52 protein-coding genes (2 of these 52 cut by a window edge) are annotated in these 57671 nt (G+C 52.4%); 23 read left to right on the top strand and 29 right to left on the bottom strand.

The annotated features are described in order from the left end of the window. A protein-coding gene (gene tesB, locus ACMHLI_RS02335) for an acyl-CoA thioesterase II (RefSeq protein WP_213051235.1) crosses the window boundary here: on the top strand, positions 1-107 show its end. It extends 760 nt beyond the left edge of the window; only the last 107 of its 867 coding nucleotides appear in the window; its start codon lies off the left edge, out of view; its stop codon occupies positions 105-107. A 145-nt stretch (positions 108-252) separates the two neighbouring features. On the opposite strand, the gene amtB is transcribed toward tesB, so the two are convergent. From amtB to ACMHLI_RS02310, 5 genes are all read right to left on the bottom strand, one after another. Continuing rightward, entirely contained in the window at positions 253-1542 is a 1290-nt protein-coding gene (gene amtB / locus ACMHLI_RS02330) for an ammonium transporter AmtB (RefSeq protein ID WP_413528083.1), read from the bottom strand. An 80-nt stretch (positions 1543-1622) separates the two neighbouring features. Next, positions 1623-1961 carry a P-II family nitrogen regulator gene (gene glnK, locus ACMHLI_RS02325; RefSeq protein WP_009639071.1) on the bottom strand — a complete coding sequence of 113 codons (339 nt, stop codon included), beginning with the start codon at positions 1959-1961 and terminating at the stop codon, positions 1623-1625. A 341-nt stretch (positions 1962-2302) separates the two neighbouring features. Beyond that, positions 2303-4132 carry a SmdB family multidrug efflux ABC transporter permease/ATP-binding protein gene (locus ACMHLI_RS02320; protein ID WP_413528290.1) on the bottom strand — a complete coding sequence of 610 codons (1830 nt, stop codon included), beginning with the start codon at positions 4130-4132 and terminating at the stop codon, positions 2303-2305. After that, positions 4095-5867, bottom strand: a complete 1773-nt coding sequence (locus ACMHLI_RS02315) for a SmdA family multidrug ABC transporter permease/ATP-binding protein (RefSeq protein WP_413528082.1) — start codon at positions 5865-5867, stop codon at positions 4095-4097. Before ACMHLI_RS02315 ends, ACMHLI_RS02320 begins: the two co-directional genes overlap by 38 nt. Before the next feature lie 139 nt (positions 5868-6006). Next, positions 6007-6462 (bottom strand): Lrp/AsnC family transcriptional regulator, encoded by a 456-nt coding sequence (locus ACMHLI_RS02310; protein WP_413528081.1) that lies wholly within the window; start codon positions 6460-6462, stop codon positions 6007-6009. A gap of 120 nt (positions 6463-6582) precedes the next feature. On the opposite strand from ACMHLI_RS02310, the gene ACMHLI_RS02305 reads away from it, so the two are divergent. Then, the gene (locus tag ACMHLI_RS02305) at positions 6583-7626 is read left to right on the top strand and encodes a PLP-dependent cysteine synthase family protein (protein ID WP_413528080.1); all 1044 of its coding nucleotides are present in this window, start codon (positions 6583-6585) and stop codon (positions 7624-7626) included. An 81-nt stretch (positions 7627-7707) separates the two neighbouring features. On the opposite strand, the gene cof is transcribed toward ACMHLI_RS02305, so the two are convergent. Then, complete coding sequence (gene cof, locus ACMHLI_RS02300; RefSeq protein ID WP_413528079.1) at positions 7708-8529, bottom strand: HMP-PP phosphatase; 822 nt, start codon at positions 8527-8529, stop codon at positions 7708-7710. A gap of 191 nt (positions 8530-8720) precedes the next feature. Here cof and ACMHLI_RS02295 point away from each other — a divergent pair, with 191 nt between their 5' ends. Beyond that, the gene (locus ACMHLI_RS02295) at positions 8721-10433 is read left to right on the top strand and encodes an SgrR family transcriptional regulator (RefSeq protein WP_413528078.1); all 1713 of its coding nucleotides are present in this window, start codon (positions 8721-8723) and stop codon (positions 10431-10433) included. Positions 10434-10530: 97 nt separating this feature from the next. Beyond that, positions 10531-11229, top strand: a complete 699-nt coding sequence (gene queC, locus ACMHLI_RS02290) for a 7-cyano-7-deazaguanine synthase QueC (RefSeq protein ID WP_413528077.1) — start codon at positions 10531-10533, stop codon at positions 11227-11229. A gap of 49 nt (positions 11230-11278) precedes the next feature. Here queC and ACMHLI_RS02285 read toward each other — a convergent pair whose 3' ends face one another. From ACMHLI_RS02285 to bolA, 9 genes are all read right to left on the bottom strand, one after another. After that, on the bottom strand, positions 11279-11698 hold the full coding sequence (locus tag ACMHLI_RS02285) for a YbgC/FadM family acyl-CoA thioesterase (RefSeq protein ID WP_413528076.1): 420 nt from the start codon (positions 11696-11698) through the stop codon (positions 11279-11281). A 117-nt stretch (positions 11699-11815) separates the two neighbouring features. Continuing rightward, positions 11816-12199, bottom strand: coding sequence for a ComEA family DNA-binding protein (locus tag ACMHLI_RS02280; protein WP_413528075.1), 384 nt, complete (start codon positions 12197-12199; stop codon positions 11816-11818). 138 nt (positions 12200-12337) lie between these two features. After that, positions 12338-14218: a peptidylprolyl isomerase gene (gene ppiD / locus ACMHLI_RS02275; protein WP_413528074.1), complete on the bottom strand. Its 1881-nt coding sequence runs from the start codon at positions 14216-14218 to the stop codon at positions 12338-12340. A 166-nt stretch (positions 14219-14384) separates the two neighbouring features. Further along, the gene (gene hupB / locus ACMHLI_RS02270; protein WP_112164315.1) at positions 14385-14660 is read right to left on the bottom strand and encodes a nucleoid-associated protein HU-beta; all 276 of its coding nucleotides are present in this window, start codon (positions 14658-14660) and stop codon (positions 14385-14387) included. Between the two features lie 214 nt (positions 14661-14874). After that, on the bottom strand, positions 14875-17229 hold the full coding sequence (gene lon, locus ACMHLI_RS02265; RefSeq protein ID WP_112164314.1) for an endopeptidase La: 2355 nt from the start codon (positions 17227-17229) through the stop codon (positions 14875-14877). 191 nt (positions 17230-17420) lie between these two features. Continuing rightward, the gene (gene clpX, locus ACMHLI_RS02260) at positions 17421-18695 is read right to left on the bottom strand and encodes an ATP-dependent protease ATP-binding subunit ClpX (protein ID WP_112164313.1); all 1275 of its coding nucleotides are present in this window, start codon (positions 18693-18695) and stop codon (positions 17421-17423) included. 230 nt (positions 18696-18925) lie between these two features. Continuing rightward, entirely contained in the window at positions 18926-19549 is a 624-nt protein-coding gene (clpP, locus tag ACMHLI_RS02255) for an ATP-dependent Clp endopeptidase proteolytic subunit ClpP (RefSeq protein ID WP_056771081.1), read from the bottom strand. A gap of 417 nt (positions 19550-19966) precedes the next feature. Beyond that, entirely contained in the window at positions 19967-21271 is a 1305-nt protein-coding gene (gene tig, locus ACMHLI_RS02250; RefSeq protein WP_413528073.1) for a trigger factor, read from the bottom strand. Between the two features lie 447 nt (positions 21272-21718). Then, a complete protein-coding gene (bolA, locus tag ACMHLI_RS02245) occupies positions 21719-22033 on the bottom strand; it encodes a transcriptional regulator BolA (RefSeq protein ID WP_112164311.1) in 315 nt (104 codons plus the stop codon). A gap of 343 nt (positions 22034-22376) precedes the next feature. Here bolA and ACMHLI_RS02240 point away from each other — a divergent pair, with 343 nt between their 5' ends. From ACMHLI_RS02240 to ACMHLI_RS02200, 9 genes are all read left to right on the top strand, one after another. Then, complete coding sequence (locus ACMHLI_RS02240) at positions 22377-22955, top strand: lipoprotein (RefSeq protein WP_413528072.1); 579 nt, start codon at positions 22377-22379, stop codon at positions 22953-22955. 149 nt (positions 22956-23104) lie between these two features. Further along, positions 23105-24583 carry a muropeptide MFS transporter AmpG gene (gene ampG, locus ACMHLI_RS02235; protein WP_413528071.1) on the top strand — a complete coding sequence of 493 codons (1479 nt, stop codon included), beginning with the start codon at positions 23105-23107 and terminating at the stop codon, positions 24581-24583. A 435-nt stretch (positions 24584-25018) separates the two neighbouring features. Next, a complete protein-coding gene (gene cyoA, locus ACMHLI_RS02230) occupies positions 25019-25978 on the top strand; it encodes a cytochrome o ubiquinol oxidase subunit II (RefSeq protein ID WP_112164307.1) in 960 nt (319 codons plus the stop codon). Between the two features lie 3 nt (positions 25979-25981). Continuing rightward, complete coding sequence (cyoB, locus tag ACMHLI_RS02225) at positions 25982-27973, top strand: cytochrome o ubiquinol oxidase subunit I (RefSeq protein WP_112164306.1); 1992 nt, start codon at positions 25982-25984, stop codon at positions 27971-27973. After that, positions 27963-28580, top strand: coding sequence for a cytochrome o ubiquinol oxidase subunit III (locus ACMHLI_RS02220; RefSeq protein ID WP_413528070.1), 618 nt, complete (start codon positions 27963-27965; stop codon positions 28578-28580). Before cyoB ends, ACMHLI_RS02220 begins: the two co-directional genes overlap by 11 nt. Continuing rightward, complete coding sequence (locus ACMHLI_RS02215; RefSeq protein ID WP_056771051.1) at positions 28577-28909, top strand: cytochrome o ubiquinol oxidase subunit IV; 333 nt, start codon at positions 28577-28579, stop codon at positions 28907-28909. Before ACMHLI_RS02220 ends, ACMHLI_RS02215 begins: the two co-directional genes overlap by 4 nt. An 18-nt stretch (positions 28910-28927) precedes the next feature. Continuing rightward, complete coding sequence (cyoE, locus tag ACMHLI_RS02210) at positions 28928-29812, top strand: heme o synthase (RefSeq protein WP_112164304.1); 885 nt, start codon at positions 28928-28930, stop codon at positions 29810-29812. 188 nt (positions 29813-30000) lie between these two features. Beyond that, a complete protein-coding gene (locus ACMHLI_RS02205) occupies positions 30001-31365 on the top strand; it encodes an MFS transporter (protein ID WP_413528069.1) in 1365 nt (454 codons plus the stop codon). Positions 31366-31542: 177 nt separating this feature from the next. Beyond that, positions 31543-32841 (top strand): Gfo/Idh/MocA family protein, encoded by a 1299-nt coding sequence (locus ACMHLI_RS02200; RefSeq protein ID WP_413528068.1) that lies wholly within the window; start codon positions 31543-31545, stop codon positions 32839-32841. Positions 32842-32896: 55 nt separating this feature from the next. Here the strand turns inward: ACMHLI_RS02200 and ACMHLI_RS02195 are convergent, their stop codons facing one another. Next, positions 32897-33388: a YajQ family cyclic di-GMP-binding protein gene (locus ACMHLI_RS02195; protein ID WP_112164301.1), complete on the bottom strand. Its 492-nt coding sequence runs from the start codon at positions 33386-33388 to the stop codon at positions 32897-32899. A 239-nt stretch (positions 33389-33627) separates the two neighbouring features. Between ACMHLI_RS02195 and panE the strand changes: the two genes are divergently transcribed. Both panE and yajL read left to right on the top strand, forming a co-directional pair. Next, on the top strand, positions 33628-34539 hold the full coding sequence (gene panE, locus ACMHLI_RS02190) for a 2-dehydropantoate 2-reductase (protein ID WP_413528067.1): 912 nt from the start codon (positions 33628-33630) through the stop codon (positions 34537-34539). Then, a complete protein-coding gene (gene yajL / locus ACMHLI_RS02185) occupies positions 34502-35110 on the top strand; it encodes a protein deglycase YajL (protein ID WP_413528066.1) in 609 nt (202 codons plus the stop codon). Before panE ends, yajL begins: the two co-directional genes overlap by 38 nt. A 70-nt stretch (positions 35111-35180) precedes the next feature. Here the strand turns inward: yajL and thiI are convergent, their stop codons facing one another. Further along, positions 35181-36629 (bottom strand): tRNA uracil 4-sulfurtransferase ThiI, encoded by a 1449-nt coding sequence (thiI, locus tag ACMHLI_RS02180; protein ID WP_413528065.1) that lies wholly within the window; start codon positions 36627-36629, stop codon positions 35181-35183. Positions 36630-36918: 289 nt separating this feature from the next. Here thiI and xseB point away from each other — a divergent pair, with 289 nt between their 5' ends. From xseB to ACMHLI_RS02160, 4 genes are all read left to right on the top strand, one after another. Beyond that, positions 36919-37161, top strand: coding sequence for an exodeoxyribonuclease VII small subunit (xseB, locus tag ACMHLI_RS02175; protein ID WP_413528064.1), 243 nt, complete (start codon positions 36919-36921; stop codon positions 37159-37161). A 6-nt stretch (positions 37162-37167) separates the two neighbouring features. Further along, positions 37168-38097, top strand: a complete 930-nt coding sequence (gene ispA / locus ACMHLI_RS02170; protein WP_413528063.1) for a (2E,6E)-farnesyl diphosphate synthase — start codon at positions 37168-37170, stop codon at positions 38095-38097. Between the two features lie 19 nt (positions 38098-38116). Next, the gene (gene dxs / locus ACMHLI_RS02165; RefSeq protein WP_413528062.1) at positions 38117-39979 is read left to right on the top strand and encodes a 1-deoxy-D-xylulose-5-phosphate synthase; all 1863 of its coding nucleotides are present in this window, start codon (positions 38117-38119) and stop codon (positions 39977-39979) included. Between the two features lie 149 nt (positions 39980-40128). Next, positions 40129-41103, top strand: a complete 975-nt coding sequence (locus ACMHLI_RS02160; RefSeq protein ID WP_413528061.1) for an aldo/keto reductase — start codon at positions 40129-40131, stop codon at positions 41101-41103. A gap of 96 nt (positions 41104-41199) precedes the next feature. Here the strand turns inward: ACMHLI_RS02160 and thiL are convergent, their stop codons facing one another. The 5 genes from thiL to nrdR form a co-directional block, all read right to left on the bottom strand. Continuing rightward, positions 41200-42171, bottom strand: a complete 972-nt coding sequence (gene thiL / locus ACMHLI_RS02155; RefSeq protein ID WP_413528060.1) for a thiamine-phosphate kinase — start codon at positions 42169-42171, stop codon at positions 41200-41202. A 164-nt stretch (positions 42172-42335) separates the two neighbouring features. Next, the gene (gene nusB, locus ACMHLI_RS02150; RefSeq protein ID WP_101075473.1) at positions 42336-42749 is read right to left on the bottom strand and encodes a transcription antitermination factor NusB; all 414 of its coding nucleotides are present in this window, start codon (positions 42747-42749) and stop codon (positions 42336-42338) included. Positions 42750-42769: 20 nt separating this feature from the next. After that, complete coding sequence (gene ribE / locus ACMHLI_RS02145) at positions 42770-43240, bottom strand: 6,7-dimethyl-8-ribityllumazine synthase (protein ID WP_056771010.1); 471 nt, start codon at positions 43238-43240, stop codon at positions 42770-42772. 150 nt (positions 43241-43390) lie between these two features. Then, positions 43391-44512 carry a bifunctional diaminohydroxyphosphoribosylaminopyrimidine deaminase/5-amino-6-(5-phosphoribosylamino)uracil reductase RibD gene (gene ribD, locus ACMHLI_RS02140; RefSeq protein ID WP_413528059.1) on the bottom strand — a complete coding sequence of 374 codons (1122 nt, stop codon included), beginning with the start codon at positions 44510-44512 and terminating at the stop codon, positions 43391-43393. A 9-nt stretch (positions 44513-44521) separates the two neighbouring features. Continuing rightward, positions 44522-44971: a transcriptional regulator NrdR gene (nrdR, locus tag ACMHLI_RS02135; protein WP_112164291.1), complete on the bottom strand. Its 450-nt coding sequence runs from the start codon at positions 44969-44971 to the stop codon at positions 44522-44524. A gap of 159 nt (positions 44972-45130) precedes the next feature. Here nrdR and ACMHLI_RS02130 point away from each other — a divergent pair, with 159 nt between their 5' ends. Continuing rightward, positions 45131-45691: a DUF3251 domain-containing protein gene (locus tag ACMHLI_RS02130; RefSeq protein ID WP_413528058.1), complete on the top strand. Its 561-nt coding sequence runs from the start codon at positions 45131-45133 to the stop codon at positions 45689-45691. 66 nt (positions 45692-45757) lie between these two features. Here ACMHLI_RS02130 and secF read toward each other — a convergent pair whose 3' ends face one another. The 5 genes from secF to queA all read right to left on the bottom strand — a co-directional run bounded on the left by secF (position 45758) and on the right by queA (position 51421). After that, positions 45758-46669, bottom strand: coding sequence for a protein translocase subunit SecF (secF, locus tag ACMHLI_RS02125; RefSeq protein ID WP_413528289.1), 912 nt, complete (start codon positions 46667-46669; stop codon positions 45758-45760). Between the two features lie 70 nt (positions 46670-46739). Next, positions 46740-48587 (bottom strand): protein translocase subunit SecD, encoded by a 1848-nt coding sequence (secD, locus tag ACMHLI_RS02120; RefSeq protein ID WP_413528057.1) that lies wholly within the window; start codon positions 48585-48587, stop codon positions 46740-46742. A 27-nt stretch (positions 48588-48614) separates the two neighbouring features. Beyond that, positions 48615-48947 (bottom strand): preprotein translocase subunit YajC, encoded by a 333-nt coding sequence (gene yajC, locus ACMHLI_RS02115; RefSeq protein WP_056770992.1) that lies wholly within the window; start codon positions 48945-48947, stop codon positions 48615-48617. Positions 48948-49112: 165 nt separating this feature from the next. Next, positions 49113-50237, bottom strand: coding sequence for a tRNA guanosine(34) transglycosylase Tgt (gene tgt / locus ACMHLI_RS02110; RefSeq protein WP_112164287.1), 1125 nt, complete (start codon positions 50235-50237; stop codon positions 49113-49115). A gap of 113 nt (positions 50238-50350) precedes the next feature. Next, a complete protein-coding gene (queA, locus tag ACMHLI_RS02105) occupies positions 50351-51421 on the bottom strand; it encodes a tRNA preQ1(34) S-adenosylmethionine ribosyltransferase-isomerase QueA (protein ID WP_413528056.1) in 1071 nt (356 codons plus the stop codon). Positions 51422-51556: 135 nt separating this feature from the next. On the opposite strand from queA, the gene ACMHLI_RS02100 reads away from it, so the two are divergent. The 3 genes from ACMHLI_RS02100 to ggt all read left to right on the top strand — a co-directional run bounded on the left by ACMHLI_RS02100 (position 51557) and on the right by ggt (position 55003). Beyond that, positions 51557-52138, top strand: coding sequence for an ACP phosphodiesterase (locus ACMHLI_RS02100; protein ID WP_413528055.1), 582 nt, complete (start codon positions 51557-51559; stop codon positions 52136-52138). A 219-nt stretch (positions 52139-52357) separates the two neighbouring features. After that, positions 52358-52960 carry a peroxiredoxin C gene (locus ACMHLI_RS02095; RefSeq protein ID WP_013576674.1) on the top strand — a complete coding sequence of 201 codons (603 nt, stop codon included), beginning with the start codon at positions 52358-52360 and terminating at the stop codon, positions 52958-52960. A gap of 279 nt (positions 52961-53239) precedes the next feature. Continuing rightward, positions 53240-55003 carry a gamma-glutamyltransferase gene (ggt, locus tag ACMHLI_RS02090; RefSeq protein ID WP_413528054.1) on the top strand — a complete coding sequence of 588 codons (1764 nt, stop codon included), beginning with the start codon at positions 53240-53242 and terminating at the stop codon, positions 55001-55003. Positions 55004-55089: 86 nt separating this feature from the next. Here the strand turns inward: ggt and proY are convergent, their stop codons facing one another. Together proY and brnQ are read right to left on the bottom strand one after the other, a co-directional pair. Beyond that, on the bottom strand, positions 55090-56508 hold the full coding sequence (gene proY / locus ACMHLI_RS02085) for a proline-specific permease ProY (RefSeq protein WP_112164282.1): 1419 nt from the start codon (positions 56506-56508) through the stop codon (positions 55090-55092). Between the two features lie 147 nt (positions 56509-56655). After that, on the bottom strand, positions 56656-57671 hold the 3' portion of the coding sequence (brnQ, locus tag ACMHLI_RS02080) for a branched-chain amino acid transport system II carrier protein (protein ID WP_413528053.1). The gene runs 304 nt beyond the window's last position; the window shows 1016 of its 1320 coding nt (coding positions 305-1320); the start codon falls outside the window, past its right edge; the stop codon is at positions 56656-56658.

Genomic DNA, 57671 nt, shown 5'->3' with positions numbered 1-57671 from the left:
CCTCCGGCGCGCGAGGTTTTGTTCGCGGTCAGTTCTACACACGCGACGGCGTGCTGGTTGCGTCCACGGTGCAGGAAGGTGTGATCCGTAAGCGGGCTGCTGAATAAGTCTTTACGGATATATATCTCCGGCTAAAAATAGAAATTAAAAAGGGGCGATAGTGATATCGCCCCTTTTGCTATTCATCATTATTTTTTAGTTTTAGTACTGCTCGTGTAGAGAATTAGCGCACTGCTTTCTCTGAACATTTAATTACTGATTGTACGCATTTTCGCCGTGGCTGTTGACGTCCAGACCTTCGCGTTCCTGCTCTTCAGGGACACGCAGACCGACCAACATATCCGCCACTTTGTAACCGATGAAGGCCACAACACCAGACCAGACCAACGTGACGCAGACGCTGAAGAACTGAACCCAGACCTGATGGCCCATGGTCACACCTTCTGCATAACCTACGCCGCCCAGAGAACTGGAGGTGAATACGCCCGTCAGTAGGCAACCTACGATACCGCACACGCCGTGAACACCAAACACATCACAGGTGTCATCGACACGCAGCCATTTTTTCAGAGTAACGACCCCCCACAGACCGGTGATACCGCCGACCAGACCGATAATCAGTGCACCACCTACGCCGACCGTACCACAGGCTGGAGTGATAGCAACCAGACCCGCGATAGCACCTGAGCTTGCGCCCAGCAGAGAGGGTTTACCGCGAACCAGCCATTCAACCAATGTCCATGACAAGATTGCGCCAGCGGTTGCAATGACCGTATTCAGGAAGGCCAGAGCCGCAATCGGGCTGGCAGCACTTGCTGAACCGGCGTTGAAACCGAACCAGCCGACATACAGGATAGCCGCGCCAGTGAAGACCATTGGCAGATTGTGTGGTTTGAATGCTTCTTTGCCGAAGCCCGCACGTTTACCCAACAGGTAAGCACCGACCAGACCCGCGATAGCGGCGTTAATATGAACAACCGTACCACCGGCGAAGTCCAGCGCACCGTCTGCTGCCAGGAAACCGCCAGCCCAAACCATATGTGCCATCGGAATGTAGGAGAAGGTCAGCCAGATAACAGTGAAGATAAGCACCGCAGAGAAACGCACACGTTCAGCGATACCGCCAACGATCAGCGCCACGGTGATACAGGCGAATGAACACTGGAACGCCACGTGAATCATCTGCGAGAAGGTACCTGTGACGGAATCGAGGCCGATGCCCTTCATCATCACGTTACCGAAACCGCCGAAGAACGCGTTACCTTCGCTGAAGGCCAGGCTGTAACCGTAAAGGATCCACAGTACGCAAACCAGAGCAAACGTCACGATAACCTGAGTCAGCATCGACAACACGTTTTTAGAACGCAGCAAGCCGCCGTAGAACAGCGCCACGCCAGGCACAGTCATAAACAGGACCAGTGCAGTACAAATCATCATAAACGCGTTATCAGCACCGTTAGCGGCTGCTGGCGCGGCGGCCATGGCAAGCGAAGGCAACAATGCAACCGCGCCAAGCCCCATCATGGATAAAAGTTTTTTCATTATTAACCCACCCCTGTTTCTCAAAACCGTTTTCTAAGCTTTTTTATCTCAACTCTTCATGCAAAGAGGTGAGCCTGAAATTACAGTGCTGCTTCGTCGGTTTCACCGGTACGAATACGGATAACGCGTTGCAATTCAGCAACGAAAATTTTGCCGTCACCAATCTTGCCGGTGTAAGCCGCTTTACTGATCACGTCGATGACTTCATCGAGCTGATCATCAGCGATAGCAATGTCGATTTTTACTTTTGGCAGGAAGTTCACGCTGTACTCTGCACCGCGATACAGTTCAGCGTGACCTTTCTGACGGCCGAAACCTTTAACTTCCGTTACGGTCAGCCCCTGAATTCCAACAGCAGACAGCGCTTCACGCACGTCTTCCAGCTTGAAAGGTTTGATCACCACAGTAACCAGCTTCATTTTGCCACTCCTCGAATTAAGGGCTTGCCGCGAGAGAACCCGCGCCCGATACGAAATGGATAAAGCAAAGGGTGTGCCAGAGTTGAAATTTCTGAAAGATTGGTGATTTACCCGCGCAATACGGCATTTTCAGAATAATCGTGACGGGGCGCACAATGGGGGTGGCGGGCCATTATAAGAAAGCCCGCACTATTTAAGTGCTACGCGCTGCTTTTTAGTGCAACAGGGTCCATCGGGATTGAGGTATGCATTAAAGGGGGACAAGAAGGGGGAAATATTGCGAAACACACAGTGACATACAGGGACCCAACGCAGTGTAACACGCTGCGTTGGGTCAAGGATTACGCGTTTTCTGTAGCCGCAGTTACCTGCTCTGTAGAGGCAAGTTCCTGTCCGGCAAGCTGCAGCTGATACATCTGATAATACCGGCCTTTTTCGTTTAACAGTTGCAGGTGATTACCCTGCTCTACGGCCTGACCACGATGCAATACCAAAATATTATCCGCATCGACAATAGTCGAAAGACGATGGGCAATAACCACCAGTGTGGTTTGCTGACGGATAGCACGCAAAGCACGCTGGATCGCCTGCTCTGTTCCCGAATCGATATTGGCCGTTGCCTCGTCAAGGATCAGAATCTCCGGTGCCTGCACCAAAACGCGCGCCATCGCCAGTAACTGCTTCTGCCCAACGGAGAGATTATTCCCCTGTTCACCCAGACGCGTATTAAGCCCTTCAGGCATGTCGCGAATAAGTGGCGAGAGTTGCACAATATCGAGTGCGTGCCAGACCTGTGCTTCATCAATATCGCGCCCTAAAGTCACGTTGGCGAAGACAGATTCGGCCAGCACTACAGGATCCTGCTGAACCATCGCAATCCCTTTGCGCAAGCTGGCATGTGATAGATCTGCAAGGTTACGGCCATCGACTCTGATTTCCCCCTTATTGAGCGGGTAATATCCCATCAGCAAATTCGCCAGCGTACTCTTGCCACTGCCGGTATGCCCCACCAGCGCAACAAAACCCCGCGACGGCACTTGCAGCGATATGTTTTCCAGCACCCATTTTTCCGGGAGATAGGCAAAGCTCACATTTTTGATTTCAATCTCACCGCTGGTCAGCAACTTATTGTCAGAGCCATATTGCTGCTGCGTTCTGTCCATCAGGTCAAAAATACGCTCACCTGCGACGACGGCCTGCTGAAGAATCGACTGTTGTGACGTCAGTTCGATCAGCGGTTCGTTCAGACGTCCCAGATAGTTGATGAACGCATACAGGACACCAACGCCAACAGAACCTTCCGCGCTGAATCCGAACAGCAGTAATAAACCGCACAGAATCAGTGAGGAGAACAGGCTGAGCAGCGGACGCAGCAGGAAACCTTCCAGCCGCAGCGTTTGCATACGCGCCAGATAATGCGACTGGCTGGCGCGCGTCAGACGTTCACCGAAGCGTTTTTGCTGACGGAATTGCTGGATGACGTTCATCCCGTTAATGACTTCATTGAACCCGTCATTGATGTCCGCCAGATAGCTCCGCACCTTACGCACGATAGGCGTACTGTAAATCTGATAGAGCCCCATCACGACGAACACCGCAGGGAAAATACAAATTGCTACCGAGGCCAGACGCCAGTCGAGACTGAACATCGCCACCAGCATCGCGCCAATCAGAGCAATGCTGCGCAATACGGTTGAGACGACGGTGACGTAGAGATCGCGGATCACTTCCGTGTCGTTCGTAACGCGGGAAATCAACTGCCCGACCGGCTGGGTGTCAAATGCACTGAGTGGCTGGCGCAGGGCGGCGTCCATCACATCTGTGCGTAAACGCTGAACCACACCGACCGCTGCCCGATTAAACAACAGCGCCTGAAAATAGTGCAAACCCGCAGCCAGAAATTGCAGCAGTATAAAACACAGCGCCAGCAGACTGACCTTGCCCCAGGGCATTTCGCCTTTTGCGACGTAGTGATCGATAAAGAAGCTGATCAGAATTGGCCCGGTCACTTCTGCCGCCGCCGCAATCCATAACATCAGCACCGCAACGGAAAGCGGTTTTCTGTATGGCTTGCCATAACTCAACAGGCGTTTAAGCGTGGGCCACATCTTTTGAATTTTACTCACTTTTTGTTCAACCACGATCTTCCGTCTCCTGTTCCTGCGGCACATCATCCAGTGCGGCTTCCAGTTGCTGATACCGGAACATATCGCGATACCAGCCAGACTTAGCGGCAAGTTGTTCATGGTTCCCGCGTTGGGAAATCGTACCGTGGTTAAACACCAGAATTTCGCTGGCTTCTGTCAGAGCGGAAAGACGATGGGCGCTGATAATCACCGTACGGTCACTGCCCCACTGACGCAGGTTGTGCAGAATCTGATGCTCCGTACGGCCATCGACCGCAGACAGCGCATCATCGAGGATCAAAATTTCCGCTTTAAGCAGCAGTGCACGGGCGATAGAAATTCGCTGCTTCTGGCCGCCGGAGAGCATGACACCACGCTCTCCGACTTCGGTTTCATAGCCGCCGGGCAGACGAAGAATATCGTCATGAACACTGGCAAGACGCGCTGCTTCTTCGATTTCTTCCTGAGTGGCATCCGGGCGCCCCAGCGCAATATTTTGCGCAACGGTATCGGAGAACAGGAAAGGCGTCTGACTGACAATGGCCAGACGGGCACGCCAGTCATCCAGCAGGATCTCTTTGAGTGAGAGGCCGTGATACAGCACATCACCTTCAGTCACATCAAACTGTCGCTGGAGGAGCGCCAGCAGCGTACTTTTGCCCGATCCCGTCGGGCCACACAGCCCGAGCATTTGCCCCGGTTGCAGATAAAAAGTAACGTCAGTCAGCGAAGGATGTACGGTTTCAGGGTAATGGAAATCAGTAATTCTGGCCTCGAGTACAGAACGTCCGGCTGGCAAGGGTTGAGTCCCGTCCACCACGCTCGGCGCTTCCTGTAAAAGACTGCGTATACGGCTATAGGCAGCGCTTCCGCGCTCGACAATATTAAACATCCAGGCCAGTGCCAGCATCGGCCAGATCATCAGACCGAGGTACATCACAAAACTGGTTAACTGCCCGAGCGTCAGATGGCCGTTAACAACCATCCAGCTGCCGCCGCCAATCGCCAGCAGGTTTGCCATGCCAATTGAGACATAGATAGTCGGGTCGAAACGGGCATCGACGCGCGCCACACGCATGTTTTTCGCACCCGTGTCAGCGGCCACGTCGGCAAACTGTGAAGACTGGTGATTCTCCAGACCGAAGGCTTTGATCATACGGATGCTGGTCAGGCTTTCCTGAGCCTGATCGTTCAAAGATGAAAACGCGGCCTGCGCGGTTTTAAAGCGATGATGCAGCTGGTCGCCGTAGCGTTTAATGATAATCGCCATGATCGGCATCGGGACGAGGGAAAGCAGCGTCAGCTCCCAGCTGATTTGGGTCGCCATCACGATCAGTACTGCCAGCCCCATGACCAGCGAATCCACCAGCGTCAGAACGCCCTCGCCTGCGGCAAAAACCACGCGATCGACATCATTGGTTGCGCGGGCAATCAAATCACCGGTGCGGTGACGCAGATAAAAAGCGGGATGCTGACGGCTTAGCTGCCGGAAAAAATCCTGACGCAGTTCTACTGCCAATTGATAGGACGCGCCGAACAGCAGCACGCGCCAGACGTAACGCAGCAAATACACCACAATCGCCGTTGCGATCATCAGTCCCAGCCACGCAAACAGTACGCCATAAGACATCGTTTTGGTGGTAACGCCATCAATAATCACCCCGACCAGTTTGGGCGGCAGCAATTGCAGAATGGCAATGATGATCAGTAAGGCAACGGCACCCAGATACCGGCGCCATTCACGTCGGAAGTACCAGCCTAATTGGGCGAACAATCTCACGCAGCGTTTTCCATACAAATAATAACAATGATTTTATTGGGATAAGCCGCTTAAATATGGGCAACTTTCCTCTTCAGGCTGACAAGGATAACAGAGTTAACAGGGGTTTCTGATGAAACTTTTTACTGTAACTTTTGCATTAAATCGGTAATGCGGTGGTGGATTTTATGCGTTCCATCGCAAAACTTGAGGTGACATCATTCAGCCCCGGAATGCCGTTCACAAGTCGCTTGTAAAAGTTATCGTAGCTTTTCATATCGGCCACCTGCACCTGAAGTAAATAATCGTATTCACCGGCCATGCGGTAAAAACCCAGCACTTCAGGAAAAGCCTCAACCTGTTGCACAAAGCGCTGATACCATTCGCTGTTGTGATGTTGCGTTTTGATAAGCACGAACGCCGTCAGGCTTAGCCCAAGCTGGTCGCCGTCCAGCAGCGCCACTTTCTGACGAATGATTCCATCGTCCTCCAGCCGCTTGATTCTTTTCCAACAAGGCGTAGTGGTGAGATTTACCGCATCCGCCAGTTCGTTGAGCGATAATGTGCAATCTTTCTGCAACAGCGACAATAATTTAAGGTCAATTTTATCTACCATCCGGCACCTCAGGAGAAAATAATTCTACAAAAACTGTATTACGTGGGTTAAAGAGTAACTTATTTCTCTGCCGGTTACGTTATTCTTAGCACCATCAGCACACTAATATGGGCCTGCACCATGCGCAATTTCTGGGTTAATAACGCTATTAAAGAAATCGACGCGGATTTTCAGCGTTCAGCAGATACACATTTGATTCGCCTGTCGCTAAGCGACTTCCCCGGAATTTCGCTGTATCTGAAGGATGAGAGCACCCATCCTTCTGGTAGCCTGAAACATCGTCTTGCGCGCTCACTGTTTTTGTATGGCTTATGCAACGGCTGGATCCGCGAGAATACGCCGATCATTGAAGCGTCTTCAGGCAGCACCGCCATTTCCGAAGCTTACTTCGCCCGCCTGCTCGGCCTGCCATTTATCGCCGTCATGCCTTCCTGCACTGCTCCGCGCAAAATTCAGCAAATCGAGTTTTACGGCGGCCGCTGCCATTTCGTACAAAACTCAGGCCAGATTTATGCAGCGTCCGAGCAACTCGCCCGCGAAATGAACGGTCATTATATGGATCAGTTTACTTACGCAGAGCGTGCAACAGACTGGCGCGGGAACAACAATATTGCCGACAGCATTTTCCGTCAGATGTCTCTGGAACCTCATCCGGTGCCGCGATATCTGGTGATGAGCGCCGGTACTGGCGGGACATCCGCGACGCTGGGCCGCTACATTCGTTATCAGGGATATGATACCGAACTGGTAGTGGTCGACCCGGAAAACTCGGTGTTTTACGATTATTTTCAGCAGCGGGATGCCAGCGTCACAGCCCAATGCAGCAGCCGGATTGAAGGCATTGGCCGTCCGCGCGCAGAACCGTCATTTATCCCAAGCGTGATTGACGAAATGATGCAGGTGCCCGACGCCGCAAGTGTTGCAACGCTCCACTGGCTGGAGAAAGTGCTCGGCCGTAAAGTCGGTGGTTCGACCGGCACCAACGTCTGGGGTGCGCTGCAACTGGCAAAACAGATGCGAGAAAAAGGGGAAACTGGCTCGATCGTCACCTTGCTGTGCGACAGCGGCGAACGGTACCTGAATACCTATTTTGATGAGAACTGGGTCGCAAAAAATATCGGGGATATTTCGGGGTACGCGCTAGAACTGGAAGGACTCAGCTAACGCTGCTCCGGTTCGAAGAATGTTGAGTAAAAAGCAAGAATGAAAAAAGCCGGGACAGATGACCCGGCTCGCTGCAAAACCTTAATATTCGGGGGAATAGGTGAGGTTTGGTGTGTGCAGCCAGTGTTGCAAAAAGTGTGACACCGCCTGATTACGGCAATGTCCGATAATTTGTAAGTGCGGGGATTGCGCCTTCAAAACGGGTAGTGCGTTCCCCATAATCAGCCCCATACCGACGCCTTCCAGCATTTCTTTGTCGTTCATAGCATCACCAAATGCCATACATTCCGACATGTTGATCCCAAGCCCCGCAGTCAGCATCGCCAGTGCGCTGCCTTTATTGCTGCCAGCAGGCTGCACATCCAGACAATCCATCGCAGAAAAACATAGGTCGATGCGCGGTCCAAAATGCGCTTCGAGCTGGGGTACCAGCGACAACAGCACCTCATGTGGCGCACAGAAGCACACTTTGCTGTTACCCGAATCTGGCAGTAAACGCAGATCCTGCAACTGATAGCGAAAACCGCTGAACTGATGTGGGATTAATAAATCCGGATCATCGAGCGCGGTAAACCAGCCATCGTCGCGGAAAACGTGCAAACTTGCCGGCGTGTCCCACGTTGTGTGCAGCAATTCGTGGGCGCAATCTTCCGGTAAATCGCTGGAATGCAGTCTGTGGCCGGAAAGATCATGGATTCTTGTGCCGTTGCCGGTGATCAGATAACCGTCCAGCCCGATATTGGCGAGAATATCTTTCATTTCAAGATAGTGACGGCCGGTGGCGAACGTCAGGGTGATCGGCTTTTCAGCCAGCTGGCGCAGCGTGGACAGCGTTTTGTCACCCAGCGTATGGTCAGGTAAAAGCAGCGTGCCATCCATATCAAATGCGGCTAAACGGTACATATTTCCTCTCTGTGCGGGCCTGATTTCACGTTCAAAGTATGGACCGGGATTTACGGAACTAATAGTGAACAGTTTATGAATACTGTTCCGGTTTTAGCTCACACTTTGATTTTTTACTCCAGATCAGACAGCGGAACCTGCGTTATGCTGAACAAAGACAATCCCCCGCTAATAAAGGTTCCGTATTTACCGTGCGTCTGCAAAACCGGCTTAATCAGTTTCAGCGTTTATACCTGAAAACCGGCTCACATCCGGTTCAATTCACCGTGGCGGAGCTGGCGGAAATTTTCTGCTGTAGTGAGCGCCACACCCGAACCTTGTTGACCCACTTTCGGGATGCAGGATGGATCAGCTGGCACTCGCAGGCCGGGCGCGGAAAACGTGCTTCGCTGTGCTGCCTGAAAACCCCGGAAGATCTCCGCGGAACCTATTTACAGGAGTTACTCAAGAACGGCGAACATTCTGCTGCGCTGCAACTAAGCCAGCTGGCACCTTCTCATCTCAATGCTTTGCTTGCGCCACATCTTGGCGGCCAGTGGCAGGAAGATGCCCCGACACTGCGCATTCCCTATTACCGCCCTCTCCAGCCGCTGGATCCTCTGACACTTACCGGTCGCGCCGAGCAACATCTGGCCCATACGATCCACGCAGGCTTGACACGTTTCATTCCCGGCGATACTTCGCCACAGCCGAATCTTGCCCATCACTGGCAAATCAGTAATGACGGTAAGACCTGGCAGTTCTTTCTGCGCAGTCAGCTTTTCTGGCATAACGGCGAACCGTTGAAAACAGCTCAGCTGGTGGCGCGCTTTCAACAACTGCGGGGATCGGCACGCGGTAAACACAATATGGCATCAGTGGTTAAATTATCTCAGCCTCATGCGCTGTGCTTGCAGTTCGAGCTGGATAAGCCTGATTACTGGCTGGCGCACCGTTTTGCCGATCTCAACTGTCTGCTGGCACACCCGGACGATCCGCATATTGGTGCGGGTCCATTCCAATTGACCACGTTTTCCCCGGAATTAATCCGGCTCGAACAGCACACCTATTATCCTTTACAACATCCGTATCTGGCCGCTATCGAGTTTTGGATCACGCCATTACTGTTCGCGCAGCGGGACAATGTCAGTTGCCAGCATCCGGTGCGGATTATTCTCGGTGAGGAAGATGAGCTTTCGCAAGTGAAACCCGTCCGGCGCAGCACCAGCCTGGGTTTCTGCTATATCGCCGCGAATATGCGACGCGGAGTGTTAAGTGAAAAACAGGCGCAAAAAATCATTCGGATCATTCAAAGTAGCGGCATGTTAGATAATCTGCCGATCGACCACGACCTGGTGAGAGCCAGTAAAGAAATGCTGCCCGGCTGGCCGATCCCGATTCATGAGGATGTCGATGTGGCTCTGCCTAAAAGTTTGCGGCTTTTGTTCCATCCGCCGGTAGAGTTTGAACTGGTAGCGCAAGCATTACAGGAAAAACTGGCGCAAGAAGGTTGTACGCTGGAGGTGGTGTATCACGCCGGGCGCTTATGGGAAGACGGCGAATTACTGAAATCAGCTGACCTGTTGCTGGGCGATCGCCTGATCGGTGAATCGCCGGAAGCCACGCTAGAGAACTGGCTACAGCAGGATCCACTCTGGGCAGGTATTTTACGGGAAGAAGACCGGGTCCTGCAGCAACAGCGTCTGGAGTCTATCCAGCAAATCCCGCTGGAAAATTCACGCTCTGAAGAACTGCGAGACCATTTTTATCAATGGATGTCGCGCAGTATTATTACGCCGTTGTTTAACTATCAGTATCAGGTCAGCGCGCCGCCGCGCATCAGCGGTGTTCAGCTTACGGCGTGGGGCTGGTTCGATTTCTGTCAGGCGTGGGTACCGCCGCCGCTACCACAGGAAAACGCGTGACCCAGCTGTTTCACTACACTACGGCGGCAAAGGTCAGTACCATAAGCAGGATTTTGCTGCCCGATGCGCGGTCAGTTTTAGCGAACAGGAAATCTGAATGAAAAGAGCAGTGGTAGTTTTTAGCGGTGGACAGGATTCAACAACCTGCCTGATCCAGGCCTTGAAGGAGTATGACGAAGTACATTGTGTCACTTTCGATTATGGTCAGCGTCATCGCGCTGAAATTGAGATCGCGCAAAAGCTGTCTGTACAGTTGGGCGCGCGTGCCCACAAAGTGCTGGACGTCGGTTTATTAAACGAACTGGCTGTCAGCAGCCTGACCCGTGACAATATCCCCGTACCGGGCTTTGGAGAAGAAACAGAAGGCGGTTTGCCAAGCACTTTTGTTCCCGGGCGTAACATTCTGTTCCTGACACTGACGGCGATTTACGCTTATCAGATTCAGGCTGAAGCAGTGATTACCGGCGTGTGCGAAACCGATTTTTCCGGTTATCCGGATTGCCGCGATGAATTCGTTAAAGCGCTGAACAATGCTGTTTCTCTTGGGCTGGCGCGCGAAATACGTTTCGAAACACCGCTGATGTGGCTGAACAAAGCCGAAACCTGGGCGCTGGCGGATTACTACCAGCAACTCGAACTGGTTCGTCATCACACCCTGACCTGTTACAACGGTATTGCCGGTGACGGCTGTGGTGAATGCGCAGCCTGCCATCTTCGCGCTAATGGTCTGCAACAGTATCAGCAGGATAAAGCGGGCGTGATGGCGAGCCTGAAAAAGAAAACTGGCCTAATTTGATACTCTCTTTTTAAAAGGAACGGGCAGCCACTTCGCTGCCCGTTTTTATTTATCCCTCCTGGCTGGCCTGATCGTTTTCCAGCTCAAGCTCGCGCAATCTTTCCAGCAACTCACCTTCCAGCGGTAACGCTTTTTGCGTGCGTAAATCGATACACACAAACGTCAGCGTGGCATCTGCCACAATATCACCCTCACAGGTCACTACCTGCTCAATGACACCGCTTCGGCCGTTCAGTTGCTGAAGGCTACTGTCGATGCGTAAGACATCGCCCAACACGGCAGGCTTGCGGTAGTTGATGTTGATATTCACCACGATGAAAGCAATTTTGTTTTGGCTCATCCACTGAAAGCCAGACTGATTGTCCAGCCATTCCCAACGCGCCGTCTCCAGAAATTCCAGATACCGGGCATTGTTAACATGTTGGTAAACGTCGATATGAAAACCGCGAACTTTGATAAAAGTATGCATAGTGATTAAACAACTCCTGCTGATCGCCTGAGGCATAAACCAAACTGGTCAGATGTCTTTAGAGATTAGCAGAAGAAAACGGCGGCACCCGTTAAGGGTTTGCCGCCGCGACATCCGTCACAGTTTCAGACGGTCCTTGTTACGTTCAAACAGTGCTGCACCGATTCCCGGCACTTCACGCAGCTGTTCAATATCGGTGAACTGCCCCAGCTCTTCACGGTAGCTGATGATGGCCTGCGCCTTTTTCATCCCCACACCGTTCATCACTTTGGCAAACTCCTCCGCCGTGGCGGTATTGATGCTGACGGTACTTTCGTCAGTCACCGCCACCTGCTCCTTTTTCACCTGCGGACCCGCCACTTTGCTGGCCGTCGTTGCCGGGGCAACTGACGTTGTGGCAACCGTACCGGTGGTATTGGGCGCCGCCTGTAACATTACAGGTAAGGTAGAAAGCCCCAGTGCCAGAGCGAGTGAAAGTGAAGTAATACCTAATTTTTTCATGCTGTATCCTCCATGTGTTTGACAGCACACAGAGAGTGCATCAGGAAAAAAAAGGGAACAACGGGCAACTTTCAAATGTGGAAAAGGCCGCGAAAGCGGCCTTTGTTTGTTGCAACGCGTTGCAAAACTTTGCGGCGTTTACTGGTTTTGTGCAGCAGAACCGAACTTGATTTTCGCTTCCTGACGCAGGTTAGTCAGCAGCGCATCGAAGGTCACGTTCGAGGAGGTCTGTTGCATCTCCTGAGTAAAACGTACGGTATCGGCTTCAGGAACAGCACCTGGCGTCACGGCAGTCAGTTTGACCAACACGCTGTTGCCTTTGGTATCCTGAGACAAACCGTAGGCTGCCTGATCTTTCTGCGGTTGCGGCATTGCGAAGACGTTCTCTTCGAAAGCAGAAGGCTGCTGGCTGCGCTGTACTTTCTGCACATCACCAAAGCTCAGTCCTGCGGCTTTCATCGCCTCATCGCCCTTGCCTTCTTTCAGCGCCGTAAGCAGTTTCTCGCCTTCCATACGCGCCTGATCTTGTGCTTTCTGGCGTTTCACCCGTGTTGCAACCTGATCTTTCACTTCAGCAAATGGCTTAACGCCTTCAGCTTTATGCGAATCGACGCGTACCACAAACGCACGATCACCATCGACCGTGATGATGTCAGAGTTGCTGCCCGGAGTACCATCCTGAGGGATAAGACCACCTTCAAAAATCGCCTGCACGACAGGTTTGAAGTTGATGGCTGCCGGGATTTGGTTCTGGGTGAACCAGTCGGTGTGTACTGCTTTCACACCGGCAACGTCTTCAGCCGAAGCCAGAGATTCGTTATCGTTGGTCGCCGCTTCACTGACCTTCTGCTGCAAGGCATAGTAGGCATCGAGTGATTTCTCTTGTTTGAGCTTATCAGTGATGCTGCTGCGCACTTCATCCAGAGGCTTAACCTGTTCAGGTTTAATATCTTCGAGACGCAGAATGAAGAAGCCACTGTCAGATTTAATTACACCGGAGACCTGACCTTTGGTGGTCAGATTGGCATTTTTAAACTCAGGCAGCGTAGTTTCAGGTTCCATCCAGCCCAAATCGCCGCCTTTTTTGGCGCTCAGTGCATCGGTGGATTTGGTTTTCGCCAGTTCAGCAAAGTCAGTGCCGTTCTTAAGCTCAGCCGCAACGGCATCTGCTTGTGCCTGAGTTTTCAGGACGATAACGCTGTAACGACGGCGCTCTGGCTGACCAAACTCGTTTTTGTGCTGGTCGTAATAGGCGCTGATATCAGCATCCGATACGTCTGCTTTACCCTGCATGGCTGCAGCATCCATTTGGATGTAGCTAATTTTGACCTGCTCAGGGGATAAGAAGTTGTTTTTGTTCTGCTCGTAGAAAGACTGCAATTCAGCGTCAGTCACCTGCTGTTTCGCTGCCAGAGTCTCAGTGTCCAACGTCGCCGTATGTACATCGCGGGTTTGCAGGATCAGTGCGCCTAGCGTTTTGCTTTCAACAGGGAGAATGAAATCGGACTGACCAAACGCTTGTTCGAGCTGCTGACTGATCAATTGCTGTTTCATCAACAGGGCAAAATTATCCGCGCTGTAACCCATACTCTGGATACCTTGGAGATATTTAGCGTTGTCGAAACGACCATTGGTCTGAAATTGCGGCGTCGCAAAAATCGCGTCTTTGATCTGTTGATCATTGACTGTAATGCCTAATTTTTTGGAATACTGATCCAGCAAAGTGACATCGATCAGGTTGTTCAGCGATTCCTGACGCAGTTGCTGCATGTAACCTTCGCTGCCTGCCAGCGCAGAGAATTGATCTCCAAGCTGTTGTTGCAGTCGGCTGCGCTGATTTTGCACTGCCTGCTCTAACTGAGCTCGACCGATCTCCTGACCATTCACTTTCGCTGCATAGTCGCCTGAACCGCCGACCAGGTAGTTGCCCACCCCTGTCAAAATAAAGGACAGAATAATCAGGGCCAGAATGATTTTGAGCACGACGTTATTGGACGCCGCGCGTAAATTGTCCATCATAGTGAGGCAACACTCCGCTGTAATAAAAAAAGCGCACCGTTTTCGATGCGCCTTGTATCTTACCTTACCAGCCCGGTGACGTCAGGTTATTGTTTAACAACCAGACCTGAGTAAATATGCATCAGTGATACACTTCACACAGATTTGACGTCAGCTCTTCGGGTAATTAACCGTTAACGGCATCTTTCAGCGCTTTACCTGCACGGAAGCCAGGTACTTTAGCTGCTGCAATGCTGATTTCTTTACCGGTCTGTGGGTTACGGCCAGTACGTGCTGAACGTTCGCGCACGGAGAAAGTACCAAAACCTACCAGAGCGACTTCTTCCCCGGCTTTCAGGGTATCAGTGACAGATCCAAGAACCGCATCCAAAACACGTCCCGCTGCGGCTTTAGAAATATCAGCGCCGGCAGCAATTTTGTCGATCAATTGTGACTTATTCACTCTTTTCGTCCCCTCTTAATATTTTTCATCACGCCGAATTTCCCTTCGGACGTGACCGCGCTGCTGTTATATCAATCTTGTCAGGGCTATGCAAGCGACTGAAAGCAGCCTGAAACCCTCTGACCGCTGACTACGTTAACGGTACAAAAAAAAGCTGGCAAGTGAGAATTCACCAGCCAGCCAGAGTTTTATTCAACTGTGTAAGCCAACATCACTATTTCGCAGCAACCGGTAACGCACCGTATGCAGGATTTTGCAGAGCAAAGTTCAGGACATCATCGATGCGTTTGACCGGATGGATCTCAAGATCTGCCAGCACGTTCGCCGGAATTTCTTCCAGATCACGTTTGTTATCGTCCGGGATCAGCACAACTTTGATACCGCCACGGTGTGCAGCCAGCAGTTTTTCTTTCAGACCACCGATTGGCAGCACCAGACCACGCAGGGTTATCTCACCCGTCATCGCCACATCTGCACGCACAGGGTTACCGGTCAGACAAGACACCAGGGCAGTACACATTGCAATACCCGCACTTGGGCCATCTTTCGGCGTCGCCCCTTCTGGTACGTGAACGTGAATATCACGTTTTTCGTAGAAGTCAGGGTTAATGCCCAGCTTGTCAGCACGTGCACGAACAACCGTCAGCGCAGCCTGAATGGATTCCTGCATGACTTCACCCAGAGATCCGGTGTACGTCAGCTTACCTTTACCCGGTACGCAGGCTGTTTCGATAGTCAGCAACTCGCCGCCCACTTCAGTCCACGCCAGGCCAGTTACCTGACCGACACGATTTTCGGTATCCGCACGGCCATAATCGACCTTCTGGACGCCGAGGAAATCTTTAAGATTGTCGCCGTTAATTTCAATGTGCTTGAGGGTTTTATCCATCAGCAATTGTTTAACCGCTTTACGGCACAGTTTGGACAATTCACGTTCCAGACTACGCACGCCCGCTTCACGGGTATAGAAACGAATGATGCCGATGATTGCACTGTCATCCACCGTCAGTTCGTTCTTTTTCAGCGCGTTACGTTCAATCTGTTTCGGCAACAAATGCTGCTTGGCAATGTTCAGCTTTTCGTCTTCGGTGTAACCGGAAAGACGGATCACTTCCATACGGTCCAGCAGTGGCGCAGGGATGTTCATGGAGTTCGACGTCGCTACAAACATCACGTCTGACAGGTCGTAATCGACTTCCAGATAGTGATCATTGAAGGCTACGTTCTGCTCAGGATCCAGCACTTCCAGCAGGGCTGAAGCCGGGTCGCCGCGCATGTCAGACGACATCTTGTCGATTTCGTCGAGCAGGAACAGCGGGTTTTTCACCCCGACTTTGGCCATTTTCTGGATCAGTTTGCCCGGCATAGAGCCGATATAGGTACGACGGTGACCGCGGATTTCCGCCTCATCGCGCACGCCCCCCAGCGCCATACGAACATACTCACGCCCTGTCGCACGTGCGATGGACTGACCAAGGGAGGTTTTACCCACACCCGGAGGCCCGACCAGGCACAGGATTGGCCCTTTGATTTTGCTGACGCGCGTCTGCACTGCAAGGTACTCAAGGATGCGGTCTTTGACGCGTTCGAGGCCAAAGTGATCGGTATCCAGGACTTCCTGCGCTTTGCGTAAATCTTTCTTCACTTTACTGCGGGCATTCCATGGCACCTGAAGCATCCAGTCGATATAACCACGGACCACAGTGGCTTCGGCGGACATCGGTGACATCATCTTCAGCTTTTGCAGCTCAGCTTCGGTTTTTTCACGCGCTTCTTTCGGCATTTTTGCCGCGTCGATTTTGCGTTTCAACGCCTCATGTTCATCAGGCGTGTCGTCCATTTCACCAAGCTCTTTCTGAATCGCTTTCATTTGCTCATTCAGATAGTACTCACGCTGGCTCTTTTCCATCTGTTTTTTGACACGGTTACGGATGCGTTTTTCGACCTGTAAAAGATCGATTTCCGATTCCATCATCGCCATCAAATATTCCAGACGCTCGGTGATATCAAACATTTCCAGTACGGACTGTTTGTCAGCGAGTTTCAATGGCATATGCGCGGCAATGGTGTCAGCCAGACGTGCAGCATCTTCAATGCTGTTGAGTGATGTCAGCACTTCTGGCGGGATTTTTTTGTTCAGTTTGATGTAGCCTTCAAACTGATTAATCGCTGTGCGTACCAGAACTTCCTGCTCGCGTTCATCAACGGCCGGAGATTCAAGGTATTCTGCCTGGGCAGCAAAATGCTCGCCACTGTCAGAAAGCGTAGTAATACGTGCGCGTTGTAACCCTTCCACCAGCACTTTAACCGTGCCGTCCGGGAGCTTCAGCATTTGTAATATTGAGGCAACCGTACCCACGGAGAAGAGATCGTTAACGCCCGGCTCATCGGTCGACGCTTCTTTCTGAGCAACCAGCATGATTTTTTTGTCGTGATCCATCGCGGCTTCGAGGCATCGAATCGATTTTTCCCTGCCAACGAATAACGGGATCACCATGTGCGGATAAACCACCACATCGCGCAGAGGCAATACGGGGATTTCTATGCGTTCAGAACGCTCAGGGTTCATAGAGCTCTCTCTTAGTTTAGCTTCCGCCAGGTTAAGGAAATCTCGTGAAACACGAGTCAGACGGGTTTCAGCAAGTCGTTAACTGAGTATATGGGGATGAATGTCCGACATTCAACGATAAGAATGTGCGAAAAAAAAATGGGGGACTAAATCCCCCATTTTGTGGCTAACTCTCTGGATAGTTTGGCTAATTATTCACCAGACGCTTGTTGCGCCTCTGGCTTGCCATAAATCATCAGAGGTTCTGACTGGCCCGCAATCACGGACTCATCAATCACCACTTTCTCCACATCGTCGAGAGACGGCAGATCATACATAGTGTCCAGCAATGCGGCTTCAACGATTGAACGCAAACCACGGGCACCGGTTTTACGGTTCATGGCTTTTTTCGCAATCGCAATCAGCGCTTCATCGCGGAATTCCAGTTCAACGCCTTCCAGATTGAACAATGCCTGATATTGCTTAGTCAGGGCATTTTTCGGCTCTTTCAGAATTTGAATCAGTGCATCTTCGTTCAGCTCGCTGAGTGTCGCAACCACTGGCAGACGGCCGATGAACTCAGGGATCAGACCAAATTTGATCAAATCTTCCGGTTCAGCCTGTGCCAGCAACTGACCTTCAGTGGCTTTCTGCTCTTTGCCTTTCACTTCTGCACCAAAACCGATACCGGTACTGGTGTTAATACGCTGGCCAATCACTTTATCCAGACCGGCAAACGCGCCACCGCAGATAAAGAGGATTTTTGAGGTATCAACTTGCAGGAATTCCTGCTGTGGATGCTTACGTCCGCCCTGAGGTGGAACTGCAGCAACCGTACCTTCAATCAGTTTCAGCAGCGCCTGCTGGACGCCTTCACCGGACACGTCACGTGTGATCGATGGGTTGTCAGACTTGCGGGAAATCTTGTCGATTTCGTCAATGTAGACAATACCGCGTTGCGCTTTCTGAACGTCGTAGTCGCATTTCTGCAACAGTTTCTGAATGATGTTCTCAACATCTTCCCCCACGTAACCGGCTTCAGTCAGTGTGGTAGCGTCGGCCATGGTAAATGGCACATCCAGGAAACGGGCCAGGGTTTCAGCCAACAGCGTCTTACCGCTACCGGTCGGACCGATCAGCAGAATGTTACTTTTGCCTAATTCGATACCATTGCTGGTATCGCCGTTACGCAGGCGTTTGTAGTGGTTATATACCGCCACGGCCAGCACTTTCTTCGCAGGTTCCTGGCCGATAACGTAATCGTCAAGATGCTGACGGATTTCGTGCGGCGTCGGTAACGCACTGCGTTCGCGGTGTGGCGCGACTTCTTTAATCTCTTCGCGAATAATGTCATTGCACAAATCGACACATTCATCGCAGATATACACTGACGGCCCGGCAATCAGCTTACGCACTTCATGCTGGCTTTTGCCGCAAAAAGAGCAGTACAGCAGCTTTCCTGAACCGTCTTTGCGCTTATCTGTCATCAGTAAACCTCTTCTTTAGTATCAGTCCCGCCGCATTACAATAACGCGGCGACACGACCATATTACACAACAGCCGCATGAGGGCTGATGTCTGTTCATTCATGTTATGACTCACATCGGGAGGAAAAGTGTCGTTGATGCCGCACTCTTTTTCCTTTCCGAAAACTTTCCGACCACCTAACCATGGTATGAGTATAACTATAGACCATCAGCCCGGCACGATTGAGCCGTCAGGCGCGATGGGTAAATACAGAATCCACTAAACCGTACTGTACAGCCTCATCAGCAGACAGGAAACGGTCGCGCTCTGTATCGCGCTCAATTTCTTCCAGCGTTTTACCCGTGTGTTTCGCCATCAGCTCATTCATACGGGATTTCACTTTCAGGATTTCTTTCGCATGGATCTCGATGTCCGTCGCCTGCCCCTGGAAACCGCCCAGTGGCTGGTGGATCATCACGCGTGAGTTTGGCAGGCAGAAACGCTTACCTTCTGCACCTGCAGTCAACAGGAACGCGCCCATTGAACATGCCTGGCCCATACAAATCGTACTGACGTCCGGCTTGATGAACTGCATGGTGTCATAAATCGACATCCCGGCAGTGATCACGCCACCCGGTGAGTTGATGTACAGATAGATGTCTTTTTCCGGGCTTTCTGCTTCCAGGAACAGCATCTGGGCAACAATCAGGTTAGCCATATGGTCTTCGACCTGACCGGTCAGGAAGATGATGCGTTCCTTAAGCAGACGGGAGAAGATGTCGTATGAACGCTCGCCCCGTGAAGTTTGCTCAACCACCATGGGTACCAACGCCATGTTTGGTGCAAATTGCTCTCTTTCACCACTGTATGACATAACCGTCTCCTAATAGATTCTGTTTGGCGCTATTTAAAACCGATTCTACTTGAGATAGACACACATGACTATGCTCAAGCGGCCAAGTCGCCATTTACACGCCTGACGGTCGTTATCAGTCAGATTCTGACTACAAATTTATCTGAGTTCGTGTTTATCAATTGGGGGATTTAGGCCCCTTTTTCAAGCCTGCCGTCATAATTCTTTTCTCTATCCCCCAATCCGGGCCGCTGAAAGGCCATTTTGCGGGAGACAACGGAGCGGTTCTACGTGCGCTGTGCCTTATAGAGATAAATATAGTGCAAAAACAACAGCCAAAACAAAAATACCTGATTTTCGGCAAATAAAAAGCCCGCAGTGAAAACTGCGGGCTTTTAAATGTGAATCTGCGGACAGATTCAGCAACGTGCAATAAAATTATGCAGGTTGAGTCTGGTTCATCAGCTCAGTAAAGGTAGTGGCTTTTTCAGTCACTTTCGCTTTAGACAACAGAGTTTCGACCGCTTGTTCTTCCAGCGCTACGTTACGCATGTTGTTCATCAGCTCTTTGTTTTTGCTGTAGAACTCAACAACTTCCTGTGGATCTTCGTACGCAGAAGCCATTTCTTCGATCAGCGCTTTAACGCGATCTTCGTCAGCTTTCAGTTCGTGCTGGCTGATGACTTCGCCCAGCAGCAGACCGACAACAACGCGGCGTTTAGCTTGCTCTTCGAACAACTCGCGTGGCAGTTCCAGCGCTTGTTTTTCGTTGCCACCAAAACGCTGTGCAGCCTGGCGACGCAGAACGTCAACTTCGCCGTCGATCAGTGCAGCGGGCACGTCGATTTCGTTAGCGCTGACCAGACCGTCGATAGCCTGAGTTTTGATGCGGTTACGAACAGCACCTTTCAGCTCGCGCTCCATGTTTTTACGCACTTCTGCACGCAGACCTTCAACAGAACCATCAGCTACGCCGAAACGTTTGATGAATTCTGGCGTCAGTTCTGGCAGCTCACGCTCTTCCACTTTCTTCAGAGTAATAACGAACTTAGCCGCTTTACCTTTCAGATTTTCAGCGTGGTAATCTTCTGGGAAGTTTACGTCGATAGTGAATTCTTCACCGGCTTTGTGACCGACCAGACCTTCTTCGAAGCCTGGGATCATGCGGCCCTGGCCCATAGCCAGTACGAAATCAGAGGCTTTACCGCCTTCGAAATCTTCACCGTCGATAGAACCGGAGAAATCAACAGTCACGCGGTCTTCTGCGGTGACAGCGGCATCCGTTTCTTTCCAGTCAGCTTGTTGCTTGCGCAGAGTTTCCAGCATGGTATCAACATCAGCGTCGTTAACTTCAACAACCGGTTTTTCAACTTCGATGTTTTCCAGATCTTTCAGCTCAACTTCTGGGTACACTTCAAATTCAACGGTGAAAGTGAAGTCTTCACCCTGCTTGTACTCACCCGGGATATAATTAGGTGCGCCAGCTGGATTGATTTTTTCTTTGATGATCGCATCAACAAAGTTGCGTTGCATCAGATCACCCAGTACGTCCTGACGTACTGACGCGCCGTAACGCTGTTCGATGATGTGGCTTGGTACTTTGCCTTTACGGAAGCCGTCAATACGTACTTTTTTAGAGACGTTGACCAGTTCACTTTTCACTGCTTTTTCAATGCTTTCAGCAGGAACAGTAATCGTTAAGCGGCGCCCAAGGCCTTGAGTGGTTTCAACAGAAACTTGCATCTTGTTACCTCAAAAAAAAATCACAGTGCTCGGTCAACTCCAGAAGTCGTTCTCAAGATGAGAAGCACCAAAAGCGCAAACTTACCTTGAAAACGATTTCTAAGAACCGGGACAGTTCTGTATCAGAACGTAGCCCTGTATTCGAGAGCGTCCGAAACCATTCCGGAAAAATTAGACGCGACATTATAGCGACGCAGACGCATTGAGTCGAGGACGGTATCTACAAGCGCGGGAGGGAAACTCACACGGGGATTCGATCCTTCGAAAAATGCGGTCGATGCAGAGGCAAAAGTGCCCTTGTCGTCTGCCTGTCTTAGGAAAAACAAAAACGGCCCGCGGGCCGTTTCATGAATTCGCACCTACTAATACCGCATCTGACAAGCAAAGTTCCAGTGATACTGCGTCAAACGGCGATATTTATGCCTTTTGTGAATCAGATCTCGACGATCAGGCCATTGTTCCCGCACCGCGACATGGGGGTGATGCAGGAACAGTATCCTGTAACCCTTCCCACTCTTTTTGGGTGTAGGTGTGCAATGCCAGCGCATGAACACTGCCTGCAAGTTCTTCTGCCAGATGCCCGTATATAGCACGATGGCGCGCCAGAAAACGTTCACCCAGGAACTTATCGGATACCATGACCACTTTGAAATGGCTTTCTGAGCCTGCCGGTACATTATGACGATAGCTTTCGTCAGTCACTTCCAGAAACGCGGGTTCAAACGCCTCGACTAACTTTGCTTCTATTTGCTCACGAATCATCGCTATCTCCTTACACCGTATCAGCAGAGAACTGCGCACGTCGGGTTCCCTTTGTCTTACATTCCTTTATCTTCACGTTCTACCCTTTAAGAATAGGCTGTTTTCCGACATCCACGTTAATCACATCAAAAAATTTATAGGTTTGATTGATAAATTCGGCGCTTAGTCTGTCAAAGAAACTGCGGCTTAGCCATGTATGAAGACCGTAATCAGCAGACCTGATGAAATAAAACGCTAAAAAATCACTTTTCCAGATTGTTGGGACTTCCACCCGCAAATGGCAATGTTATGATGTCGGCATAATTTTGAGCACTATTCCCTTATAAATATTGAGAAAACACACATGTTAAAGAAAATCATTTTCCCTGTTCTGGCGATGTTGATGCTGGCCGGTTGCGCCACCAGCACCAATACGCTGGACGTATCGCCAAAAATCGTTCTGCCTTCACAAGACCCAACGCTTCAGGGCATTACTATCAGCATCAACGGTGCTGACCAGCGTAAGGACCAGGCACTGGCGAAAGTTAACCGCGATGGCCAACTGATTTCTCTGACCCCATCCCGCGACCTGCGTTTCCTGTTGCAGGAATCTCTGGAAAAACAAATGACCGCCCGCGGTTACATGGTCGGTGCTGACGGTGCAGTCGATCTGCAAATCGTCGTGAACAATTTGTATGCAGACGTACAGGAAGGTAATCTGCGTTACAACATCACCACCAAAGCAGACATCTCCATCATTGCTACCGCCAAAAATGGCAGCAAGCAGGTGAAAAATTACCGCTCGACCTATAACGTTCAGGGCGCGCTGTCTGCGACAAACGCTAAAATCACCACCGCGGTGAACACCACGCTGGGCGATGTCATCAGCGACATGGCGTCAGACACCAGCATCAGTGACTTCATCAAAGCTAACGCGCGTTAAGACTCCGTTGTTGTCTGCCTGAAATTTTCTGCCCGGCCTGTCCGGGCAGAATGCTAATTAAACACCGTGAATTTATTCCCCGTGAAGCATCCTTTCCTTTATTATGCCCATGCGCCACTCTTTCACCGGTCCGCAGGAACATACTTTTCATGATCAGTCAGTACTTTAAGATTTTCACACAGCGTAATACGGTCATTTTACTGCTGCTGGGTTTTGCATCCGGTTTACCGCTAGCGCTGACCTCCGGCACGTTACAGGCATGGATGACAGTCGAAAATGTCGATCTGAAAACCATCGGTATTTTCTCGCTGGTCGGTCAGGCTTACGTCTTTAAGTTCCTGTGGTCGCCGATGATGGACCGCTACACGCCCTCTTTTCTCGGCCGCAGGCGCGGCTGGCTGGTGCTGACACAGCTACTGCTGGTCGTGGCGATTTTCGGTATGGGCTTTATGGATCCGTCGAAAGACCTGTTCTGGCTGGCGGCGCTGGCGGTACTGATTGCCTTTGCCTCGGCGTCGCAAGATATAGTCTTCGACGCCTATAAAACGGATTTACTGCCTGCTGAAGAGCGCGGCAACGGCGCAGCGGTTTCAGTGCTGGGTTACCGGCTGGCGATGCTGGTTTCCGGCGGGCTGGCACTCTGGCTGGCAGACCGCTATCTCGGCTGGCAACACATGTACTGGCTGATGGCCGCCCTGATGCTGTGTGGCGTGCTGGCAACGCTGATGGCACCGGAGCCGGAAAATTCGCAGCCCGCGCCCCGCACTATCGAAATGGCGGTGGTCGCACCGCTGAAAGACTTCTTTGGCCGCAACAATGCCTGGCTGATTTTACTGCTGATAGTGATGTACAAAATGGGTGATGCCTTTGCAGGCAGCCTGAGCACCACATTTTTAATTCGTGGCGTTGGGTTTGATGCCGGAGAAGTCGGGTTGGTGAATAAATCACTGGGACTGCTGGCGACGATTGTCGGTGCGCTGCTCGGCGGCATGCTAATGCAACGTCTGAGCCTGTTTCGCGCGCTGATGCTGTTTGGCATTTTGCAGGCCGTTTCCAACGCCGGTTACTGGATCCTCGCGGTGACTGACAAACATCTGTATTCCATGGGCGCGGCAATATTTTTTGAAAACCTGTGTGGCGGCATGGGCACAGCGGCGTTTGTTGCCCTGCTGATGACGCTCTGCAACCGATCATTCTCCGCCACGCAGTTCGCGCTGCTGTCCGCCCTTTCCGCCGTGGGCCGCGTGTATGTCGGGCCGATTGCGGGCTGGTTCGTTGAAGCCTACGGCTGGCCGTGGTTTTATTTGTTCTCTATCGTGGCCGCCGTTCCCGGTCTGTTGTTGCTGGCGGTCTGTCGCGAAACACTGGAGTACACGCAAAAAACCGACAGTTTTCTGCCACGGATCCACTTCGCCACACTGTATCGCTGGGCGTTGCGTTGCATGGTAGCCGGTAGCGTATTACTCGGTTTTTGGCTGATTGCGCTGATTGTAAACAGTCTGGGCTGGGCGTCGTGGCAATCGCTGGCAGTGACGCTGCTCGAAGCCGGAGCCTTCATCTGTCTGGCGGGAATTTTTCTCGGCAGCCTGCTGGATTTCCTGTCACTGCGCCGCAGCGCACGCGCCTGATTTTCCGCCATTCGTTTTCAAAATGAATGGCGGAGTCGATTTAACAATTCATCTATAAATATTGCTCAACAATTTGCCGTCGGAAAAAATAATATTTTCTGTTTTTATTTTTCCGGCGATGATTTGATGCTTTTTATTTCACCTGAAATCTACATTAATTTAACATTAATTAAACCTTCCGGCCTGATAATCGGTGAGAATAATATTTACAAATTCCGACACCCCTTGTTTTTCATCACTATAGAAAAAAATCTATACGCAACATATTGTTGCCCACTGTGAATTGTCACGATCCGTGACATGTGTGACTGCGTTAACATAAAGTGTCAACAGCGCTTTGACACTTGTTTAAGCGTGTTTACAGTCCTGCAACCTTCCCGTAAAATGCCCGCACACCTGAAGCGACAATAGAGCCCTAGTTATTGAGGTCGTTAGATGAGACTTAAGAAATACAATAAAAGTATTGGGATGTTGTCCTTATTTGCTTCCGCGTTAATGTTAAGCGGTTGCAATACGGCATTGATGGATCCCAAGGGAGCAATTGGACTTGAACAGAGAACGCTGATTTTAACGGCGATCGGTTTAATGCTGATCGTTGTTATTCCAGTTATTATCATGGCGTTTGCCTTTGCGTGGAAGTATCGTGCTTCCAACACAAAAGCAACCTACAGTCCTAACTGGTCCCACTCCAACAAAATTGAAGCCGTCGTCTGGACTGTTCCAATTATTATCATTGCCATTCTGGCAACGATTACCTGGAAGACCACCCATGCGCTTGATCCGTTCAAGCCAATCGTATCTGACCAAAAACCGATGACGGTAGAAGTCGTTTCTCTGGACTGGAAATGGTTGTTCATTTATCCGGAACAGGGCATCGCAACTGTTAACGAACTGGTTATCCCTAAAGACGTGCCTGTTCAGTTCAAAGTCACTTCAGACTCTGTGATGAACTCGTTCTTTATTCCTCAGTTAGGCGGACAGATTTACGCGATGGCGGGTATGCAGACTCAGTTGCATTTAATTGCAAATGAAGCCGGCACCTACAAAGGCATCTCGTCAAACTTCAGTGGCCGTGGTTTCTCTGGCATGAAGTTCAACACAATTGCGACCCCAACCCGTGGCGATTTCGACACATGGGTAGCGAAAGTGAAAAGCGCACCGAACCAACTGGCAACCACTGATGACTTCAACAAGCTGGCAGCACAGAGCATCGACAACCCGGTCGAATACTTCTCTGTTGCGAAACCAGGCCTGTTCAAAGAAATCATTGGCAAATACTCCATGCATGACATGAAGGCAGCGCCAGAAGGTCATACCATGCCAATGCCTGCCGGCACTGACATGAAAGGCATGGATATGGGTGGACAGTCTCACGCAGCCGGAGCCGAGGAATAAACGATGTTCGGAAAATTAACGCTTGATTCGGTTCCTTATCATGAACCGATTATCATGGTCACCGTTGCCGCAATAATCCTGGGCGGTCTGGCAGTCGTTGCCGGTATCACCTATTTCGGCAAGTGGAAGTATCTGTGGACCGAGTGGCTGACCTCCGTCGACCACAAAAAATTAGGTATCATGTACATCATTCTGGCTTTCGTCATGCTGTTGCGTGGCTTTGCCGATGCCATCATGATGCGTAGCCAGCAGGTGCTCGCCTCTGCGGGTGAACCTGGCTTCCTGCCGCCTCATCACTACGACCAAATCTTTACCGCGCACGGCGTGATCATGATCTTCTTCATGGCGATGCCTTTCGTTATCGGTTTGATGAACGTGGTGGTTCCTTTACAGATCGGTGCACGCGACGTTGCGTTCCCGTTCCTGAACAACGTCAGCTTCTGGTTCACCGCTGCCGCTGTGATTCTGATCAACATCTCTCTGGGTGTCGGTGAGTTCGCACAGACCGGTTGGTTGGCCTATCCGCCGTTGTCAGGTAAGGAATACAGTCCGGGTGTGGGGGTCGATTATTGGATATGGAGTCTACAGATATCCGGTATTGGTACCTTGCTGACCGGTGTTAACTTCTTTGCGACCATCCTGAAGATGCGCGCACCAGGCATGCCGCTGATGAAAATGCCGGTATTTACCTGGGCCGCACTGTGCACCAACGTGTTGATTATCGTGTCCTTCCCGATTCTGACCGTGACTGTTGCACTGCTGACTTTAGACCGTTATCTGGGCACCCATTTCTTCACGAATGATATGGGCGGCAACATGATGATGTACATCAACCTGATTTGGGCCTGGGGCCATCCGGAAGTGTACATTTTGGTTCTGCCAGTCTTTGGTGTGTTCTCTGAAGTTACAGCAACCTTCTCTAAGAAACGTCTGTTCGGTTACACCTCGCTGGTATGGGCAACCATCGCCATCACCGTGTTGTCGTTCGTCGTTTGGCTGCACCACTTCTTCACCATGGGTTCAGGCGCTAACGTCAATGCCTTCTTCGGCATCATGACGATGATCATTTCTATCCCGACCGGGGTAAAAATCTTCAACTGGCTGTTCACCATGTACCAGGGCCGTATCACGCTGAACGCAGCGATGCTGTGGACCGTTGGCTTCATTGTCACCTTCTCTGTAGGTGGTATGACCGGCGTTCTGCTGGCGGTTCCGGGTGCTGACTTCGTGTTGCACAACAGCCTGTTCCTGATTGCTCACTTCCACAACGTTATCATCGGTGGTGTGGTCTTCGGTTGCTTCGCAGGTCTGACTTACTGGTTCCCTAAATCCTTCGGCTTTACGCTGAATGAGAAATGGGGTGTACGTTCATTCTGGTTCTGGATCATCGGCTTCTTCGTTGCATTCATGCCACTGTACGTATTGGGCTTCATGGGTATGACCCGTCGTGTCAGCCAGAATATCGATCCTGAGTTCCATCCGCTGCTGGTTATCGCCGCGTGCGGTGCAGCGCTGATTGCTATCGGTATCCTTTGTCAGCTGATCATGATCTTCGTTTCTGTCCGCGACCGCGACCAGAACCGCGATCTGACCGGTGACCCGTGGGATGCACGTACTCTGGAGTGGTCAACTTCTTCTCCTCCTCCGTTCTACAACTTCGCTATCGTGCCGCAAATTCACGACCGCGATGAGTTCTGGGACATGAAAGAGAAAGGCACCGCTTACAAGCAACCTGCAAAATATGAAAAAATTCATATGCCACGTAACAGCGGCGCAGGCTTCATCATCGCTATGTTGAGTCTGGTTTGTGGTTTCGCATTAATCTGGGATATCTGGTGGCTGGCAGCAGTAAGCTTCCTCGCACTGGTAGTGACCTGGATTGTGAAAAGCTTCGACGAAGATGTTGATTACTACGTATCAGCTGAAGAAGTCGAACGTATTGAAAATCTTCATCATGAACAAATCCGTAAAGCAGGTGTGAAACATGGCAACTGATACCCTGACTAACCACGACGCAGCCCATGCAGAGCATGGGCACCACGACGCGGGTGAGACCAAAGTCTTCGGCTTCTGGATCTACCTGATGAGTGACTGCGTATTGTTTGCGAGTTTATTCGCAACTTACGCGGTGCTGGTGCACGGGACCGCGGGTGGCCCGACTGGTAAAGACATTTTTGAACTGCCGTTCGTGCTGGTAGAAACCTTCTTCCTGCTGTTCAGTAGTATTACGTACGGCATGGCGATGCTCGGTATGAGCAAAGGCAGCGTGAAAGCGGTCAACGGCTGGTTGTTCCTGACCTTCCTGTTCGGTCTGGGCTTCATCTGCATGGAAGTGTATGAATTCCATCACCTGATCAAAGAAGGTTTCGGTCCGGATCGCAGTGGTTTCCTGTCAGCATTCTTTGCGCTGGTAGCGACTCACGGGATCCACGTAACCTGCGGTCTGATCTGGATCGTCATCATGATGATTCAGGTAAGCCGTCGTGGTCTGAACGCCGTTAACCAAACCCGTCTGATGTGTCTGAGCCTGTTCTGGCACTTCCTGGACGTTGTCTGGATCTGTGTATTCACCGTTGTTTACCTGATGGGGGTATTAGCATGAGTCATTCTGCCACTTCCCACGGCGGCGCAAGCCACGGCAGCGTGAAGTCATACCTGATTGGCTTCATCCTGTCAGTGATCCTGACGGTTATCCCGTTCGCCATGGTCATGAGCGATACTGCTTCGCATTCACTGATCATTGGTACCGTGGTTGCATCCGCGGTCATCCAGATCGTTGTCCATCTGGTGTTCTTCCTGCACTTAAGTACTGCGTCGGAAGCTCGCTGGAATCTGGTGGCATTTCTGTTCACCGCTGTGATTATCTTTATCGTCGTTGTGGGCTCATTGTGGATTATGTATAACCTCAACCTCAATATGATGGTCAGTTAAAGAGCCGAGCTGCACGTGATGATTAAGCAATACCTGCAAGTAACGAAACCAGGAATTATTTTCGGCAACTTAATTTCTGTCATCGGGGGATTCCTCCTTGCTGCCAAAGGCAACATCGACTTCCCACTCTTTCTCGCCACTTTGGTGGGCGTTTCGCTGGTCGTGGCATCGGGTTGTGTGTTTAACAACTTCATCGACCGCGACATCGACCGGATCATGGAAAGAACGAAGAACAGGGCCCTGGTAAAAGGACTTATTCCGCCGAAAACAACCCTGGTTTACGCCACTATTCTGGGTATTGTGGGCTTTGCGTTGTTGTATATCGGCGCCAATCCGCTAGCCATGTGGCTGGCGGTGATGGGCTTTGTGATTTATGTCGGCGTTTACAGCCTCTACATGAAGCGCAACTCGGTATACGGCACGCTGATCGGCAGTTTGTCGGGCGCGGCGCCACCGGTGATTGGTTACTGTGCCGTTTCCGGCCAGTTTGATACCGGTGCGCTGATCCTGCTTCTGATATTCAGCCTGTGGCAGATGCCGCACTCGTACGCGATTGCCATCTTCCGCTTTAAAGATTATCAGGCAGCAGGCATCCCGGTTCTGCCGGTAGTGAAAGGCATTTCCGTCGCCAAGCATCATATTACCGTCTACATTCTGGCGTTTATGATTGCCACGCTGATGCTCACTCTGAGCGGTTATGCAGGTTATAAATACCTGATTGTCGCCGGTGCGGTGAGTGTCTGGTGGCTGGGCATGGCACTGAAAGGTTACAAGGCTGAGAACGACGTGGTCTGGGCGAGGAAGCTGTTTGGCTTCTCCATCGTGACCATTATGTCGCTGAGCTTTATGATGTCAGTGGACTTTAATTCCGCGCCGACATCGCTGTTAACCTACGTTTGGTGACCCAAGCTGTTAGCCTGACGCGCTGTCGTTCATTCCGATAATCAGCACACTGAAAGGCCAGTAGCGATACTGGCCTTTTCTTTTGTTCTGCCGGAAAGCAAAACCCGTAATATCTGCTAAAGATCCATCGTTTTACCCGAACTCGCCAAAAGCACTACAATGCACGATTGTTATTTTGAGGTAGTAATGTGAACGATAACCAGATGACCCCGCAGGAAAGTCGGGCAACATGGGGACTAGGGACAGTATTTTCTTTACGCATGCTCGGCATGTTCATGGTTCTTCCCGTCCTGACCACCTACGGTATGGCGTTATCCGGGGCCAGCGAAACGCTGATCGGCATCGCAATTGGTATTTATGGCCTTGCGCAGGCTGTGTTTCAAATCCCGTTTGGACTGATGTCTGACCGCGTTGGTCGTAAACCGCTGATCGTTTTTGGTTTAATCATTTTCTGTATCGGCAGCATCGTTGCCGCCTCCACCGAATCTATCTGGGGCGTGATCATTGGTCGTGCTCTGCAAGGCTCCGGGGCAATTGCCGCCGCGGTCATGGCGCTACTGTCTGATCTCACCCGCGAGCAGAACCGCACCAAAGCGATGGCCTTTATCGGCATCAGCTTCGGCGTGACCTTTGCGATTGCGATGGTGCTCGGCCCAATCATCACGCACGCCTGGGGTTTGCACGCACTGTTCTGGGCGATTGCCGGGCTGACTATCGTCGGCATCATCATTACCGTCGCCGTTGTCCCCTCCCCTGCCACACATATTCTCAATCGCGAATCGAGCATGGTGAAAGGCAGCTTCGGCAAAGTGCTGAGCAACCCGAAACTGCTGAAGCTGAATTTCGGCATTTTGTGCCTGCATATCCTGCTGATGTCGAGCTTCGTGGTGTTACCGCAAGTGATGGAACACGCAGGCTTCCCGCCAAGCGAGCACTGGCGTGTCTATCTGGTCACTATGCTGACGTCATTCGTCGCGGTGATCCCGGTGATTATTTATGCCGAGAAAAAACGTCACATGAAGCAGGTCTTCATGGGCTGCGTGGCGGTGCTGTTGCTGGCAGAAATCGTCCTGTGGTCAGCCGGTCTGCATTTGTGGGCAGTCATCGCCGGTATCCAGCTGTTCTTCCTCGCATTTAACGTGATGGAAGCAATTCTGCCATCGCTTATCAGTAAAGAATCTCCGGCCGGATACAAAGGCACCGCAATGGGGCTTTATTCCACCAGCCAGTTTATCGGCGTAGCGATTGGCGGCAGCTTAGGCGGTTATGTCTATGGTAACGCCGGTGCAGGCGCGGTCTTCCTGGTGTGCGCGGCGATTGCCGTAGTCTGGCTGGTGGTCAGTTCGACCATGACCGAACCCCCGTATGTCAGCAGCCTGCGCATCACGCTCTCTGAACTGGCGGTGAAAGATTCTGCCCTGCAGGCGCGCATTATGGCGCAGCCGGGCGTGGCAGAAGCCGTGGTGGTGCCGGAGGAATTCAGTGCTTATGTGAAAGTCGACACCAAACAGACTAACCGTAAAGCGCTGGAACAGCTGGTCAGCGCTGCCTGATTTCAACATACCGCTTGCAGTAAATATGGGCGTGCCTTCGAAAATGGCACGCCATTTCATTTTGATGTCCCCCGCTGTGATACACCTCACTTAAAAATCTCCCATAATCATTATCCTCAGGAATTCCTTAACAAAAATTCTGTCAGCCATGACGGCTTTTCAGCCTTTGGGGATCTCATGAAAACGTATGCTTTAGTGGGCACCGGCGGACGTTCAGGTTTGTACATTGACGCGATCACCGGTAAATACCGCCATAACGCAAAGTTTGTGGCTTTCTGTGACACCAATCAGACACGCATGGATTATGCGAATCAGCAGCTGGCGCAGCGTGACATCGCACCGGTTCCCACCTGGAAAGCCGCCGACTACGGCGACATGCTCAGCGCGACCAAACCCGACATCGTAATTGTCACCAGCATGGATCGCACGCATGACGATTACATTGTCCGCGCCCTCCACGCCGGTTGCGATGTGATCACCGAAAAGCCGATGACCATTGATGAAAACCGCGCGCTACGTATTCTCGATGCGGTCGATACCACCGGCTATCAGGTTCGCGTGGCATTCAACTATCGTTACGCACCGCACCACAGCAAAATCCGCGAACTCCTGATGCAGGACACCATCGGCGAAGTCCTTTCTGTGCATTTTGAATGGCTGCTCAATACCGAACACGGCGCAGACTATTTCCGCCGCTGGCACCGCGAAAAGCGCAACTCAGGCGGCCTGCTGGTGCACAAATCCACCCACCATTTTGATCTGATGAATTTCTGGCTTAACAGCACGCCGGAAAAAGTTTACGCACAGGGCGATTTGCGATTTTATGGTAAAGAGAATGCCGAGAAGCGCGGCGTGACGGAGTTTTACCCGCGTGCGCACGGCTATCCGCAGGCAGAGAGCGATCCTTTCGCCCTGCATATGGCTGATAACGCCCAGCTAAAAGCCCTGTATCTCGATGCCGAGCACGAGGACAGCTATTTTCGCGATCAGAGCGTGTTCAGCGACGGCATCAATATCGAAGACACGCTGTCGGTGCTGGTGAAATACCAGAACAAAGTGCAGATGACCTATTCACTCAACGCCTATCTGCCATGGGAAGGGCTGAACGTGGTATTTAACGGCACCAAAGGCCGTATCGAAATGAAAATCGTCGAGATGTCCTACGTGAATGCAGGTGGTAAACGTGAAAGCGAAGGCAGTCTGGAAGAGGCAAAAATAGTAGTGTATCCGCTGTTTGCCAAAGCGTGGGAAGCCGAATTCTCGCTGGGCGAAGGCGGTCACGGCGGCGGAGATAACGCCATGCTTGAGGATCTGTTTGGCGAACGCAAAGAGGATCCGTTAAAGCGCGCGGCAGATCACCGTGCAGGCGCAATGTCGATCCTGACCGGCATCGCCGGTAATCTCTCCATGCAGCACGACAAACCGATTTATTTTAAAGACTTCGAGCTGGTGAGACGCCTGCAACAGAAGAAATAGCGCGCATGAAAAAGGGACGCCCTAAGCGTCCCTGATGTTTTCAACGAAGAATGTTTTAATCTCTAAAATTCTTAAACTGGAATGGCTGTCCCAAATCCCCGTTACGCACCAGCGCCATCACCGCCTGCAGATCGTCACGCGCTTTGCCGGTCACACGAACTTCATCGCCCTGAACCTGCGCCTGCACTTTGATCTTACTGTCTTTGATCAGCTTGACGATTTTCTTCGCCAGCGTCGATTCAATACCAGAATGCAGTTTGGCTTCCACGCTGTAAGTTTTACCGCTGTGATCCATCTGCTCCGGAATTTCCAGCGCGCCGCCTTCAATCCCACGTTTGGCTAACTTCTCACGCAGAATATCCACCAGCTGATTGACCTGAAAATCAGATTCGCTGGCCACTTTGATGCTCTCGTTTTTTTCGTTGAGATCGAAGCTGGCTGGTACATTGCGGAAATCCCAGCGGGTTTGCAGATCACGGCTGGCGTTTTCCACGGCGTTACGAACTTCCTGCATGTCGATTTCGGAAACAATGTCAAAAGACGGCATAATCGCTTCTCCCTGTAGTTTTGTATTGCACGTTATATGGCGTGCATAATACCGCCTTCAACCGCCGATGCCAAACGACAGCAAAGTTCCAGTCACAAATGGGCACGGGGGTCAAAAAGTGCAGGTGAAAATGTGATGTGCAGCACAAATGTCTATACTAATACGATAACCGGACAGCAGAATATTCTTTCTACACCCGATTCCTACGGCGTATTTCGCCACCAATCCCGGGAGGCACAATGAAAATTACAGTATTAGGTTGCGGTGCGCTGGGACAACTTTGGCTATCAGCCCTTTATCAGCAAGGCCACGACGTGCAGGGGTGGATCCGCATTGCGCAGCCTTTCTGTGCCGTCAACGTGATTTCCCCGCAAGGCGTGGCGTTTAACCGTAATATGCCGACCAATGATCCGGAGCATCTGGCGCAAAGCGAGCTGCTTCTGGTAACGCTGAAAGCGTGGCAGGTGTCAGGCGCGGTCAGCGCGCTGATGCCGATGCTCAATGATAATTGTACGATCCTGTTGCTGCATAACGGCATGGGGACCGTGGATGAGTTACCGGCTAACCGGCTGGCTATCTTACAAGGCGCCACCACCCACGCCGCCCGGCACGAGGGTAACGCGATATTGCACGTTGCATCGGGTATGACTCACATCGGCCCAGTCACGCAGCGTGGCGCGGCGCACAGTGCGCTGGCGGATACATTACATCATGCGCTGCCGGACGTTGCGTGGCACGACAACATCAGGCCGTCACTGTGGAATAAGCTGGCGGTTAACTGCGTGATCAATCCCCTCACCGCGCTTCATGAATGTACTAATGGCGATCTTATCGCCTGCGCCGACCAGATAGAGCAGATCTGTCTGGAAGTTGCACAGGTCATGGCGATAGAGGGATATGAGATCCACAGCGAATCGCTGCTGAGTTTTGTCTATCAGGTGATCGACACCACGGCAGCCAATCATTCTTCAATGTTGCAGGATATCCGTCATCAGCGTCACACCGAAATTGATTATATTACCGGCTATGTACTGCGTCGCGGTCGCAAACACGGGCTGAGCCTGCCGGTAAACACCCGAATATTTGAACAAATTAAGAAAAAGGAAAACGACTATGAGCGCATCAGTTCTGGTCTGCCTGGCACCTGGTAGCGAAGAGATTGAAGCCGTCACCGCAATAGATTTGCTGGTTCGCGCAGGCATTCACGTCACCACCGCCAGCGTGGCGGGGGACGGTAATCTGGAAATCCGCTGTTCGCGAGGCGTGCGTATTTTGGCGGACGTCACGCTGGTAGAGGTCGCAGATGACGACTTTGATGTGATCGTTTTGCCGGGTGGCCTCGGTGGGGCCACCTGTTTCAGTGAAAGTCCGCTGCTGGTAGAGAAAGTCCGTCAGATGCACATCAGCGGGAAAATTGTCGCCGCCATCTGCGCTGCGCCCGCGCTGGTGCTGGAATATCACGACTTATTCCCGGTTGGCAATATGACCGGTTTCCCGGGGCTGCGCGATAAAATCGATCCGAACAAATGGTCAGACCGCCGGGTAATTTTCGATCCGCGCGTCAATCTGCTGACCAGCCAAGGGCCGGGCACGTCAATGGAGTTTGCGCTGAAGATTATCGATCTCCTGCTCGGTAAAACCAAAGCCGCAGAAATCGCCGCGCAGCTGGTGCTCGCGCCGGGGATTTACAACTACACCGACGAAGGCGCCCGAGAATCCTGACCGGAAAGCCTGAAAGCAAAAGGGGCTCAGCGATGCTGAACCCCTTTATTTTTATCGCCTGAAAATAAAATTAGGGGCGATAAACTTTCACGTTGTTAAAGCCCTGCTCTTTCAGATACAGCGCCTGCAAACGGCTCATGACGCCGCGATCGCAGTACAGCAAATAAGTTTTGCTCTGATCCAAATCGCCGAACTGCGTCGCCAGCTTATAGAATGCCAGCGTTTTCACTTCGACATTCTCCAGTGCCAGCGGGTCTGCTTCTGCTTCATCAGGCGCACGCACGTCGAGCACGATATCGGTAGAAACAAACTCCGCCACGGTTTCGACTTCAGGTACTTCCTGAGCGGCCTGCTCAGCAATTTCTCGGATATCTACGTTTCGCGCTTCGCTCACCACTTTATCCAGCACTGCGAAATCGAACATCGCTTCTTCGGCTTCAATTTTGGCTTTCACCGCTTTCACGGTCGGGCTTTTCGAAATCACACCGCAGTATTCCGGCATGGTTTTGGCGAAGTCTTCGGTGCCGATTTCACGGGCAATCTTGATGATGTGCTCTTTATCGTGAGAAATCAGCGGTCGTAGGATCAGCGTGTCAGAAACGTTGTCGATCAGGCGTAAGTTGGTCAGCGTCTGGCTCGATACCTGGCCCAGCGCTTCGCCGGTCACCAGCGCCTGCACGCCGTAACGCTCTGCGATAGATGACGCTGCGCGCACCATCATACGTTTGAGAACGACGCCCATCTGACCGTCTTCGACTTTTTCCAGGATCTCACCGACCACCGGTTCAAAATCAATGGCAATAAAACGCACGCGGTGCGAACTGCCAAAACGGTTCCACAGGTAATGCGCCACCTGTTTTACACCGATTTCATGGGCCGCGCCGCCGAGATTAAAGAAGCAGTAATGCACACGACAGCCGCGACGCATCAGCATATAACTGGAAACACCGGAATCGAAACCGCCGGAGATGAGCGACATCACGTCTTCCTGCGTGCCGATCGGATAACCGCCCTGACCTTCCAGACGGCTTTTCACCAGCACCAGTTTGTCGTCGTTGATTTCCAGCTTCACCGTCACTTCTGGCGAAGTCAGATTCACCCGGGCAGACTCAATGTGCTGATTCAGACCGCCGCCCACGTAGCGCTCTACGTCGCCGGAGCTGAATTCATGCTTACCGCGACGTTTTACACGCACGCAGAAAGTTTTGCCTTCGACTTCAGAGCGATAGGCTTCGAGCGCCTGTTCGAAAATGTTGTGCATATCGGTATAAGGACGATCTTCTACTTCTTCTACGTAGCGGATGCCCGGAATACGGCACAGCATTTCCTGGATGAGATCGTGTTTGCTTTCGTCTTTGCTGCGAACTTCGATATGATCCCAATGGCGTACGACTGCCAGCGTCTCATCATGCGGCCGCACAATGTTGCGAATGCTGCTTGAGAGGATCTTAATGAAGCGCAAACGCACAGATTGGCTCTTGATGGTGATTTCAGGGAACAATTTAATGATAAACTTCATGGCAGTCTTTTGTTAGCAGGTTAAAGAACGGGGTAGTAAGTCACTGAATAAGGATCTAGGATCCTATTATTGCTAAGCCTTATGTTTGTTTATGAATCATCAGTTTTGTGCCACATTGGGCTTAGCAATAAACTCAGCGGCGTAGAGTATATCACTTTTCATGGATATTCTGCGCGCAAAACCAAACAGCAGTGCCATGCTTAACGGGATGTCTCCCTGGGCTGAGAACCGACCCTGCCGTCTCAGCGCTCTGGTCACCGAGTCTTGTCAACGATATTGAAAGAGAATTATGCCGAAAAAATCTGCACCACCCGCCAATTTTGAAACTACGCTGGCCGACCTGGAACAGATCGTTGCCCGCCTTGAATCAGGCGAATTACCTTTAGAAGACGCGCTGAATGAATTTGAGCAAGGCGTCCAGCTTGCCCGTCAGGGGCAGCAAAAACTGCAACAGGCCGAACAGCGTGTGCAGCTCCTGCTCGACAGCGATGAAGATGCACCGCTGGCACCTTTCACACCGCAAGCAGAGTAACGGAATATGTCTGAAGCGACGTCTCTTTCTCCGGCTGGCGAATTCTCCCGTGAGCTGCGCGCCATGCAGCAGCGTGTAGACGCCGTTCTGACCGCCTACATTGACGCTCAGCCACTGGCTGATTTACCGCTGGTTGAAGCGATGCGCTACGGTGCGCTTCTGGGCGGTAAACGTATGCGCCCTTATCTGGTGTACGCCACCGGGGAGCTGTTCGGTCTGGATGTGAAAAATCTCGATGCGCCTGCCGCCGCTGTTGAATGCATTCATGCTTATTCGCTGATCCATGACGATCTGCCGGCGATGGATGACGACGATCTGCGTCGCGGACAGCCGACCTGTCACATCAAATTTGGTGAAGCGAACGCGATCCTCGCCGGTGACGCGCTGCAAACGCTGGCGTTCACTATTTTAGCCGACGGCGACATGCCGGACGTACTGGTTAAAGATCGTCTGTCGATGGTGTCCGAACTGGCCACTGCCAGCGGCGCCAGCGGCATGTGCGGCGGACAAGCGCTGGATCTGGCCGCCGAAGGCCAGCAGGTCAGCCTCGACGCACTGGAGAAAATTCACCGTCATAAAACCGGTGCGTTGATCCGTGCCGCAGTGCGCATGGGCGCGCTGGCCGCGGGCAATACCGGACGAGCCGTTTTGCCTATACTGGATACCTATGCACAGGCGATTGGCCTGGCGTTTCAGGTTCAGGATGACATTCTGGACGTGATTGGCGATACCGCCACATTGGGCAAACGTCAGGGTGCGGATCAACAACTGGGTAAAAGTACTTACCCTGCCCTGCTGGGGCTAGACGGCGCAAAGGCCAAGGCCATGGACCTGCATCAGGAAGCCGTTTCCGCACTGAACCAGCTCGCCGCGCTTTCTTACAACACAGCGCCACTTCTCGCGTTAGCCAGCTTCATTATTGAGCGCGATAATTAATACTTACTATGAGCAACTGATGAGTCTTGAACTAGCCAAATACCCGACACTGGCGCTGGCGGAGAATCCTGAAGATCTCCGTTCACTTCCTAAAGAGAGCCTGCCTAAGCTGTGCGACGAACTGCGCCAGTATTTGCTGGCCAGCGTCAGCCAGTCCAGCGGACACTTTGCGTCCGGGCTGGGAACGGTTGAACTGACCGTAGCCATGCACTATGTCTACAAAACGCCGTTCGACCACGTGGTCTGGGATGTCGGCCATCAGGCCTATCCGCATAAAATTTTGACCGGACGCCGTGACCGGATTTCCACCATCCGCCAGAAAGGCGGCCTGCACCCATTCCCGTGGCGCGGTGAAAGCGAATACGACACGCTGTCTGTCGGCCACTCGTCGACGTCAATCAGCGCCGGATTGGGTATGGCCGTTGCCGCCGAGCGCGAAGGCAAGAACCGCCGTACGGTCTGCGTAATTGGTGATGGCGCGATCACCGCCGGTATGGCCTTCGAAGCCATGAACCACGCCGGTGATATCAAACCCGACATGCTGGTTATCCTCAACGACAACGAAATGTCGATTTCCGAAAACGTCGGTGCGCTGAACAATCATCTGGCGCAGCTGTTATCCGGTAAATTGTATTCGCATCTGCGTGAAGGCGGCAAAAAGGTACTTTCCGGCATACCGCCTATCAAAGAACTGGTGCGACGGACTGAAGAACATCTGAAAGGCATGATGGTGCCGGGCACGCTGTTTGAAGAGCTGGGCTTTAACTACATCGGCCCGGTTGACGGACATGACGTGGTGGCACTGGTGCAAACGCTGAAAAACATGCGTGACCTCAAAGGCCCGCAATTGCTGCACATCATGACCAAAAAAGGTAAAGGCTATGCGCCTGCCGAAAAAGATCCGATAGGCTGGCACGCGGTGCCAAAATTCGATCCGGCTTCCGGTATTTTGCCAAAAGGCAAAGAGGGTTTACCGACCTATTCGAAAGTCTTCGGCGACTGGCTGTGCGAAACGGCGGCTAAAGACAGCAAGCTGATGGCGGTGACGCCTGCGATGCGTGAAGGCTCCGGCATGGTGCGCTTCTCCCGCGAATATCCGCAGCAGTACTTCGACGTCGCTATCGCAGAACAACACGCCGTGACCTTTGCTGCCGGTCTGGCGATTGGCGGTTACAAACCGATCGTGGCGATTTATTCCACCTTCCTGCAACGTGCGTACGATCAGGTGATCCACGACGTGGCGATCCAGAATCTGCCGGTGCTCTTTGCCATCGACCGTGGCGGTATTGTCGGCGCCGACGGCCAGACGCATCAGGGCGCGTTCGATCTTTCGTTCCTGCGCTGCATTCCGAACATGATCATCATGACGCCAAGTGATGAAAACGAATGTCGCCAGATGCTGCACACCGGTTATCACCATAACGGCGGCCCGGTAGCGGTGCGTTATCCGCGTGGTACGGGCACTGGCGCAACCTGCGAGCCGCTGGTGTCACTGCCAATGGGTAAAGGCGTAGTACGCCGCGAAGGCGAGAAAGTGGCGATCCTCAACTTCGGGACTTTGTTGCCGGATGCGCTGGAAGCCGCTGAAAAACGTAATGCCACCGTGGTGGACATGCGCTTTGTGAAACCGCTGGACGAAGCCCTGATTCTGGAACTGGCCGCCAGCCACGAAGTGCTGGTCACGGTTGAAGAGAACGCCATTATGGGCGGCGCAGGCAGCGGTGTGAATGAACTGCTGATGGCGAAACGTATGCTGGTGCCGGTGCTGAATATTGGTCTGGCAGACAGCTTTGTGCCCCAAGGCACACAGGACGAAATCCGTCATGACGTCGGGCTGGATGCCGAAGGGATCGACCGTCAAATCACCGACTGGCTGGCCTGATTATTTCCCCTCTTTCGCCTGAAAGAGGGGTTTCTCCCCCCGCATCCTCATCTCTTCCACGATCCCGCCGTTCTGTGAGCTACAGTTAAGCATGCTAATCATTTTTTAACGCCTGCCGGTCACGGCGCAGGCTTTTACGGAGAGATGCAATGCAATACACCACGTTGGGAAAAACCGGTCTGAAAGTGTCGCAACTGTGTCTGGGTTGTATGACCTATGGCGAACCGGATCGCGGCAGACATGCCTGGACACTGCCGGAAGAGAGCAGCCGCCCGATCATCAAACAGGCGCTGGATGCGGGCATTAACTTCTTTGACACCGCCAACAGCTATTCTGACGGCAGCAGCGAAGAGATCGTCGGACGTGCGCTGATGGATTTCGCAAAACGCGATGACATCGTTGTCGCCACCAAAGTTTTTTATCCGGTCACCGGCCTGGAAGGCGGATTGTCCCGCGCCTCCATCATGCAATCCATCGACGACAGCCTGCGCCGCCTCGGCATGGAATACGTCGATCTGCTGCAAATCCACCGCTGGGATTACAACACGCCGATTGAAGAAACGCTGGAAGCGCTCAACGACGTAGTGAAAGCCGGTAAGGCGCGCTTTACCGGGGCGTCTTCCATGCACGCCCATCAGTTCAAACAGGCGTTGGATATTTCTGAGCAAAATGGCTGGGCACGTTTTGTCTCGATGCAGGATCAATACAACCTCATTCAGCGGGAAGAAGAGAAGGAAATGTATCCGCTTTGTCTGGAAGAGAATATTGCGGTGCTGCCGTGGAGCCCGCTGGCACGCGGTAAGTTAACGCGTCCGTGGGGCGAAACCACTGCGCGTTCTGTGTCTGACAGCTTTGCCAATACACTGTATGACGCCACCGATGCAGCTGACGCTAAAATCGCTGAACGCGTAGGTAAAATCGCCGAAGACCATGGCGTGCCGCGTGCGCAGATCGCGCTGGCGTGGATCCTCAGCAAACACGTGATCACGGCACCTATCATCGGTGCTTCTCGCCCGGCTCATCTCGACGACGCGATTGCAGCGCTGAACATCAGGCTGACCATCGAAGAAATCGCCGAACTGGAAATGGCTTACGTGCCGCACAAGGCCGTCGGTTTTGAATAAGATCAGCGAAACATCGTTGAGTTGAAAACAAAAAGGCGCGACAGAATAAACCTGTCGCGCCTTTTTCAGCTTGAAGCAAACCGTCGAAACAGCCTGTCAGGCAAAGTGATCAAACCCCTGCCATTCCAGCTCTACCTGTTTGCCGCCGCGTAAGAACTTGATGCCTTCCGATAGCGGCGCGATCTGACCGACACAGGTAAAATCCACCCCCAGATGGCTCAGCGCAGCATCTACCGCTCCCCGGTTGATTTCCGGTACGGTAAAGCAAAGTTCGTAGTCTTCACCGCCGGTCAGCGCCCATTTCAGCGCCTGCTCCGGTTCGACAAGACTCTTCATCGCGTCAGAGAACGGGATAGCGTCGAGATCCAAACGCGCGCCGCAGTCGCTGGCTTTCAGAATGTGTTTAAGATCAGAGATCAGTCCGTCAGACAGATCGATGGCCGACGTGGCTAAATCACGCAGCGCCTGCCCCTGCAAAACGCGCGGCGATGGCCGCAGATGACGTTTAAGCAAGAACTCGCGCGTTTGATCATCACCGATATTCAGCTGTTCCAACAGAACCGCCAGACCCGCCGCGCTGTCACCCAGCGTGCCGGTCACAAATATCCAGTCGCCGACACCCGCACCGGAGCGCGTCAACGCACGCCCAACGGGAACCAGCCCCTGAATGGTCAGCGTCATGCTCAGCGGACCGCGCGTCGTATCGCCGCCGATCAGTTGCATGCCGTAATAATTGAGTTGTTCGAACAGGCTGTCGCTGAACGCTTCTAACCAGTCGGCTTTCACCTCAGGCAGCGTCAGTGCGAGAGAAACCCAGGCAGGATCCGCGCCCATTGCGGCCAGATCACTGAGGTTCACTGCCAGCGCTTTGTAACCCAAATCGGCCGGAGAAATGGTTTTAAGGAAATGAATGCCTTCGACCAGCGTATCAGTACTGACTGCCAGTAGCTGCTTTTCGCCAACCGTCAGTAAGGCACAATCATCACCAATGCCTAACTGAACATCCTGCCGGGCAGTTCTGAACCGGTTAAAGTAGCGATTGATAACGTCAAATTCGCCGGATGCCATAGTACAATTCCAAATCGTTAGAATGACTTAAGGCCGGAAAACCGGCCTTAAGAGGGGTGTCACACAGAGGATAAGCGAGGTGACATCACCAGACTATCAACAGAGCGCGCATTCGGCTGAAAATGAGTGTGATCATTTATCAGAAACGCTGACCCTGGCTGACATTATTTCTTGCGAATATGCGGGCCCGCTTTGTCCAGCACACCGTTGACAAACTTGTGGCTGTCTTCAGCGCCGAAGGTTTTCGCCAGTTCGATCGCTTCATTGATGGCCACTTTGTAAGGGACATCCTGGCGCTTGCTCAGCTCAAACAGAGCCAGACGCAAGATCGCTCTTTCCACCTGGCCTAATTCATCCAGCTGACGTGACAGGTATGGCGCCATCAATGCATCGAGTTTCTCTGCACTGTTTGCTACACCCGACAACAGTTCGCGGAAATAGGCAATGTCTACGTCTTTGACATCCTGCTCGGTCAGGAATTCTAATTCAACATCGGCGATGTCATTTTTCGACAACTGCCAGGAGTAAAGCGCCTGTACGGCACATTCACGGGCGCGGCGACGAGCAGCAGGTTTCACGGATTTCCCCTTAACTAGATTCAGGCCTTAATAGCCTTGATAACATTAATCATTTCAAGCGCGGTCAGTGCAGCTTCTGCACCTTTGTTACCGGCTTTTGTCCCTGCGCGTTCGATGGCTTGTTCAATGCTTTCTGTTGTCAGCACACCAAAGGCAACCGGGATTTCGCTGTTCATTGCGACGCTGGACAAGCCAGAGCTGCATTCGCCCGCGACGAATTCAAAGTGGGCTGTGCCCCCGCGGATGACGGTACCGAGAGCAACCACGGCGTCGTACTTACCGCTTTCAGCCAGAGCACGGGTTGCCAGAGGCAATTCGTATGCGCCCGGGACCCAGACTACGGTGATGTTGTCATCGCTGACCTGACCAATACGTTTCAACGCATCAATAGCACCGGAAAGCAGGCTGTCGTTGATGAAATTGTTAAAACGAGCAATCGCGATCGCTACGCGCGCGTTAGGCGTGGCTACAACACCTTCAATAACGTTCATAGTTTTCCTTAAAGTGGGTTCAGGAGTTTCTCAACCCCAGCCGCAGGGGGGCGGATTCTATCATAAAATTACCCTGTCTGGACATGTGCTTTTAAACCCATGCGGACAAGGAGGCGTAAAATTCTCAGTACGATGTTTTCAGCACGCAATTCAGTACTGCGGTTTCATGCGCAGGCGCAGATCCGGCCCAATCTGCCGGACATCGCTGAAGGCGAATTCCGGCGCATCGCTCAGATGCTGCAATCCAGGCAGTTCACACAGCGCCCGGCCATTATCACCCAATAACTTAGGTGCCATATAAACGATTAATTCATCAACCAGACCGGCTTGTAATAAGGCGCCGGCGAGTTGTGCGCCTGCTTCGACCCAGATAGAGTTTATCTGGCGTTTCGCCAGCTGCATCATCAGCAGAACCAGATCGATTCGATTGTCGCGGCCTGGAACGCACCATTGCTCTACGGATTCAGGCCAGATTTGATTGTCCTTCTCCAGACGCGCCAGCAGCACATCGCCGGGAAGTTTCATCAACTGATGCTCAGGCGTGACACGGTTCTGGCTGTCGAGAATGATCCGCAGGGGCTGGCGCAGATTTTCTTCGGGATAAATCGCCTGCACGTCGCTGCCCAGTTCACTCCAGCGCACGTTCAGTGATGGATTGTCGGCCAGCACGGTAGCACTGGTACTCAGAATGGCTGAGCTTTCTGCGCGAAAACGCTGAACGTCAGCGCGCGCTGCAGCAGAAGTGATCCACTGACTTTCGCCCGAGGCCATAGCCGTTCTGCCATCTAATGAAGCGCCCATTTTCAGCTGCACGTATGGGAAACCGGTACGCATCCGCTTGAGGAAACCGAGATTGACGGCTTCCGCCTGCGAATGCATAAGACCATGGCTGACATCCACGCCGTTTTGTTTGAGGCGATATAGACCGCGCCCGGCAACTTCAGGGTTCGGATCCTGCATCGCCGCGACCACACGGGTGACACCTGCCGCCAGCAGCGCATCGGCACAAGGCGGCGTGCGCCCGTGATGGCTGCAAGGCTCGAGTGTCACATACGCCGTTGCACCCTTGGCTTTCTCACCGGCCATGCGTAAAGCATGGACTTCGGCATGAGGTTCACCGGCACGCACATGATAGCCTTCACCGATGATTTCGCCATCGAGCACAATGACACAACCGACGTTCGGGTTAGGCGTGGTAGTGAAACGTCCGCGGCGCGCCAGCTCGAAAGCCCGCGCCATAAAACGTTCGTCAGAAGCTATTTCGGACAGCATTCACGTTCCTTAATCCTGAAGACGGGCAATCTCTTCACCAAACTCACGAATATCTTCAAAGCTGCGATACACGGATGCGAAGCGGATGTAGGCCACTTTATCCAGCCCTTTCAGCGCATCCATCACCAGACCGCCAATCATTTTGGCCGGAATTTCACGTTCGCCTGTAGCGCGCAACTGGGATTTAATGTGGCTGATGGCAGTTTCAACGTCATCTGAACTGACCGGCCGCTTTTCCAGCGCTTTCAGAAACCCGCTGCGTAATTTGTCTTCGTTAAAGGGTTCGCGGACCTCATTGCTTTTTATGACGCGCGGCATCACCAGTTCAGCCACTTCAAACGTGGTGAAACGTTCATGGCACACCAGGCACTGACGGCGACGGCGAACCTGCGATCCATCGCCCACCAGGCGGGAATCAATGACTTTAGTATCAACAGCGGCACAAAATGGGCAATGCATAGCACTTCCTGATCGCGAACTCAATTGGACATCAGTTTAACCCGAAGTGTGCCGACAACAAAGGCTGTCGCTACTTTCATAGACATCGGGTTAAACTTACGCATCTCTATTAGTGCCCGGACGGATGTTGCATCGGGCAGAAGAAAGGAAATCTCTGATATGACGAAACACCCTCGCCTTTGGCTGGCCTGCGCCGCATTGCTTAGCCTGACCGGCTGCGCGAAGCAAAATCCACAATTACCGGAACTGAAAACCGAAGTGGGCCAGCTGAATCAGAAACTGCAACGGCTGACCGACTTGGCTGTCGCGCTGGAACAGCAAACCACGCTTAACCGTCAGTCCACCAACGGCGTGTATTTGCTACCTGCGGCGAAGAGTCCGGCGCTGCTAAAAAGCGATCTGGGCGAACTGACCGTCACGTTGCTGCGCGTGGCACCTGACGCCAGCGGATTACAGGCCGTGCTGGAAGTGAAGAATAATGCCGGCCAGCCGCTGCCAGCGTTTACCGCGTCAATCAGCTGGGGTCAGCTGGATCCGGTAACCGGTAAACCACTGACAGTGGATATGCAAACCCAGAACATTACCGTCGAACCGGATCTGTTACCGGGGCCGGTGAAAACTGTTGAAGTGAGGTTTAGCCAGGTTACGATGGATACGCTGGGCTTCGTTCATCTGCATAATATTGTGGCCACGCCTCAACCCGCGCAGATTCAGCCGTAACCCCCTGAATTTCAGACAAAAAAAACCCCGCAGCGCGGGGTTTTTCATCACTGAACGACCAGCCGATTAAGGCAGAATCGAAGGCTGATCTGCACCTTCTTTTTCCACTTTTTGCTGCAACATGTGTTCACGCTTCATGCCCAGTTTCAGAGCCAGCGCAGACGCCACGTAGATAGACGAAACAGTACCAATCGACACACCAATCAACATGGTCAGTGAGAAGCCTTCGAGCAACGCACCACCGAAGATATAGAGCATCAGTACCACCATCAGCGTGGTCGCCGAGGTCATAATGGTACGGCTTAACGTCTGGGTCAGGGACACGTTCATGATTTCGTAAGAGTTACCGCGACGGATTTTGCGGAAGTTCTCACGAATACGGTCCGATACCACGATGGAGTCATTCAGCGAGTAGCCGATAACCGACATCAGGGACGCGATGATGGTCAGGTCAATTTCGATCCTGAACAGTGACAATACGCCCATGGTGATGATGACGTCATGCGCCAGTGCGATAACCGCACCCAACGCCAGTCGCCATTCAAAACGGAAACCGACGTAAATCAGGATTGAAATGAGCGCCATCAACAGCGCCATGCCGCCAGCCTGGGCTAAATCATTCCCCACGCTCGGCCCGACAAATTCGACACGTTTTACGGTGGCGTCTTTATCGATATCCGCATTCACCAGGCTGAGGACTTTATTCCCCAGTTCCTGACCGGCATTACCTGACACCGGCGGCAGGCGAACCATCACATCACGGCTACTGCCGAAATTCTGGACAACCGGATCCTTGAACCCGGCTTTTTCCAGATCGGCGCGCATGTCGTCGAGGTTAGCAGGCTGGCTGAGGCTGATTTCAATGACGGTACCGCCAGTGAAGTCCAGACCCCAGTTGAACCCGCGAACACCCATAATCGCGACGGACGCGATGAACAACAGGCCTGAAATACAGAACGCCACGTTGTCCCAGCGCATAAAGTCGATGACTTTACGGCCATAGTTGAGTTGCTCAACGGTATATTCTTTCTGTGCCACAACGCTCTCCTCAGATAGACAGCTTTTTAATGCGTTTGCCGCCGTAAACCAGGTTCACGATTGCACGGGTTCCCACGATCGACGTAAACATCGACGTTGCCACACCGATTGCGGTGGTGATAGCAAAGCCTTTGATCGAACCGGTACCCACTGCATAAAGAATAATTGCCGTGATCAGGGTAGTAATGTTGGCATCGACGATACTGGAGAACGCGCCTTTATAGCCTTCATGGATAGCCTGCTGAACGGAACGTCCGTTCTTCAGCTCTTCCTTGATACGTTCGTTTATCAGTACGTTGGCGTCAACGGCCACCGCCAGTGTCAGCACGATACCGGCAATACCCGGCATGGTCAGCGTAGCACCCGGCAGCAACGACATGATCCCGACAATCAGAATCAGGTTAGCCACCAGCGCCGTGGTCGCGATGATGCCGAATTTACGGTACCAAACTACCATGAACAGAATGGAAGCCACGAGGCCCCACAGGCACGCTTCCAGACCCTGAGTGATGTTTTGCATCCCTAAGGTCGGGCCGATGGTACGTTCTTCAACGATCTGAATTGGCGCGATCAACGCACCGGCACGCAGCAGCAGAGACAGCTGACGGGCTTCGTTCGGATCGTTAACGCCGGTAATACGGAAGCTGTTGCCCAGACGTGACTGAATGGTCGCCACGTTGATGACTTCTTCCTGTTTCGCCAGAATTGAACGGCCGTTGGCATCTTTCTTACCGCTGTCTTTGTATTCCACGAACAGGGTCGCCATCGGCTTGCCGATGTTATCCTTAGTGAAGTTAGACATGGCGTTACCGCCAGCGCTGTCGAGAGAGATGTTTACCTGCGGCTGGTTATACTCATCCATGCTGGAGGTGGAGTCAGTGATATGGTCACCGGTCAGAATCACGCGTTTGTACAAGACAACCGGGCGACCTTCACGGGTATTTTTCACTTCGCTGTCACCCGGCACACGGCCAGAGGTTGCAGCAGTGGCATCCACATTGGTGTTTACCAGACGGAATTCCAGCGTCGCGGTCGCGCCCAGAATTTCTTTCGCGCGTGCAGTGTCCTGAATACCCGGCAGTTCAACCACGATACGGTCAGCACCCTGACGCTGTACCAGCGGCTCGGCTACACCCAGTTGGTTAACACGGTTACGCAGGATGGTGATGTTTTGCTGAACGGCATACTCGCGAGCTTCACTCATACGAGCATCAGTCATCACCACTTTAACAGCGTTATCGCCGCTGTTGGTGATCACTAAATCGCGATGGCGTGGGCTCAGGTAGCTGACCGCAGAATCACGCGTTGCAGCATCACGGAAACGCACTTCAACGCCATAGTTGTCGAGCTTACGCACCGTGGCATAAGGAATATTCTTGTCGCGCAGGTCGCTGCGCATGTTGTCCATCGTCTGCTCTTGCAGCTTACTCAGCGCGGTATCCATATCCACTTCCATCAGGAAGTGCACACCACCACGTAAGTCGAGGCCCAGCTTCATCGGCTCGGCGCCCAGCATACTCAACCAGCGCGGCGTTGCCGGCGCGAGGTTCAGTGCAATGACAAACTTATCGCCCAGCGCTTCAGTCAGCGCTTCACGTGCACGAAGCTGTACATCCGTGTCTTTGAAACGGGCAAGAATAGCGCCATTCTCCAGAGCAACTGATTTGATCTGGATTTTGCTTTGATCTAATACGTTACGGACTTGGTCCAGCGTTGCTTCACTGGCGTCGGAACCCCGAGCACCAGTGATTTGAACAGCCGGATCCTCACCATAAAGGTTGGGAAGTGCATAAAGCAGCCCGACGATGACCACAACGATCAGCATCAGATACTTCCACGCAGGATAACGGTTTAACACGGCAGTTCCCTTCGGGAAAATCGAAAATTAGATAGACTTCATCGTGCCTTTTGGCAGAACTGCTGCCACGAAGTCACGCTTGATCATCACTTCGTTAGTGTCGTTCAGTGCGATAACAACATAGCCGGTTTCAGCCACTTTTGTTACGCGACCGATCAGGCCACCGGTGGTCATCACTTCGTCACCTTTACCGATGGAGTCCATCAGTTTTTTGTGTTCTTTAGAGCGTTTCTGCTGCGGGCGCAAGATCATGAAATAGAAAATCAGACCAAAAACGACCAGCATAATAACCAGAGAGTAAGGACTTCCCTGTGACGGTGCGCCAGACGCTGCGACAGCATCGGAAATGAAAAGACTCATTTAAATTCCCTCATTGTTGTTGTGAAGCAAAAGAGTTGTTGTAAAAAATACCGTATTTCCAAAATGGAGTCTGGCGATAAACGTCTCGCACAATACCCCATTATGACGGCTCAACAAATGATAAAATCGGCACCGCCAAAAGGTGATGCCGACACGACTAAGAAATCAGAAGTTTAAAGGCGGAACCGGTTTGCCTTTACTCTCGTAGAAGTCTGTCACAAAGAGCTCTAATTTACCCTCTTCGATAGCCTGGCGTAAACCGGCCATCAGACGCTGGTAATAGCGCAAATTATGAATGGTATTCAAACGCGCACCCAGAATTTCGTTGCAACGGTCGAGATGATGCAAGTAGGCGCGGCTATAATTGCGACACGTGTAGCAATCACAGTGTTCATCCAGCGTCGAGGTGTCATCTTTATGCTTGGCATTACGGATTTTCACGATGCCGTCAGTGACGAACAGGTGGCCGTTACGTGCGTTACGCGTTGGCATTACACAGTCAAACATATCGATACCGCGACGCACGCCTTCCACCAAATCTTCCGGTTTGCCGACGCCCATCAGATAACGAGGCTTATCTTGCGGAATTTGCGGGCAAACGTGCTCGAGGATACGGTGCATGTCTTCTTTCGGCTCGCCTACCGCCAAACCGCCCACAGCGTAACCATCAAAGCCAATATCTACCAGCCCTTTTAATGATACATCTCGTAAATCTTCGTAAACGCTTCCCTGGATAATCCCGAACAAAGCATTCTTATTATTCAATTCGTTGTGACGATCGCGGCTGCGTTGTGCCCAGCGTAAAGACATCTCCATCGAACGTTTAGCGTAATCCCAGTCAGCGGGATAGGGGGTACATTCGTCGAAGATCATCACGATGTCAGAGCCGAGATCGTTTTGGATCTCCATGGATTTTTCCGGGCTCAGGAATACCGGATCCCCGTTGATCGGGTTACGGAAATGCACACCCTCTTCTTTGATTTTGCGCATCGCACCCAGGCTGAACACCTGGAAACCGCCGGAATCAGTGAGGATCGGGCCGTGCCAGTTCATGAAATCATGCAAATCGCCATGCAGTTTCATGATTTCCTGACCCGGGCGCAGCCACAGGTGGAAGGTGTTACCGAGCAGGATCTGCGCGCCGGTTTCTTTCACTTCTTCCGGAGTCATGCCTTTAACGGTGCCGTAGGTGCCCACAGGCATAAATGCCGGGGTTTCGACCACGCCACGTTCAAAGACCAGACGCCCGCGACGTGCGCGGCCATCGGTAGTGCTTAATTCGTACTTCACATTGCCTCCAGCATCAGAGAAACAGTCTGATGAGGTTAAGTCCGTGGCATGACGCCCGGAAAAGAAAGCCCGGATGCACCGAGTGCGTCCGGACCGGTAGTTTTAAATCAAACTTACTCGCCCACGACTTCCTGCGGGGCCAGCGGGTTACGGTTGATGAACATCGCATCGCCGTAACTGAAGAAACGGTACTGCTCGGCCACCGCCTGGTGGTAAGCATTCATGGTATTTTTATATCCGGCAAACGCCGACACCAGCATAATCAGCGTCGATTCAGGCAGGTGGAAATTGGTGATAAGGGAATCAATTACCTGATAATGATAGCCCGGATAGATGAAGATCTTCGTATCACCGAAGAAAGGCGCAATCAGCGCATCTTCACTGGCTTTGGCGGCACTTTCCAGCGAACGGACAGATGTGGTGCCCACGGCCACCACTTTGTTACCGCGCGCTTTACACGCCAGCACCGCATCCACCACGTCCTGAGGTACTTCGGCATACTCAGCGTGCATGATGTGGTCTTCGATGGTATCCACGCGCACTGGCTGGAATGTCCCCGCGCCGACGTGCAGCGTGACGAACGCAAATTCCACGCCCTTTTCTTTCAGCGCATCCATCAGCGGCTGATCAAAGTGCAGACCGGCAGTCGGTGCAGCGACAGCACCTAAACGTTCGCTGTAGACCGTCTGATAAAGTTCTCGGTCGGCATCTTCGTCAGGACGGTCAATGTACGGCGGCAGCGGCATATGACCGATTTCGTTGAGCAAGGTAAAGACATCGCGGTCTTCATTAAATTCCAGCTCAAACAGCGTATCGTGACGCGCCACCATCGTCGCTTTAATGTCTTCTTTATCACCGAGCAGCAACTCTGCGCCGGGCTTCGGAGATTTTGAGGCGCGAACGTGCGCCAGAACGCGGTGTGAATCCAACACGCGTTCAACCAGCACTTCAATCTTGCCTCCGCTGACCTTACGGCCAAACACGCGGGCCGGGATCACGCGGGTATTGTTGAAGACCAGCAGATCGCCGGGCAGGATTTTATCGAGAATATCGGTGAACACGCCGTGCGCTAACTCGCCGCTCGGCCCGTCCAGAGACAACAAACGACAGCCGCTGCGCTGGGTCTGCGGATAGCGGGCAATCAGGGATTCCGGGAGTTCAAAAGAAAAATCGGCAACACGCATGGTTTTTCACTTCACTTTAACGACAAAAACAGGCGGCTTAGTCTAGTGGGACGGGGCATCCCCTGCAAGCTTATGCGCGAATAAAGGCATCCCCTGACCTGTCGTAGATCACGTTTCCTGCGTTATACTCCGCCGATGAATTTTTTAGCGCACCTCCATCTGGCCTCGCTGGCCGACAGTTCCCTGCTGGGCAACTTGCTGGCGGACTTCGTTCGCGGCAACCCTGACGGGCAATATTCTGCTGAAATCGTCAGCGGGATCCGTATGCATCGCCGCGTTGACACCCTGACCGACTCCCTGCCCGAAGTGCGGATCGCACGCAGCTATTTCCGAGATGATTTCCGCCGCGTCTCGCCGATCACGCTTGACGTGGTATGGGATCATTTCCTGTCGCGTCACTGGGCGACAATTCATCCACAGCAGCCGCTGGAAGATTTTCTTGCCGTCTGTCAGCAGGAAATTACGCCGCAGTTACCGGATATGCCGGAGCGTTTTCAGAATCTTAATGCGTATTTGTGGCCGGAACGCTGGATGGAACGCTACGCCGCACTGCCCTTTATCGGCGACGTCCTGCGCGGCATGGCCTCCAGACGGCCAAAACTCAGCGCGCTGACCGGATCGTTTCACGATATCGAACTGAACTACGACGCGCTTGAACAGCTATTTTGGCAATTTTATCCGGTCATGATGCAGCAAGCGAGAGACCGTCAAATCTGACAAATCCTCTGCAACCTGTGATTCAGAGCACAAATGGCTGCAATCTGCGAGATTGCTCTTAATGAAGCCTGAGAGCTGGATCAAAAACTGATAGCCCGATGCTATCTGATTGATTGGCGCGATGGGGTTTATTCACTGCGGCCTTGCCCCTATACTGGCAGTCGTTTTGTTCACCCTTTCCACCTACGATGCCCTCATGGGTCTTAAAAGGAGCAATTTATGGTTCTGGTAACTCGCCCAGCCCCTGATTTCACCGCAGCCGCAGTACTCGGTAGCGGCGAAGTAGTTGAAAACTTCAACTTCAAAAAACACACTGCAGGCAAACCAACTGTTATCTTCTTCTGGCCAATGGACTTCACCTTCGTTTGTCCTTCTGAGCTGATCGCTTTCGATCACCGTTACGAAGAATTCCAGAATCGTGGCGTAGAAGTGGTAGGCGTTTCTTTTGACTCCGAGTTCGTTCACAACGCATGGCGTAACACCCCTGTTGAGAAAGGCGGCATCGGCCCTGTCAAATACGCAATGGTTGCTGACATCAAACGCGAAATTCAGAAAGCTTACGGTATCGAACATCCGGACGCTGGCGTTGCACTGCGCGGCTCCTTCCTGATCGACAAAGAAGGCGTTGTACGTCACCAGGTAGTGAACGATCTGCCACTGGGTCGTAACATCGACGAAATGCTGCGTATGGTTGACGCGCTGCAATTCCACGAAGAGCACGGCGAAGTGTGCCCGGCTCAGTGGGAAAAAGGCAAAAAAGGCATGGGCGCATCTCCGGATGGCGTAGCTAAATACCTGTCTGAAAACGCTTCTAACCTGTAATCCTCTTCGGATATCAAGGTCAATAACGGTCAGCCTCGCTGGCCGTTTTTTTTTGCCTGCCATTTGCCCCGATCACAGTTCTCCCCTTCCTTCTGCTCACTCCCGGTCTTTTAGGTCTACGCTGAAAACGTATTCCCTGCTTCAGCAGTGGTGCGCCCTTTTTTAAAGAGTGGCGTGCGCCTTGCATAGAGGTATTGCGTTAAACAACATCGTTAACACCCAAAAAAGCGTTATCACACAAGAGCCTGAAGGTTCTGATTTCAAAAGACAGGAGCTTACATGTTACGGAGTCCATGGAAAAAATCGCTCATCGCGCTGGCTATGTTTACCAGTTTTCCGCTTTTTGCCGCGTCAAACCCGGCCGTTGAAGCGAAAAACGGTATGGTCGTCACCTCGCAACATTTAGCGTCACAGGTCGGCGTCGACATCCTCAAGATCGGCGGCAACGCGATTGATGCCGCGGTCGCGGTCGGTTACGCACAGGCGGTCGTCAACCCATGCTGTGGCAACATCGGCGGCGGTGGCTTCATGACGGTGCATCTGGCGGACGGTAAAGACACTTTTATCAACTTTCGTGAAACCGCACCCGCCGCCGCCAGCGCCAATATGTATCTGGACGCCGACGGTAATGTGAAAAAAGGGGCCAGCCTTTACGGCTATCTGGCCGCAGGCGTTCCGGGTACCGTGCTGGGAATGGATACGGTCCAGAAAGAGTACGGCACGCTCACGCGTCAGCAGGTCATGGCACCGGCGATAAAACTCGCCCGTCAGGGCTTCGTGCTGACCCGCGCGGATACGGATATTCTCGATACTAAAGTCGCCCGCTTCAAAGAAGATCCCGAAGCCGCGCGCATCTTTTTGCGCAAAGACGGCAGCCCGTTGCAGCCCGGCGACAAACTGGTGCAAACCGATTTAGCCAACACGCTCGAGTCGGTTTCCAGACACGGCCCGGACGCGTTCTATAAGGGCAAAATCCCGGCCGCAGTAGAAGCGGCCTCGAAAAAAGGCGGCGGTATTCTGACCGCAGCGGATTTCGCTAACTACAAAGTCACAGAAGACACGCCGATCACCTGTAGCTATCGCGGCTATAAATTTGTCTCAGCGCCACCCCCGAGCTCTGGCGGCGTAACGATGTGCGAAATCCTCAACATTGTTGAAGGCTATGACCTGAAAAGCATGGGCTTCAACTCAGCTGCGTCCATTCACACGCTCACCGAAGCCATGCGTCACGCCTACATGGACCGCAACACTTATCTCGGCGATCCGGCTTTTGTGAAAAATCCGGTCGACCGCCTGATCAGCAAAAGTTATGCCGAAGAGATTCGTAAGAAGATAGAAGCGGATAAAGCGACGCCATCCACGCAGGTTCAGCCGGGCATGGAACCGCATGAGAAGCCGGAAACCACGCATTATTCTATCGTCGATAAAATGGGCAATGCCGTTTCTACGACGTATACCATCAACGGCTTGTTTGGATCCGTGGTGATTGCGCCGGGCACCGGTTTCTTCCTTAACGATGAAATGGATGATTTCACCACCAAAGTCGGCGAGAAAAACCTTTACGGGCTGGTGCAGGGGACGCGTAATGCTATCGCCCCCGGTAAGCGCCCACTATCATCCATGAGCCCGAGTCTGGTGACCAAAGACGGTAAAATCTTCATGGTACTGGGGTCGCCGGGCGGTTCGCGCATCATCACTATCACGCTGCAAACAGCGCTTAACGTGATTGATTACGGCATGCCTCCGCAGGAAGCCGTCAATGCGCCGCGTATTCACCACCAGTGGTTGCCGGATGAAGTTTATTACGAGCAGCGTGGCGTCTCTCAGGACAGCCTGAACATTCTGGCGAAAATGGGCTACAAAATGGTGGAGCAAACACCGTGGGGCGCAGCAGAGCTGATTCTGGTGGGCTTACCGGGCGCAGCAGGCGTCACGCCGATGAACTCCGGCAATGACTCGGCGTTGTCGGGGAAAGTCCGTGAGGGCTTTTTGTATGGCGCGAATGACGTGCGTCGCCCGGCAGGTGCTGCAATAGGGTATTAACCTTCAGCGGTAGAAAATATAAAACCCCCGATGTCGCGAAGATATCGGGGGTTTTCTTTATCCGAAGGTAAGCACTTGCTTACGCGTTACTTGCTGAGTGACAACGCCTGCTTCTTACGGTCGTTACGCAACTTGAACGCATAACCTATCAGCAGCGCCACAACCCAAACCATGCCAACGTAAAGTGACACGCGGGTATCAGGGAAGTAACCGATCAGGCCGATGATAAACACCAGGAAAATGATGCCGAATACTGACGTGTATACACCACCACGCAGTGGGAACTCCAGCTCTTTAACCTGTTGTTTATTCAACTTACGGCGAAAACCTATCTGGGAGAACAGGATCATAATCCACACCCAAACGGTCGCGAAAGTCGCCAGAGATGCAATCACCAGGAATACGCTGGAAGGCATGATGAAGTTGAGGTAAACCGCAATCAGCAGCGCGCCCATCATCACCAGCACCGTGACCCAGGGTGTGCCCAGACGCGATACCTTGCTGAATATTTTCGGTGCCTGCCCCTGCTCTGCCATTCCGTGCAGCATACGGCCCACGCCAAACACATCGCTGTTAATCGCCGACAGTGACGCGGTGATCACCACGAAGTTCAGAATGCCTGCCGCTGCGGTGATCCCCATATGCTGGAACGTCAGCACGAACGGGCTGCCCTGCGTACCTATCTGATTCCATGGGAAAATCGACATAATTACAAACAGTGTGCCCACATAAAACACCAGAATACGCAGCGGCACAGAGTTAATGGCTTTCGGAATGGACTTCTTCGGATCTTCAGCTTCACCGGCTGTAATACCGATGATCTCAATGCCGCCATAGGCAAACATAACCAGCTGTAAAGACAAAATGGTGCCCATAATGCCCTGACTGAAGAAGCCGCCGTGGCTCCACAGATTATGGATGCCCGTCGCCTGCCCGCCGTTACCGATGCCCCAGATAATAATGCCGAAGCCCGCCACAATCATGATGATGATCGTCAGCACTTTGAAGAAGGAGAACCAGAATTCCAGCTCGCCGAAAACCTTCACGCTGACCAGATTGATGGCACCGATAATCAGCACCACGCTCAGCACCCACGTCCACTGCGGCACATCCGGGAACCAGACGCCCATATAAATGCCGAACGCTGTGACATCCGCGATGGCGACGATCAGGATTTCAAAACAATATGTCCAGCCGGTGATGTAACCCGCCATCGGTCCGAGATAATCCTGAGCATAGCGCGAGAAAGAGCCACTCTGAGGATTGTTAACGGACATCTCGCCAAGGGCACGCATGATGATAAAGGCGATAATGCCGCCGACCAGATAGGCCAGCAGCACGCTTGGCCCCGCCAGTTTGATCGCATCCGCCGATCCATAAAACAGCCCGGTTCCGATGGCCGATCCCAGTGCCATAAAGCGAATATGACGCGTTGTCAGACCGCGCTTTAGCTTCGTGCCCGGCGCTTCTGGCTGCGCGGTTGGTTGTTCAGCTGATTGTTGCATTGACCCTAACCCGTTTCTGTATTTTGAAAATCAAACATGCGAATTCTAAAAAACACTGCACCCTGCCAATGAAAAAGCCACGGAAAGGTTTCCGTGGCCTGATTGGCGAAACATTCACTCAACTACGTTCAAACATTCTGCCGATAATTATTGGTGCGCAGTGACGTTGCGCGGACCACTGATTTTGTCATAAATACCGACCAGCACCAGCATTAATACTGAAGGCGGTAACCAGGCAAGACCCTGGGCTGCCAGCGGCAGATTTGCGGTCCAGGCAGGCATGATATCAGCAAAAGCTGAGGTTTTGATGCCATCGACAATACCGAACACCAGGCTGACGAGCATCACCGGCGCCACGATGCGTGTCGTATTATTCCACCAGCGCAGGGTGAAGCTCAACACCACCAGTGCGATACATGGCGGATAAATGGCTGTCAGCACCGGAATGGAAATCTGGATCAGATGGCTGAGGCCAAGGTTAGACACCAGCATGGAGAACAGGCCCAGAATAAACACCAGTGACTTATACGACAGCGGCAGGTACTGAGCAAAGAACTCCGCACAGGCGCAGGTCAGGCCAACCGCCGTCACCATACAGGCGATGAAGATCAGCGCACCGAGGAAGAAGCTGCCGACGCCACCGAAGGTATGCGCCACATACGCATGCAGGATCACCGCACCATTGGTTGCGCCCGGCACCAGTGAAGCGCTGTTTTCGCCGAGTTTGAACAGGCTCAGATAGACCAGCACCAAACCTAAACCGGCGATCAGGCCGGCCAGAATCGTGTAACGGGTCAGCAGTTTGGCATCGGTCACACCGCGAGAACGGGCGGCATTCACGATAACAATACCGAAGACCAGCGCGCCCAGCGTATCCATCGTCAGATAGCCGTTAACGAAACCGCTGGAGAACGGCACGGTCTGGTAAGCATCCACCGCAGGCATGGTCTGCCCGGCAGGCCACAACAGCGCGGCAACACCCAGTGCAGCCAGCGCGACCATTTTCAGCGGTGCGAGGAAATGCCCGACGGTATCGAGCAGGCGGCCCGGATAGAGGGAAATGCCGATCACCAGCGCGAAGTAAATCACGCTATAAATCAGTAAAGGAAGCGGGCCGTCACCGGTCATCGGTGCGATACCCACTTCAAAAGAGACGGTTGCAG

Origin of the sequence: Rahnella inusitata (assembly GCF_965118895.1) — a bacterium.
In the GTDB taxonomy this organism is placed as follows: Bacteria; Pseudomonadota; Gammaproteobacteria; order Enterobacterales; family Enterobacteriaceae; genus Rahnella; species Rahnella inusitata_A.
The sequence above is the reverse complement of the archived record's forward strand: the minus strand, read 5'-3'. Positions and strand labels throughout refer to the sequence as shown.

Bases quoted from the DNA above. Each gene is read 5' to 3' on its own strand.
- amtB (WP_413528083.1), bottom strand. From the start codon at position 1,542: ATGAAAAAACTTTTATCCATGATGGGGCTTGGCGCGGTTGCATTGTTG.
- glnK (WP_009639071.1), bottom strand. From the start codon at position 1,961: ATGAAGCTGGTTACTGTGGTGATCAAACCTTTCAAGCTGGAAGACGTG.
- ACMHLI_RS02320 (WP_413528290.1), bottom strand. From the start codon at position 4,132: ATGTGCCGCAGGAACAGGAGACGGAAGATCGTGGTTGAACAAAAAGTG.
- ACMHLI_RS02310 (WP_413528081.1), bottom strand. From the start codon at position 6,462: ATGGTAGATAAAATTGACCTTAAATTATTGTCGCTGTTGCAGAAAGAT.
- ACMHLI_RS02305 (WP_413528080.1), top strand. From the start codon at position 6,583: ATGCGCAATTTCTGGGTTAATAACGCTATTAAAGAAATCGACGCGGAT.
- cof (WP_413528079.1), bottom strand. From the start codon at position 8,529: ATGTACCGTTTAGCCGCATTTGATATGGATGGCACGCTGCTTTTACCT.
- queC (WP_413528077.1), top strand. From the start codon at position 10,531: ATGAAAAGAGCAGTGGTAGTTTTTAGCGGTGGACAGGATTCAACAACC.
- ACMHLI_RS02285 (WP_413528076.1), bottom strand. From the start codon at position 11,698: ATGCATACTTTTATCAAAGTTCGCGGTTTTCATATCGACGTTTACCAA.
- ACMHLI_RS02280 (WP_413528075.1), bottom strand. From the start codon at position 12,199: ATGAAAAAATTAGGTATTACTTCACTTTCACTCGCTCTGGCACTGGGG.
- ppiD (WP_413528074.1), bottom strand. From the start codon at position 14,218: ATGATGGACAATTTACGCGCGGCGTCCAATAACGTCGTGCTCAAAATC.
- lon (WP_112164314.1), bottom strand. From the start codon at position 17,229: ATGAACCCTGAGCGTTCTGAACGCATAGAAATCCCCGTATTGCCTCTG.
- clpX (WP_112164313.1), bottom strand. From the start codon at position 18,695: ATGACAGATAAGCGCAAAGACGGTTCAGGAAAGCTGCTGTACTGCTCT.
- clpP (WP_056771081.1), bottom strand. From the start codon at position 19,549: ATGTCATACAGTGGTGAAAGAGAGCAATTTGCACCAAACATGGCGTTG.
- tig (WP_413528073.1), bottom strand. From the start codon at position 21,271: ATGCAAGTTTCTGTTGAAACCACTCAAGGCCTTGGGCGCCGCTTAACG.
- bolA (WP_112164311.1), bottom strand. From the start codon at position 22,033: ATGATTCGTGAGCAAATAGAAGCAAAGTTAGTCGAGGCGTTTGAACCC.
- ACMHLI_RS02240 (WP_413528072.1), top strand. From the start codon at position 22,377: ATGTTAAAGAAAATCATTTTCCCTGTTCTGGCGATGTTGATGCTGGCC.
- ampG (WP_413528071.1), top strand. From the start codon at position 23,105: ATGATCAGTCAGTACTTTAAGATTTTCACACAGCGTAATACGGTCATT.
- cyoA (WP_112164307.1), top strand. From the start codon at position 25,019: ATGAGACTTAAGAAATACAATAAAAGTATTGGGATGTTGTCCTTATTT.
- cyoB (WP_112164306.1), top strand. From the start codon at position 25,982: ATGTTCGGAAAATTAACGCTTGATTCGGTTCCTTATCATGAACCGATT.
- ACMHLI_RS02220 (WP_413528070.1), top strand. From the start codon at position 27,963: ATGGCAACTGATACCCTGACTAACCACGACGCAGCCCATGCAGAGCAT.
- ACMHLI_RS02215 (WP_056771051.1), top strand. From the start codon at position 28,577: ATGAGTCATTCTGCCACTTCCCACGGCGGCGCAAGCCACGGCAGCGTG.
- cyoE (WP_112164304.1), top strand. From the start codon at position 28,928: ATGATTAAGCAATACCTGCAAGTAACGAAACCAGGAATTATTTTCGGC.
- ACMHLI_RS02200 (WP_413528068.1), top strand. From the start codon at position 31,543: ATGAAAACGTATGCTTTAGTGGGCACCGGCGGACGTTCAGGTTTGTAC.
- ACMHLI_RS02195 (WP_112164301.1), bottom strand. From the start codon at position 33,388: ATGCCGTCTTTTGACATTGTTTCCGAAATCGACATGCAGGAAGTTCGT.
- panE (WP_413528067.1), top strand. From the start codon at position 33,628: ATGAAAATTACAGTATTAGGTTGCGGTGCGCTGGGACAACTTTGGCTA.
- yajL (WP_413528066.1), top strand. From the start codon at position 34,502: ATGAGCGCATCAGTTCTGGTCTGCCTGGCACCTGGTAGCGAAGAGATT.
- thiI (WP_413528065.1), bottom strand. From the start codon at position 36,629: ATGAAGTTTATCATTAAATTGTTCCCTGAAATCACCATCAAGAGCCAA.
- xseB (WP_413528064.1), top strand. From the start codon at position 36,919: ATGCCGAAAAAATCTGCACCACCCGCCAATTTTGAAACTACGCTGGCC.
- ispA (WP_413528063.1), top strand. From the start codon at position 37,168: ATGTCTGAAGCGACGTCTCTTTCTCCGGCTGGCGAATTCTCCCGTGAG.
- dxs (WP_413528062.1), top strand. From the start codon at position 38,117: ATGAGTCTTGAACTAGCCAAATACCCGACACTGGCGCTGGCGGAGAAT.
- ACMHLI_RS02160 (WP_413528061.1), top strand. From the start codon at position 40,129: ATGCAATACACCACGTTGGGAAAAACCGGTCTGAAAGTGTCGCAACTG.
- thiL (WP_413528060.1), bottom strand. From the start codon at position 42,171: ATGGCATCCGGCGAATTTGACGTTATCAATCGCTACTTTAACCGGTTC.
- ribE (WP_056771010.1), bottom strand. From the start codon at position 43,240: ATGAACGTTATTGAAGGTGTTGTAGCCACGCCTAACGCGCGCGTAGCG.
- ribD (WP_413528059.1), bottom strand. From the start codon at position 44,512: ATGCTGTCCGAAATAGCTTCTGACGAACGTTTTATGGCGCGGGCTTTC.
- nrdR (WP_112164291.1), bottom strand. From the start codon at position 44,971: ATGCATTGCCCATTTTGTGCCGCTGTTGATACTAAAGTCATTGATTCC.
- ACMHLI_RS02130 (WP_413528058.1), top strand. From the start codon at position 45,131: ATGACGAAACACCCTCGCCTTTGGCTGGCCTGCGCCGCATTGCTTAGC.
- secF (WP_413528289.1), bottom strand. From the start codon at position 46,669: ATGCGCTGGGACAACGTGGCGTTCTGTATTTCAGGCCTGTTGTTCATC.
- yajC (WP_056770992.1), bottom strand. From the start codon at position 48,947: ATGAGTCTTTTCATTTCCGATGCTGTCGCAGCGTCTGGCGCACCGTCA.
- queA (WP_413528056.1), bottom strand. From the start codon at position 51,421: ATGCGTGTTGCCGATTTTTCTTTTGAACTCCCGGAATCCCTGATTGCC.
- ACMHLI_RS02100 (WP_413528055.1), top strand. From the start codon at position 51,557: ATGAATTTTTTAGCGCACCTCCATCTGGCCTCGCTGGCCGACAGTTCC.
- ACMHLI_RS02095 (WP_013576674.1), top strand. From the start codon at position 52,358: ATGGTTCTGGTAACTCGCCCAGCCCCTGATTTCACCGCAGCCGCAGTA.
- ggt (WP_413528054.1), top strand. From the start codon at position 53,240: ATGTTACGGAGTCCATGGAAAAAATCGCTCATCGCGCTGGCTATGTTT.
- proY (WP_112164282.1), bottom strand. From the start codon at position 56,508: ATGCAACAATCAGCTGAACAACCAACCGCGCAGCCAGAAGCGCCGGGC.